The sequence below is a fragment of the Humibacter ginsengiterrae genome, assembly GCF_054780115.1.
Map to the genome: position 1 here is coordinate 288156 of NZ_BAAGWY010000002.1, position 56822 is coordinate 344977.

The window sequence follows — 56822 nt, forward strand, 5'->3', positions numbered from 1 at the left end:
TGCAGGCATCCGTTCCCCGGTCCGCGCCGCTGTGGGGACTGCCGATCGGCGACAAGGATCTGTGGCAGCGCGCCGGCGTGCCGACGGGCTTCGGATCGAGGCTGCTCACCGGATACGTGCCCGAGGAATCCGACGAGATCGTGCAAGACCTGGATGCCGCGGGCGCCGTCAGCCTCGGCAAGACCGGTGCTCCGGAGTTCGGGCTTCCGTGCTATACCGAGACGCTGGTCGCGCCACCGGTCCGCACACCGTGGGATCTTGAGCGCGGCGCCGGCGGCTCCAGCGGCGGAGCGGCGGCCGCCGTGGCGAGCGGGATGCTTCCTTTCGCACCGGGGTCGGACGGTGGTGGGTCGATTCGCATCCCCGCTGCGGCGTGCGGGCTGGTCGGGCTGAAGCCGTCGCGCGGAAGGGTGCCCTCCGGCAGCGGTCTCGAATCGCTCGGCGGGCTCGTCGTCGACGGCCCGATCGCGCGCACGGTCGAGGACGCGGCTCTGCTGCTCGACGGCATGATCGCGCGCCAGAACGGGCGGGTCGACCACCGGTTCGCGGTGGCGGCGCCGGGCGACGACACAGCATTCCTCGGCGCCGCCGTGCGCGGCGAAGGTCGTTATCAGCTCGGCGTGATGACGACGAGCGCGTGGGACCTCGACTACGAGATCGAGCTCGAGCCGGATGCGCTCGCCGCACTCGATTGCGCCGCCGACGAGTTCGCGGCGCTCGGGCACGGCATCGAGCAGGCCGCCCTGACCCCCGACCCCACGTACGGGCCGGCGTTCATCACGCTGTGGAAGGCGGGCGCAGCACGCATCCCCGCGGACGGCGAGGCGATGGCACTGCTCGAGCCGCTCACCCGCTGGCTCGTCGAGCAGGGCAGGGCAGTGGGTGCGCGCGAACTGGGCGCAGCGCTCGCCGCGCTGACCGCGTACGAGCGCTCGCTCATTCGGCAGCTGTCCTCGTTCGACGCGGTGCTGACGCCCGCGCTGGCGATGACTCCGCGTCCGCTCGGTTGGTACGACGTGGAGGATGCCGAACGCAACTTCGCTCAGCAGGTGCAGTACACGCCGTTCACGTCGATGCTCAACGTGAGCGGACTGCCGGCCATAACGCTGCCGGTGTGGCAGACATCCGAGGGGCTTCCCATGGGTGTTCAGCTGATCGGCAGACCCGGGGGAGAGGCCGTGCTGCTTTCGCTCGGAGGGCAGCTGCAGCGGCGCATCCGCTGGCAGGACCGCCGGCCACCCGTGTGGGATGCGCCCTCAGCACACCTTAGGTAAGGCTCGCCTTATACTGGAACCACCATGTACCAGCCCGAACACTCCGCTCACACCGGTGCCACCGCGCACCGGGACGACCGCGTGCAGTTCCTCGTGACGGCGGATGAGACATCGCTCGCCGAACTGCAGAGCCAGCTCGCGCTGCTTCCGCTGTGCGCGAAGGGCCGGGTCTTCGTCGAGGTGGCGGAGCCGAAGGATGTCTTCCCGCTCCAGGTGCCGATGCGCATGACGGTGACGTGGCTGCCGCGGTCCGTTCGCGGCGGCCGACCGGGCACCGGGGAAGGCTGTGCACCCGGTCAGGCATTGCGGCGGGCCGTGCGCGCCTGGACGGCGGAGATGCTGTGCGACGGGCCGGGCGACACGCAGGCGATCCTCACCGGCGACTTCCGCGGCGTGAGCGAAGTGTATGAGGTGCTGGCCGGCGCGGTCGGCATGCCCGAGGATCACATCGCGGCTCCGGAGCGGTACGGACTGCGGCACGGCGCTGACCGACACTGAGCATCCCGCCGCGAGTAGCACACAGCAACGCAGGCACATCACGCGAAAACAGGTAAGATCTGCCTGCGTTCGCGTGGAAGGCGCTTTCCTGCCTGTTCTCCAGGGTGGCGGAACCTCTGGGATCCTGAGCTCTCGGCGCGAGGGGGGCGCTAGCGCTGAAGGCCGAGGATGCGCTCCGTCGCCGTCCAAAGGTCACGTGCGAGTTGCGGATTGCGGGCCTGCTTGTTCACGCGGCCGTTCGCGGTGAAGCGGTCGAAGTAGGTGCCGGTCGGTTCGCCCACCGTGCGGGCGCCGGCGAGTGCGACGAGCGGTCCAGCGCCGCTGTCGGCGGTGCGTCCGTATCGTCCGCCGGTCACGAGGTTGCCGAATCGGATGAGCGGCGACTGCCCGCCGAAGCGCGTCACGATGGTTCCCGGGTGGAACGAGTACGCGGTCACGCCGGTGCCGGTGAGGCGCTCGCCGAGCTCCCGTGCGAAGAGGATGTCCGCCAGCTTCGAGGTGCCGTACGCCTGCCATCCGCCACGCCAGGGACGCCTCTCCCAGTCGAGGTCGTCGAGGTCGAGCGATCCGAACGTGTTGGCCATGCTTGCCGTGCTGACGACGCGGACCGACGCATCCTTCGCGCTCTCCACCAGCCGATCGCGCAGCAGGTGCGTGAGGAGGAACGGGGCGAAGTGGTTGGTCTGGATCGTGCGCTCGTGCCCGTCCACGGTCATCGCGCGCTCGTGGTAGAGCCCTCCGGCGTTGTTGGCGAGCACGTCGATGCGTTCGAGACGGTCGAGCAGCTCGGATGCCAGCCGGCGTACGTCATCCAGCCGTTCGAAATCGGCGATGAAGGCATCCGCGCCGATCCTGTCGGCCACCGCCCGAGTGCGTTCCGCATTGCGGCCGACGACGGCCACGTGCGCGCCCTGCTGCGCCAGCGTTGCCGCGGCGCTCTCGCCGATGCCCGAACTGGCACCGGAGATCACGATCGTGCGCGCTCGCCCTTCCGCCGGCTCGTGGTCGCTCACCGGTATCCGCCCTTCTCGAGGCCCGCCTCGATCTCGAATCGGTTGTGCTGCGGGTCGCGTCCCGCAAGCCCGTACAGCACCGGGAACAGCATGCCGTATCGCTGCCACTGTCGTTTGTGCACGGCTTCGTGCTCGAGCACGTCGTCAGTGACGTTGTGGTCGGTGAAGTAGCAGCCGCCGACGCAGGAGCCTCCTCTACCGAAGGTGCGACGCGGCATCTCACGAAAAACCCACAGTCCCTCGCGTCGCTCGACGCGGCCCACACTCCAGAGGAAGCCCCAGACGAAACCGACGGCGGTGGCATAGCGGTAACCGAGGTCGGACAGCGCTGAGTCGACCAGCAACAGTCTCGGCAGGCGCCGGTACTCGCTGAGCGCCGCGCGTAGCGACCGCGCGAGACGGCGCGCATGCGATGGCGCGGTGCTCATGCCGGCGGGATCATTCGGTGGGGCGGCCGTACGACTCGAGCAGCCGCAGCCACACCTCGCTGAGGGTCGGATACGACGGCACCGCGTGCCACAGCCGGTCGATCGTGACCTCGCCCACGATCGCGACCGTGGCCGAGTGCAGCAGCTCGCCCACCTCGAGCCCCACGAACGTGGCGCCGACCAGAACCTTGCGATCCTCGTCGACCACGATGCGCGCCTTGCCGACGTACCTGTCGCTCGCGATCGTCGCCCCGGCCACCTGCGAGATGTCGTAGTCGACGACTCTGGTGCGGATGCCCGCCTTCTCCGCCTCCGCGGCGCTCAGCCCCACGGATGCCACCTCGGGATCGGTGAACGTCACCTGCGGAACTGCTGCATGGTCGGCGGTTGCGGCGTAGGTGGACCACGGCGTCAGCGACAGCGTCCTGCCCGCGGCGCGGGCCGCGATCGCGTCCCCGGCGATGCGGGCGTCGTACTTGCCCTGGTGGGTGAGGAGTGCGCGGTGCGTGACGTCGCCGACGGCGTACAGCCAGGCATCCTCGCCCGCACCGTCGAGCACATCCCCGTCGGCATCGAGTACCCGCATCGAGTCGTCGACCTTCAGCCAGTCGCCAGAGGTCAGACCGACGTTCTCGAGCCCGAGGTCTTGGGTTTGCGGAACGCGGCCGGTGGCAACCAGCACCTCCTCGGCCGCGACCCGGCCGCCGTCGTCCAGTTCGATGGTGACGGCATCCGTCTCATCCCTCGTGACCCGCACGGGAGAGACGCCGATGAGAACCTTCGCTCCGAGTTCCTCGAGGGACTGCTGCACGAGCTCGCCCGCGAACGGCTCGTTCTTGCCCAGCAGCCCGCTGCGCGCGATCACCGTCACGTCCACGCCGAATCCGGCGTACGCGGTGGCCATCTCGGCGGCGACGACACCTCCGCCGACGATCGCCAGCGACGACGGGATCTCCTGGGCGCTCGTCGCGTCGCGACTGGTCCACGGATCGGCGTCGATCAGGCCGGGGACATCGGGGAGCATCGACGCGGATCCGGTGCACACCGCCACCGCGCGCTTGGCGACGAGCGTGGTGATCCCGCCGTCTGCGCCGGTCACCTCGACGCGCTTCGGCGCTGCCAGGCGGGCGTGGCCCCGTACGAGATCGATGTGCGCGCCGTTCAGCCACTCGACCTGGCCGTCGTCTTTCCAGTGGCTGGTCACCTTGTCCCGTCGACGCAGCACGGCCGCCACATCGAGGTCGCCTGCGACGGCTTGCTTCGCGCCGTCCACGTTCCGCGTCGTGCGCAACAGCGCTCCGCTGCGCAGCAGAGCCTTCGAAGGCATGCACGCCCAGTACGAGCACTCGCCCCCGACCAGTTCGGACTCCACCAGCACGGTGCGCATCCCGCCCTGCACGGCGCGGTCCGCGACGTTCTCACCGATCGCACCGCCGCCGATGACGACGACGTCGTATTCGATCTCGCTCATTTGGGCAGACTATCGGCGCGCTCCCGAGCATGTACCGCCGAAGAGTGACGCCCTACGGATTCTGTTTGGTGAGCGCGCCGAGAATGCGCAGGATCACTGGCAGGTCGTCCGAGGCGGCATCCGGGCTCCGCGGCGCGAACTCCATGATGCCGGCCCCGGCCAATTCGAAACGGCCGCGTAGGGCGAGGATCGCCGCCACGAGTTCGTCGGGCGTGAGCCCGAACGGCTCCGGGAACTGCACGCCCGAGACAGAACCAGGGTCCAGCACGTCCAGATCGATGTGCACATACACCGCGGTGGCGCCGGTCGCCTCCACGGCGGACACCAGCGAGTCGGTGGTGTGCAGGCGGTCCGGCGACAGCATCCGGATGCCTGCCTCATCCACGTACGTCGCCTCGCCGTCGTCGAGTTCCCGCGTTCCGGCCAGCACGACGGTCTCCGGCGACAGCTTCGCGGATCCTGTCGCAGCCAACGGCTCAGGCGCTTCGCCGAGCAGGGCGCGCAGCACCATGCCGTGGAACGCGCCGGAGGGCGAGGTCTCGGGCGTGTTCAGGTCGGCGTGCGCATCCAGCCACACGAGCGCGACGCTGCCCTGCTCGCGGGATGCCACGGCGTGCTCCACGCTCGCCAGTTCCGCCCCGCAGTCGCCGCCGATCGTCACGATCGTGCCGTCGCCGATCGCGGACAGCTCGGTGAGCGCCGCGAGCGCGCGATCCCGGATCGCGGCGATCGACGACATTCGGTGCACGCCCGTGCCGAGCGACTCGCCGGCCTCCATCGGCACGTCGACGGTCGTGGTGGCGGATGCCGGCAGGTCGCCGGCGATGGCCGTCGCGCCGTCCAGCAACTGCATCGCCCGCGACGAACTGGACCCCTGCCACTGAGGGACGATCAGAAAGCGAGTCGGCACGGGGTTCAGATTAGCCCCGCTTCTGCTCGAGACCGGCGCGTCACTTCGTCGCCGCGGCGAGGGCTGCGCGCAGCTCGTCCGCGGTCATCCGCGGTCCGTATCCGGGGGTGTCGCGCTGGATGCGCCAGCTCTCGTCGAGAGATCCGCCGTCGACCACGTCGAATCCGATCGTGTCGATGAACTCGGAGACGGTGCGCTTGGCCGCTGCGTCGTCGCCGAAGATCGCGAGCGCGCGTCGGTCCGCAGTGCCGGCATCCTGGGCTTCCTCGGTGATCGCGGAGGCGAAGATGTGGTTGAACGCCTTCACCACGTGTGCTCCCGCCAGGTGGCGCTGCAGCTGACCGGAGCTCGTCTCGCTGAAGTCGTCGAGCTCTGGCCGGTGCCCGTCGCGCTCCCAGTAGTAGTTGTTCGTGTCGATGACCGGCTTGCCGGCGAGCGGTTCGGCCGGCACCTTCTCGATCGCGTTGAACGGTATGGTGACCACCGCGATGTCCGCGGCCTGTGCCGCTTCGGCCGCTGTCGCTGCCCGCGCGTGCTCACCGAGTTCGGCCACGAGGTCCGCGAGTGTCTCGGGCGAGCGGGAGTTGCTCACCACCACGTCATACCCGTGCGCGACCGCCTGGCGGGCGATCTGTGATCCGATGTGTCCTGCTCCGATGAGTCCGATGGTCGTCATGGCAGCGGCAACCGGATGCGCACGAGCTTCATTCCCGCTCCGCCATGTTCATAACTCCTGCAACTCGGTGGTGCCGCTTGATCCATCGATCCGCCTGCGCCCGCTATCGGGATCGCCGAGGGCGGTCACCGAGGGAATTGCAGGAGTTATGAACGGCAGGAACTCGTCAGGCGGAGGGGATCGTCACGAGCATCCGTTCGAACGAGGCGTCCAGGTCGGGGTCGAAGTGCTGCCGGTCCGGGTGCGCGTCGTACCACTCGACGATCTCCGCCGCACCCCGATCGAACGTGACGGTCGTGGCGAACTCGGGCACGAGCGACTTCACCTTGCTGTTGTCGAACACCATCGAGTTCGCCTTATCGCCGATGAGCCCGGGACCGAGGTCGGGCTCGAGGCGCGCGATCGTGTCGGATGCCACGTGCGCGAGTACCGGCTGCACCCCGGCTGCCTCGCCGAGCCAGGTGTAGATCTGGTTCCAGGTCGGTGCGTGATCGCCGGTGATGTGGAACGTATCGCCCACCGCGAGCGGGTTGCCCAGCAGCCCGTGGAACGCGACCGCGAAGTCGGTGTTGTGGGTGATAGTCCACAGGCTCGTGCCGTCGCCGTGCACGACGACCGGCTTGCCCGCGCGCATGCGGGCGATGTCGGTCCAGTGGCCCATGGTCGGGATGGAGGTGCGGTCATACGTGTGCGAGGGCCGAACGATCGTGGCCGGAAACCCGTTCTCGCGGTACTCGCGCACAAGCAGGTCCTCGCACGCGATCTTGTTCTGCGAATACGTCCAGAACGGGTTCCGCAGCGGAGTCGACTCCGTGACCGGCAGCCGCTCCGGCGGCGTCTGATAGGCGCTGGCTGAGCTGATGAACACGTACTGGCCCGTGCGCCCCGCGAACCGTGCGATGTCGGCGGCAACGTGCTCTGGCGTGAACGCGAGGAACTCCGCGACGACATCGAACTCGCGTGAGCCGAGCACGGCATCCACGGAGGCGGCGTCGCGGATGTCTGCACGCAGCTCCTCCACACCGTCCGGCAGCGGGCGCAGGTGGGACTCGCCCCGGTTCAGCACCGTCACGGATGCCCCATGTGCGACGGCACGCGCCACGCACGCCGAACTGATGGTGCCGGTGCCGCCGATGAAAAGTATCGTCTTCGAAGCCATGCATCGATCCTGGCAGGGATGCCTCGGCACGTCTCGCTCCAGACCTGGCCGGCACCTCGTACCGTGTACCGGTGACCTTCGACGACCCATATGGATCCGACGTGCTCTCCGGCAACTGGCGTGCCAGGGGCATCCAGCAGCCGAAGACCGTGGCGGCCGAGAACGACCTCGTCGTCGAGCTGGCCGACACCGGATTCACCGGCGCGATCGTCGGAATCGAGAACCGGCTCGTGCAGCTGGAGGACCGCTTCGGCAAGGTGCGCGCTTTCCCGCTCGGCAGCGGCTACCTCATCGACGGAAAACCCGTCGTGCTCGTGGCACCGCAGGCGGCCAAGCCGAAGGGGCCGGTGCGCACCGCTTCCGGTTCGCTGGCGGTGAAGGATGTGCCGGCGCGCGTCGCCCGCGCCAGCCGCATCTTCGTCGAGGGCAGGCACGACGCCGAGCTGGTCGAGAAGGTGTGGGGCGACGACCTGCGGGTCGAGGGTGTGGTCGTCGAGTACCTGGGCGGCGTCGACGACCTGGCAGGCATCCTCGACGAGACCCGGCCGGGGCCCGGCAAGCGCATTGGTGTGCTCGTCGACCACCTCGTGACAGGCTCCAAGGAGAGCAGGATCGCGGATGCCGTCGCCCGCGGGCCGCACGGCGCGCACGTGAAGATCGTCGGGCATCCGTACATCGATGTCTGGCAGGCGGTGAAGCCGGAAAGACTGGGCATGAAGGCGTGGCCGCAGATCCCGAGGAACATCGAGTGGAAGAAGGGAATCTGCGCGTCTCTTGGCTGGCCGCATCGCGACCAAGCGGACATCGCCAGGGCGTGGAAGCGCATCCTCTCCACCGTGTCGACCTACCGTGATCTCGAGCCTGCGTTCCTCGGGCGTGTTGAGGAGCTCATCGACTTCGTCAGCGAGTGAGCAGAGGATCGATGCCGGCTTCCTGCCATAGTCCGCTCGCCGCCAGCCGTTGGATTTCGTCGGCGACGTCGGCCGGAGCGACCCGGAAATCTGTCGACACCCACCAGATGAGCACACCGATGACGGCGCTGAGGTAGAACTCGCGTGCGATCGCGGTCTCGTCACTTTTGCCTGCAGAGGGCAGGAAGCGGTCGAGAACGGGGAGCAGGATGCGGCGAAGGTGGCGCTGGACGATACCGCTCGCCGAACTCGCGCAGATTGCCCGGTAGACGCGTTGATGGTCCCAGGCGTGATCCAGGAGCACGCGCGGCGGAGTGGACGCTGCTGCCGGTGCTGAGGTTCCGGAGGGCGTGCTCGCCAATGCCGCCTCGACCTCGCCGAAGCAGGAGAGCAGCACCGACTCCTTGTCACGGAAGTGCGCGTAGAACGTCGAGCGGCCGATGTCGGCGCGGTCGATGATGTCCTGAACGGTCACCTGCCCGTAGTCCTTCTCGAGCACGAGCTCCGTGAACGCATGGCTGATCAGGGTCTTCGACCGCCGCACTCTGCGGTCTTCCACGACGATCGGCATGCCTTCTCCTTCGTCCCGACCGCTCGCGGTTTCCGGACGGATTCGCTGGTGCGTTCGGAAAGCGACGACACAGTCCGATTGACTCTGTCGGGCTGGGATCATATCGAGCATAGTCGAACATCATGTTCGGTATGAAACATCACGTCCAGGTGAGGGTTTGCTCATGACATCGCTGCCCGGATTCTTCTTCGTCCTGGTCGCAGTGCCGGTGCTCGGCATCCCCGCGGCCGCACTCGTGGTCGGGTACAGCGGCGCACGCGCGAATGGCACGAGCCTGGGCACCGCCACAGCCACGGTGACCGCCTCGGCCCTCGTCGCAGTGGGCTGGATGATCGCGCTCGGCTGGGGAGCGGCTGCCGGCGTGTTCTCACGGATGACCGTTGCAATGCCGATCGCAGCGGCGCTGTGGCTCGCCATCGTGCTCGCCTGGTCGCGAGTACCTGTTGTCGCGCGCGCTCTCAGGGGGTCAGGTGCGGCATCCGGTCTGATTGCTCCGCAGGCGCTGCGTGTTGCGGGCGTGATCTTCTTATTGGCGATGCTGTTCGGGGGTCTTCCATGGCTGTTCGCCCTGCCCGCGGGCCTCGGCGACATCGCGATCGGCCTCACCGCGCCGTTCGTCATGCGTCGCGTTGCGAGAGGCTCTTACCGCGGCGCCGTCTGGTTCAACATCTACGGCTTGCTCGATCTCACCGTCGCACTGGTCCTGGGCGCATTGACCGGGCTCAGTGCAACAGCGCAGCTGATCAATGTCTCGCCCACGAGCGCGGAACTGACGGTGTTGCCGCTGGTGCTCATCCCCGCCACTGCAGTGCCGTTGTCTATCGCGCTGCACATCTTCGATCTCGTCGCATTGCGACGCCTCAGCACGACGGGGCCGGGCTTACCGAGCCCGGCCTCGCAGGTCGAGTACACGTAGGGTTTCGGGCTGTGTAGTGACGAACTGAAGTTGGCATTCGGACATGCTCGTGGCGACCTCACGAACGATGAGATGGATGGTCGCGTGCTACCGTTTTGGCCATGGTTACGCGTGTTTCCGTGTATCTCCCGGCTCTGGTCAGAGCCGGAGCCGCATAACGCGCGTTCGAATCTGGTCAGAGCCCAAGGCAAGGACGATCGTCCTTGCCTTTCGTGTATCCGCGGGAGGCTCTGGGCCGTCTATCCCTCTCGCTTGATGGAGAGGAAAAGCGAATGTCGCGCGCGGATGACGTTCTCGGTCCGATGTGGCGAACGATCGACTCGATCGTTGATGAAGCGGCGCTCAGGCGCGGATTGGAAAGCGGCAAGCAGCTGAGGATCAAATACGGCGTCGATCTGACTGCGCCCGACTTGCATCTCGGTCACGCTGTGAACCTTTGGCTCATGCGGCATCTGCAGGAGCGAGGTCATAAGGTCGTCTTTCTGCTCGGCGACCTGACGACGCAGGTGGGCGACCCGACCGGCAAGAGCGAGACTCGCCCCGTGCTTGCCCGCGAGGCGATCGAGGAGAATGCACAGGCGTTCCTTGAGCAGGTCTCGATCGTGCTTGACACCGATCCTGGGGTCTTCGAGGTGCGACGCAACTCTGAGTGGTTCGGGTCAATGCCGATCACACAGCTCCTCGGCCTGTTCAGCATGACCACCCAGGCGCAGCTCATGGCGCGCGACATGTTTCGCGAGCGCATCCGACAGGGGCGCGAGATTGCTCTGCATGAGCTGACCTACCCGGTGCTTCAGGGGTACGACAGCTTCGCCATGAACAGCGACCTGACCATCGTCGGTTCCGACCAGCTGTTCAACGAGATGATGGGGCGCCAATACCAACAGCGCCTTGGAGCACAGCCCCAGGCAATCATCACCACCGTCATCACTCCTGGGCTCGACGGCGGCCCCAAACAGTCGAAGTCGCTAGGCAACTACGTCGCGCTCACCGATACCCCGGTCGACAAGTTCGGCAAGATGATGAGTCTCTCGGACGACCTGGTTAGCGCTTGGGCGCAGGCATACACGACCCTCGGTGACGAGCACCTTGAGCAACTGGAAGCCGCGGTGAGAGAAGGTGGGCGGGCTGCCCGAGATGCGAAGCTGACTGTGGCAGCCGCGGTCGTCGAGCGCTACCACGGGATCGCAGCGGCCCAGAGGGAGCGCGAAGCGTTCCTGAGCGTCTTCTCCGGTGGCGCTGTACCCGGCGACATTCGCGACATTGTCGTCCCGACGGACACGATCGCAGTGCTCGACTTGCTCAATCTCGTCCGGCCCGAGCTTAGCCAGTCGGCTCGGCGGCGCCTGCTGGCCCAGGAGGCGGTTCGCGTCGACGGATGCCTCGTCGTCAACCCCGAAGAACAGCTCACGATCAGTGACGGAAGCCTTGTTCGCACTGGAAAACGGGACTGGGCGCGAACTCGTCTGCGCGACAGCGCGCGCGTGCAGCGCGAGGGCTTGCTGTGGCTCGACGGAGATGCCCCGGAGATGACAGCGGATGATATTCGGAAGCTGCGCCAAGCCGATCAGCGCTGAGTCGCTGCCCGGCACCAGCTCACGCTCGCAGACGTTCGGGCGCGGCGGTCACGCGCTCGGATCGTGGATCGCGCCGCAACGCCAGCATGGGGTGGCCGTGCTTCCCTCGACGAGAGCGCCGCACTCCGTACACACGTGACTGAGCCAGCAGGCAGCGTCGCCGCCCTCGTCCGCGACCGGCTGGATGAGCGATCTGTCGCGTTCTTCCGCTGAATCCTGCACGATGCGCCCTCCCACTCCATTGTGCGTGTGAGAGCCGCAGGGTGTGCCCCCAGAAGGATTCGAACCTTCGGCCTTCTGCTCCGGAGGCAGACGCTCTATCCCCTGAGCTATGGGGGCTCAGTGCCCGTCAAGGCTAGCATCCGATCGCGGGCCCGATTCAACCGGGCGGGCCTCAACCAGGCAGGTTGCCCAGCACGTCGGCCATCACGGGAGCTGCGGCGCCCGGCTCGATGAAGTCCTTCGAGCTGACTGTCACCCAATAGCCTCCGGTGAAGGCCTGCGCGACACCGACCGACGCATCCACGGTGAAGTAGCCCATCACCTTCGGCGGAACGCCGTAGGTCGGCACCACATGGCTGCTCGTGATCGCCTTGTTGTTCAGTTCGGTGAGATCTGCTTGCGCCGGACGTGCGATCGCGACCGCGACCGTGTTACCCGTCGACGCGTTCCCGTAACCGCAGGCGACGCCGGCGTACGAGACGGCTTTGGCGGCATCCGTTCCTTTGTCGGGCTTGAATCCCGACACGGGGGAGAGCGGCGGAACCAGTGCGGAGAGCTGGGCGGAAGTGAGCACCTGATCGCACGTCAGAGTGACCGGAGTGGGCTTGGGCTTCGGCGTCGAGGATGCCTTCGGCGTCGATGCGGGCGCGTGGGATGCCGACGCCCGGGCCGACCCGGTCGCCGTGGCGCTCGGTGACGGTGAGCCCTGACATCCGGCAAGCAGCAGAGCGGATGCCGCGAGCACGGTTGCAGCGGCAACCCGCACCGAACCTTGCCGAGCAAGGCGCGCAAGAGGAGACACTGATCGACTGCAGGGACGAGCTGAAGGCATAAAGGATGCTTCCGACGGCGGTGGGGGACGCGTGCCGACGAGACTAGCAAGTGCGAGTCTGGGTCTGCGCTCAGGTTCTCGGCAACGAAGCCGTTGTGCTCGACGGAGATCCGTGCCGTTAGAAGGGTGGTGGGTCGCTGTCGTATCCGGTGGGGGTGCGGACGCGGATGCCGCCGTCGGGTTTCGGGTCCAACCGGATCCTCGTGACGGTTTTCAGCCGGTGGAGCCGGGGTTTCAGCGGTGCCAGGTTGGTCACGTTGGTGGGTCCGCCGTGTTGTCGTTCGATCACGTGGTCGATCTCGGCACCGGTGGTGACGCCGACCGGGAGGTAGGGGGCGGCGTCCTCATCCAGCCCGTACTTCAACGTCAGCCAGGTCCGCTGATCCGGGGTGGGACGGTACCGTTTCGTGTCGAGATTCAACTGTGCCGGCCGGATCGGGTCGGCGAGCACTTTCCGGAATGAGGGCGCGTCCCGTAACGCTTTCCCGGCGACACTGGGCGGGATCGGACCGTAGCCCAGGAGCTCGGCGAACCGGCCGTCCGCGTCGATCAGCACGAACGGTTGGACACCGGTCTTCACCGGTGCGACACCCGTTGCGTCGCCGTCGCCGTGGCTGGTGGTGGTGCCGTCGCGGGTGGTGCCGCCGGTGGTGAGGAGTTGCAGGGTCAGGTCGGCACGCAGCTGGTCCAGGGTGCGGTTCTCACCGGGCAGGGCACGCAGCCGGCGTGCCTCGGCGGTGAGTCGGGCTTCGGCTTGCGCGAGCTGAAGCACCGGCCCGTACACGGACAACCACCCCATGGCATCCTCGGCCGGTTCCACACACACCCGGCGACGCTTCCTGGCCTCCTCATGCCGCTGCTCCAGGGTGTCCGCACACAGGCGCTCCCGCAACAGGCGGGCCCGGCGACCCAACACGCCCGGGGTCACCCGTTCGGCGATCCCGGCCAGGCGTTCGTCGTAGGTCGCGAACACGGCAGCATCCGACAGCCCGGACGAGGCATCCACGGCGGCGCGGACATGCTGCACACTGATCCGGCCACTGACGAACAGTTCTTTCAACCGCGGCAACGACGTCGTGAGGACCTCTGCTTCCCACGCCATGCTCCGCACCGTGTTCTCACTGACATGCAACCGCTGCGCGAGATCGAACGCGACCGACCGGAGAGCGAAATCCACCTCATCCGCTTTCGGGTCACGCTCCGTGATCCCCACCGGGACGTAGATCCGCGGATTCTCACCCGCCAACTGGAACGCTTCCCGGATCGCGAACATCTGCCGAGCCGCTTCGATGTTCACCATCGTCTGCGAGCCGACCGCATCATCCAGAGCGAACCGGATCGCCTCCTCACCCGACACCGTGATCGCCGAGGACACGAACTGTTCCGCAGGCGAGGAAGCGCCGGACGCGTTACGGAACGAAGACCGGTCGGAGTCGTCGACGAGCGAGGACTCGTCGATGGCATCCACCCACCACAGCTGGGCCTCCAGCCCAGCATCCGGCAGTCCTTCATCGTTCATGTCTTCGACGCTAAACCCGACCACCGACATTCCGAACCGTCCTGCGACCTGGCCTTTTGCCTGTGGATAACCACCCAACCCGAACCCTGTGGACGGAAAGACGGCAAGGCGTCACGCGCGGATCGACAATGAACCTGACTCATGTCTGTGAGTGCCTCATGGGCATGCGATGCACGTCGATTCTCGCTGCACCGGCTGCCCAGACCTCGGCCGATAGACTTGGCCGTCGTGAATCCCGATCAGCTCGCCGACCAGTTGTACGCCATCGTCACGCGCGTGGTGGACCGTCGACGCGGCGAGCGGGGGGCGACCGAAACCGAGCCGATTCTGGTGCGCGCGGACATCCGCTTGGAGCGACCCAAGAACCGCGAGCACGGCGACTGGGCCTCGAACGCGGCCATGCGACTGGCGAAGCCGCTCGGGGCGAATCCCCGTGAGCTCGCGGAGGAGATCGCGCACGAGGCCGAGAGGCTCGACGGCGTCGCCTCGGCACAGGTGGCCGGTCCAGGCTTCATCAACTTCCGGTTGGATGCCGCCGCTGCCGGCGCGCTCGCCAAGACCATCGTGGACGCGGGCGACGAGTACGGCCACGGCGACCTGTACCGCGGCGTGAACGTGAACCTCGAGTTCGTCTCGGCGAACCCGACAGGTCCCATCCACATGGGCGGCGTCCGATGGGCCGCGGTCGGCGACAGCCTCGCCCGCATTCTGCAGGCCGAGGCCGCGAACGTGACGCGTGAGTACTACTTCAACGACCACGGATCGCAGATCGATCGCTTCGCCCGCAGCCTCCTCGCCAGCTACCTCGGAGAACCGACGCCGGAGGACGGCTACGGCGGGGCATACATCGGCGACATCGCGGCGAAGGTGGTGGCCGCATACGACGGCGACCTGGCATCCCTCGACCGTGCCGCCCAGCAGGAGGTGTTCCGCGACCTCGGCACGAACTTCATGTTCGACGAGATCAAGCAGAAGCTGCACGGCTTCGGCGTCGACTTCGACGTGTACTTCCACGAGAACGACCTGCACGAATCCGGAGCCGTCGACCATGCTGTGCAGCGCCTTCGCGAGCTGGGGCATGTCTATGAGAAGGACGGCGCCATCTGGCTGGGCACGACGGAGTTCGGCGACGACAAAGACCGTGTCATCATCCGCAGCACGGGTGAACCCGCCTACATGTCGGGAGACCTCGGCTACTACCTGAACAAGCGCGAGCGCGGGTTCGATCAGAACATCATCATGCTCGGCGCCGATCACCACGGCTACGTCGGTCGCATGATGGCGATGGCCGCTGCATTCGGCGACACACCGGGCGTCAACCTGCAACTGCTCATCGGCCAGATGGTGAACCTGCTCAAAGACGGTGAGCCGGTGCGCATGAGCAAGCGGGCAGGAACGATCGTCACGCTCGACGATCTCGTCGACGCCGTCGGCGTGGATGCCGGCCGTTACGCCCTGGTGCGCTCCTCGAGCGACTCACCGCTCGACATCGACCTCGACCTGCTCGCCAAGCACAGCAACGACAATCCCGTGTACTACGTGCAGTACGCACACGCCCGCACACGCTCGGTCGCTCGCAACGCGGAGGCGGCTGGAGTGACGCGCAGCGCGTTCGCCCCCGAGCTGCTCACGCACGAGACGGAGTCGGCGCTGCTGGGTGCGCTGCAGGAGTTCCCGCGCATCGTCGCGATGGCGGCCGAGCTGCGCGAGCCGCACCGCGTCGCCCGCTACGTCGAGGAGGCCGCCGGGCTCTACCACAAGTGGTACGACAACTGCCGGGTGATCCCGCTCGGCGACGAGCCGGTGACCGACCTGCACCGCACCCGCCTGTGGCTGAACGACGCCACCGGGCAGGTGATTCGCAACGGACTGGGCCTGCTGGGAGTGTCGGCTCCCGAGCGCATGTGAGGCGATCCGGCGTGAGCACGGAACGTCCCGAAGCTCCGCCCCGAATGGATGACTCCACGGGCCGGAGCGGGCTGAACCGCGCCCAGCTCGCGGTGGTGTGGATCGTCGGCGGCCTTCTCGTGCTGATCGGGCTGTACTTCGTCACGGATGCCGTGCTGCGGCAAGTGGCTCAGAACGTGGTGCGCGAGCAGATTGAGAAGGAGCTGCCGCCCGATGTGACGGCCAAGGACCTGTCGGTCAAGATCGACGGCTTCTCGGTGATCGCGCAACTCGTCGCCGGGGAGTTCGAGAAGGTCGAGCTGACCTCGCACGACGTGCAGCTGCAGGGGAACCAGCTCAGTGCTTCGGTGATCGCACACGGAGTGCCCATCGACATGTCGAAGCCGGTGCAGCACGCAGAGGGCACCATGGTGATCGGGCAGGATGCCGTCAACAACCTCGTCGAGCTGCCGAACGACACGACGGTGACGCTGAACACCGACGAGGTGGGTCTGAAGGGCACCGGGAAGATCCTCGGCATCGACGTGGGCTACACGGCATCCGTCGCCCCGACCCTGCAGAACGGCGACACCATCGTGCTGACCCCGATCAGCGTGAGCGTCACCGCGGGAGGCGGAGCATTCGACGTGACCCGGTTCGCGAAAGACCTGGTGCCCTCGAACATCCCGATCTGCATCGCGCAATTCCTGCCGAAGGGCGTGGATGCGACGGGGCTCGCCATCGAGAAGCGCTCGGCTGCCGTCACAGTGTCGGCGGATGACCTCGTGCTCGGTGGCGACGCCCTGCAGAAGCGCGGCTCTTGCGGGTAACCCGTAATGTGACGCCGCCGTTTTCGCGGTCGGTATACCGCCCCCGGTAGACTCCTTATCCCGCGCGATCGCGCGGAATCCTCTTCGGCTTCAGGGGCCAATCCGGGTCCGCTCGCCAGCACGCCGACCAGTTCGAGGTGACTCCACCGTGCCCGACAACCCGCTGGCCCCCGCCTGGCTGCAGCTCCCCGGCGACGCGAACGCGTTCGCGACTGAGGTGTGGCCGGCGAGTCTGAACAGAGACACCGACGGGGTCGCCGTCATCGGCGGCGTTCGCGTCGACGAGCTGGCGGCGGATTACGGCACTCCGCTGTATGTGCTCGACGAGGAATATGTGCGTTCCCGTGCCGAGCGAGTGCGGCGCGCGTTCACTGACGCCTTCGAGTGGGTCGGCACGGCTGCCGAGGTGTACTACGCGGGGAAGGCCTTCCTCAGCACCGACATCGCCCGCTGGATGACGGAGGCCGGCCTGCGCATCGACGTCGCCAGCGGCGGCGAGCTCGCGGTGGCGCTGGCCGCCGGGGTGGATGCCTCCAGGCTCGGCTTCCACGGCAACAATAAGTCCGACGAGGAACTCGATCGGGCGGTCGGCGCCGGAGTGGGCACCATCGTGATCGACTCGGAGCAGGAGATCCCGCGGGTCGCGGCCGCGGCATCGGCGCGAGGCCGCTCGCAGCGGGTGCGGCTGCGCGTGCGCACCGGCGTGCACGCGCACACGCACGACTTTCTCGCCACAGCCCATGAAGACCAGAAGTTCGGGGTGGCGCTGGAGGATGCCGAGCGGCTCGTGGCAGACATCCGCTCGCATCCCAGCCTCGAGTTCGTCGGGCTGCATTGCCACATCGGGTCGCAGATCTTCGGCGCCGACGGCTTCGCGGAGTCGGCCGCGCGCCTCATCGCCGTGCACGCTCGGCTGCTCGCAGGCGGCCAGGTGCCCGAGCTCAACCTCGGTGGCGGATTCGGCATCGCCTACAACGCCGCCGATGACCCCGATCGCATCGAGGATCTCGCCCAGCGCGTCGCCAGCGTGCTGGCCGCGGAGTGCGAGGCGGCGCAGATCCCGCTGCCGACCGTCGCGTTCGAACCCGGCAGATACATCGTGGGGCCTGCCGGCATCACGCTCTACACGGTGGGCACGACAAAGCCCGTCGCACTCGAAGCCGATGGCACACCGGCCGGGCGGCTCTACGTCAGCGTGGACGGCGGCATGAGCGACAACGCCCGCACGGCGCTCTACGGTGCCGACTACTCGACGCGCATCTTGGGGCGGGCGTCTTCCGCGGATCCGGTGCTCGTGCGGGTCGCGGGCAAGCATTGCGAGTCCGGAGACATCGTCGTGAACGACGACTACCTGCCGGGAGATGTCGCTCCGGGCGACCTCATCGGCGTCGCGGCGACCGGCGCGTACTGCTGGTCGCTGTCGAGCAATTACAACTACCTTCCGCGGCCGGCGGTCGTCGCGGTGCGTGACGGCGCATCACGCATGCTCGTTCGCGGCGAGACCGTCGACGACCTCCTGGCTCGCGACCTGGGCGCACGCCACTCGGCTGTGCTGCCCGGAACCCACGTCGACGGCACGGATGCGCCGGGCCCGCTTGGGCGCGCTCGCGCACTGCAGCTGGGAGCCGAGGCCGTTTCGGGCCTCGGCCGCGACGCCAGCGCCGGCGGTCGTCTCGACCGCCAGGAGCGTGGACACGCTGAGGAGAACGCAGAGTGATCGAGTACCGCACCCTCAAGGTGGCGCTGCTCGGCGCCGGGTCCGTGGGCTCCCAGGTCGCCAAGCTGCTGCTGGATCACGGCGACGAGCTCGCCGCGCGCGTCGGCGCCGGACTCGAACTCGTCGGCATCGCTGTTCGTGAAGTGGATGCCCCGCGACGCGCCGACCTGCCGCGCGAGCTCTACACGACTGACGCGCGCTCGCTCATCCTGAGCGCCGACATCGTGGTGGAGCTGATGGGCGGCATCGACCCGGCGCGGGAGTACGTGCTGCTCGCGCTCACCTCGGGAGCGGATGTCGTCACCGGCAACAAGGCGCTGCTGGCCGAGCACGGCGCCGAGCTCTTCGCGGCGGCAGAGCAGGTCGGTGCGCAGCTCTACTACGAGGCCGCGGTGGGCGGAGCGATCCCGATCATCCGGCCGCTGCGCGACAGTCTCGCGGGCGACAGGGTGGAGCGCATCCTGGGCATCGTGAACGGCACGACCAACTTCATCCTCGACCGCATGGACACCGCCGGCGACACTCTGGAATCCGCGCTCGAGACGGCAACGGAACTCGGGTATGCCGAGCGCAGCGATCCCTCCGCCGACGTGGAGGGCTACGACGCTGCGGCGAAAGCGGCCATCCTGGCCGGGCTGGCATTCCACACCACCGTGCCGTTGGCATCCGTGCACCGTGAGGGCATCGCCGGCATCACCAAGCAGCAGGTTGATGCTGCTCGCGCCGGCGGGTACGTGATCAAGCTGCTGGCCATTTGCGAGCGGGTCACCGGCGACGACGGCCGCGAGGGCGTCTCTGCGCGGGTATATCCCGCGTTGGTGCCCAGGGAGCATCCGCTGGCCGCGGTGCGCGGCGTGCACAACGCGGTGTTCGTGCAGGCGGCAGCCGCAGGTGACCTCATGTTCTACGGGGCGGGCGCTGGCGGCTTGCAGACCGCATCCGCCGTGCTCGGCGATGTCGTCTCGGCCGCACGACGACACGTGGTGGGAGGTCCAGGAGTGGCGGAGTCGACGCACGCCGATCTGCCCGTGCTCGATGTCGGCGCGGTGCGCACGCGGTACCAGATCACGCTGCTCGTGACGGATGCTCCCGGCGTGCTCTCCCGCATCGCCGCCGTATTCGCCACGCACGACGTCTCGGTCGAGACCGTGACCCAGACCGTGGCCTCTGCGCCCGCCGCGGCGGCTGCTTCCGCCGCTGCTTCGGCGCCGGCCACCGGGCAGGATGCCCCACCCGGCACGGCTACGCTGGTGATCGGAACGCATGTCGCGTTCGAATCCGCCCTCGCGGCGACCGTCGCCACCCTCCGCGACAGCGATGAGGTCGTGGCCGTGACCTCTGTTCTACGAGTTGAAGGAGCCTGACGTGGCGCACCAATGGCAGGGCGTTCTGCGCGAATACGCCGACCGTCTCGACGTGACGGAGGCGACGCCGATCGTCACGCTCGGTGAGGGCGGCACCCCGCTCATCCCGGCGCCCGCGCTCTCGGCTCGCACCGGGGCCGACGTGCACGTCAAGTTCGAGGGCATGAACCCGACAGGGTCCTTCAAAGACCGCGGCATGACGATGGCCGTCTCGAAGGCCGTCGAGCAGGGCGCGAAGGCCGTGATCTGCGCATCGACGGGGAACACGTCGGCGTCGGCGGCCGCCTACGCGACCCATGCGGGCATCCAGTCCGTCGTGCTCGTGCCCGAGGGTAAGATCGCGATGGGCAAACTGAGCCAGGCGATCGCGCATAACGCTCGGCTGCTGCAGGTGCAAGGCACATTCGACGACTGCCTCGACATCGCCCGCGACCTCGCCGCGAACTACCCGGTGCACCTCGTGAACTCGGTGAACAACGACCGCATCGAGGGTCAGAAGACCGCGGCGTTCGAGGTGGTCGAGGTGCTCGAGGATGCTCCCGACTTCCACTTCATCCCGGTCGGCAATGCCGGCAACTACACGGCCTACACGCGCGGATACACCGAGGAGGTCGAGCGAGGCGTTTCCACGAAGCTGCCGCGCATGTTCGGGTTCCAGGCCGCGGGGAGCGCCCCGATCGTGCTCGGGCACCCGGTGAAGGAACCGGAGACCATCGCCAGCGCCATCCGCATCGGCAACCCGGCGTCGTGGGAGCTGGCGCTCAAGGCGCGCGACACCACGAACGGCTACTTCGGTTCGATCGAGGACGAGCAGATCCTCGCGGCCCATCGCATCCTCTCCGCCGAGGTGGGGATCTTCGTCGAGCCTGCGAGCGCGATCGGCGTCGCCGGGCTTCTGGAGCGCTCCGAGGCGGGCGCGATCCCGGCTGGCGCCCGCGTCGTGATCACCGTCACAGGCCATGGGCTCAAGGACCCGCAGTGGGCGCTGCGCACCGCAGGTGGCGGCGAGGTGCAGCCGACGGTCGTGCCCGTGGACACCGCGCAGATCGCCGACGTGCTCGGGCTGAGCCCGTCGGGCGACGCGTGAGCGGGGCATCTGTGCCTGCAGAATCCGAGTCGCCGGAATCGGGCGTGACGGATGCCCGCACCTCTCCGGTCCCGATCGGCCGCAGCGTGCGCGTGAAGGTTCCGGCCACGTCGGCCAACCTGGGCCCCGGTTTCGACACGCTCGGTCTGGCGCTCGCGCTCTACGACGAGCTCACGGTGACGGCGCGGGCGGAGCCGGGAGCGCACGTGACAGTGCACGGCGTGGGCGAGAGCGACGTTCCGACAGACGAGTCGAACCTCGTCGTGCGCTCGATCGCGCACGCGTTCGCAGCTGCAGGCATCCCGATGCCCGGGCTCGAGCTCGTCGCTCACAACGCGATTCCGCATGGCCGCGGTCTCGGTTCGTCTGGCGCTGCGATCGTGGCGGGCATCGTCGCGGCTAAGGGCCTTCTCGAGGGGATCGCCGAGCTCGGTCCCGACCGGCTGCTCGCGCTCGCGACCGACCTGGAGGGCCATCCCGACAACGTGGCGCCTGCGCTCTTCGGCGGGCTGACGATCGCTTGGATGTCTCAGGGCGGCCCCTCGCACAAGAAGCTGATCGTGCATCGCGGCGTCTCGCCGCTGGTTTTCGTGCCCGAGCATGTGATGTCGACGGCGCTCGCCCGCAGCCTGCAGCCGGAGTCGGTGCCGCACGAGGACGCCGTGTTCAACGTGTCGCGCTCGGCGCTGCTCGTCGCCGCGCTCGTGCAGAGTCCGGAGCTGCTGCTGGCGGCCACTGAAGACAAGCTGCATCAGAACTACCGGGCGACGGCGATGCCGGAGACGAATCGCCTCATTGCCGAGCTCCGGGCCGCGGGCTTCCCCGCCGTGGTGTCGGGGGCCGGTCCTTCCATCTTGGTGCTGTGCAGCGATCCTGCCCAGCGCCTGGCTGCCGCGCAGCTCGTCGCCGACCGCGCAGAGACCCGGTGGCAGCCGCTCATGCTCGCCGTCGACTTCCTCGGTGCGACGGTGCACCGGGCGGAGGCGACACTCTGAGCGGTTACCCGATCGGGTGTCGCCGTGCCGGGGGTGGATGGCCGAGAGGGCATGCCGGTGATGGTAGACTGGGCCCACCAGCCAGACGGCGCGAGATCAAGCGAATCTGGTTCATCGGGTGAAATTCTTGTAACTCATTGCTGTCGTTGCCTGCCCGAAACCGCGTGGCGATCCCCGACGCACGCGATCGAAACACGTTTCGTAACGGCCATCACACGACACGCACCCCGGGCGAGGCGTATCTATGCCCGCCGGAGGAAAGGAATCCTCTTCAGTGACTGATGTCAATCTCCACGCCGATGGCGTGGACTCCACCACGGACCTGTCTGCCCTGCGCGTTCCGCAGCTGCAGACGCTGGCCACGAGCCTCGGTATCGCCGGCGCGGCCAAGCTGCGCAAGGGCGAGCTCGTCGCCGCGATCGAGGCTGCACGCTCGGCCGGCGGAGCGGACGAGTCCGCCCCGACGCTCGACGTCGTCGTAGAGCCGGAGCGGCAGGCGGCGAGTCCTGAGCCTCAGGCGACGAGCCCTGAGTCTCAGGCGGTGAGCGGAGACGCAGACGTCTCCGTCGAGCCGCAGAGCGAGCTCAGCGCAGCCGAGGCCGAGGCGGCGCTGCAGGCGGCGCTCGACCTTCAGACCCCTCCCACGCGCACCCGCCGCGGTTCGCGCCGGGTGACGAGCGTTGACGGCGGTCGCACCATGTCCGCAGCCGCGCACGTGAACGCGGGCGAAGCGGGCGTGCCGGGCTTCGGCGCCGAGGCTGGTTCGCAGCAGGCGGAAGCCGAGCGATTCGAGACTCAGGCGAACGACCGGCCGCAGGACGCCCCGCAGCGCGACGAGCGTGAGGCGACCTCCGCTGCAGGCGGCGCATCCGAGCAGGCCCAGCAGCCGAACGAAGGCGCTGACTCCGGCAAGGATGAGCAGGGCGCAGGCGAAGGTCAGGCATCCGACGACGGTCAGCGTGAGCAGACGCGTCAGGGCCGGCGCAACCGCGGCCGCAACAAGAACCGGCGTGGCGATGGCGACCAGAACGGCCAGCGCGAGCAGCAGAACAACCAGGGCGGCCAGCAGAACGACGGCGAGCAGGGTCAGAACCAGAACCAGCCGAAGCAGCAGAAGCAGGGCGGCCAGCAGAACCAGCAGAAGCAGGGCGGCCAGGCGCAGGACGACGAGCGCGGCGGACGCAGCCGGTACCGCGACCGCAAGCGCCGCGGCGGGGCATCCGATGACGTCGAGCCCGAGATCCTCGAAGACGACGTGCTCATTCCCGTCGCGGGAATCCTGGACGTGCTCGACAACTACGCGTTCGTGCGGACCAGCGGCTACCTGCCGGGCCCGAGCGACGTTTATGTCTCGCTCGGCCAGGTGAAGAAGTACAACCTGCGCAAGGGCGACGCGGTGGTGGGAGCCATCCGTCAGCCGCGTGAGGGCGAGAACACCGGACGCCAGAAGTACAACGCGCTGGTGAAGGTGGACTCCGTCAACGGGCAGACGGCCGAGGAGACGGCCGCCCGTGTCGAGTTCAACAAGCTCACTCCGCTGTACCCGCAGGAGCGGCTGCGGCTCGAGACCGAGCCTGCCAAGCTCACCCAGCGCATCATCGACCTCGTCGCCCCGATCGGAAAGGGCCAGCGCGGGCTGATCGTGGCGCCGCCGAAGGCCGGCAAGACGATCGTGATGCAGCAGATCGCCAACGCGATCACCACGAACAACCCCGAGGTGCACCTCATGGTCGTGCTCGTGGACGAGCGGCCAGAAGAGGTCACCGACATGCAGCGCACGGTCAAGGGCGAGGTCATCGCGTCCACGTTCGACCGTCCAGCGGAAGACCACACCACCGTCGCGGAGCTGGCCATCGAGCGTGCGAAGCGCCTTGTCGAGCTTGGTCACGACGTGGTCGTGCTGCTCGACTCGATCACGCGTCTGAGCCGCGCCTACAACCTGGCGGCGCCGGCATCCGGTCGCATCCTCTCCGGCGGAGTGGATGCCTCGGCCCTGTACCCGCCGAAGCGCTTCTTCGGAGCCGCGCGCAACATCGAGCACGGCGGATCGCTGACCATACTGGCCACGGCGCTGATCGAGACCGGATCGAAGATGGACGAGGTGATCTTCGAGGAGTTCAAGGGAACCGGCAACTCCGAGCTGCGTCTGTCGCGCCAGCTGGCGGACAAGCGCATCTTCCCGGCCGTCGACGTGAACGCATCCGGCACCCGCCGCGAAGAGATGCTGATGAGCTCCGACGAGGTGAAGATCACCTGGAAGCTGCGTCGTGCGCTCGCCGGTCTCGACCCGCAGCAGGCGCTCGAGGTGGTGCTCGGCAAGCTCAAGGAGACCAGCTCCAACGTGGAGTTCCTCGTGCAGATGCAGAAGTCGATCCCGGCGCCCACCGGTGGCCACGCGGTCGCTCACTCGCACGCGCACGAGAACGACCACCGCTGACACCGGTGTTCGATTCGATCCAGTCCCTGCTTGACGAGCACGAGGCCCTGCAGGAGCAGCTCGCCGACCCTGCCGTGCACGCGGATGCCGCGCGCGCCAAGAAGCTGAACCGCCGGTATGCGGAGCTCAGCCAGATCAAGGCGGCGCACGAGCACTGGAAGCGACTGGGCGATGATCTGGATGCCGCGCGCGAGCTGGCCAAGGAAGATGCGGCGTTCGCCGAGGAGGTGCCGGCGCTTGAGGAGTCGCTGAACGCTGCTCAGGAGAAGCTGCGCCGGCTGCTGATCCCGCGTGACCCCGACGACGGCCGCGACGTGATCATGGAGATCAAGGCCGGAGCCGGGGGAGCGGAGTCCGCTCTGTTCGCCGCCGACCTGCTGCGCATGTACCTGCACTACGCGGAGTCGAAGGGCTTCAAGACCGAGATCCTGGAGCACGACGACACCGATCTCGGCGGCTACACGAACGTGCAGGTGGCGATCAAGGGCGGCTCTTCCGACCCGGCACAGGGGCCGTGGGCTCACCTGAAGTACGAGGGGGGCGTTCACCGCGTGCAGCGCGTGCCGGTGACCGAGTCGCAGGGGCGCATCCAGACATCCACCGCAGGCGTGCTCGTGTTCCCCGAGGTCGATGAGCCGGAAGAGATCGAGATCAACCCGAACGATCTCCGCATCGACGTGTTCCGCTCCTCCGGGCCGGGCGGCCAGTCCGTGAACACGACGGACTCCGCGGTGCGCATCACGCACCTCCCGACCGGCATCGTGGTGTCGATGCAGAACGAGAAGTCGCAGATCCAGAACCGCGAGGCCGGCATGCGCGTGCTTCGAGCTCGGCTGCTCGCCAAGCAGCAGGAGGAACTGGAGGCGGCCGCATCGGATGCCCGCAGGTCGCAGATCCGCGGCATGGACCGCTCCGAGCGCATCCGCACCTACAACTTCCCGGAGAACCGCATCGCCGACCACCGCACCGGGTACAAGGCATACAACCTCGACCAGGTGATGAACGGTGCGCTCGACCCTGTCATCGAGTCGGCCGTCCAGGCCGACGAGGAAGCACAGCTGGCGGCGCTCGGCGAGGAGTGAGCGGCTGTCGCTCTATTCGGGGACGATCACTTCGCGCCAGCGCTTCCCTGCGCTGGCGAGCTTGAGATCCACAGTGACGAGTGGCGCTCCAAGCGCTTCGGCGAGGGCGACAGGGTTCACGGAATGAGCACGATCTTTCCGTGAGGCGCGCGCGAGAGGCTGAGCTCGACAGCCGAGCGCCAGTCGTCGAGCGGGAACACGTGTCCGATGGGCAGACGGAACTCGCCCTTGGCTGCCTTCGCCGCGTACTCGGCAGTCGGGTCGTATGACGGCCAGCCATTGGCGCGCAGCATGTCCAGGTTCACTCGCGCACCGAGCCGCCTCGCGTCATCGTGGTTGCTGACCGTCACGACGTCGCCGGGGTCGCGCACGGTTTCGATCAGAGTCGGGATGATGCCGGCTACCGGCGGAGCTGCATCCAGCACCAGGTCCACAGGGCCGGCCGCCAGCTCATGCACCCGCTCGACCATTCCCTCGCCGTACCTCGTGACGTGTGCGCCGAAACCGGTGAGGTCGGACTCGAAGGTGGACCCTGCGGCCGCGATCACGTTCGCGCCGCGACCGCGGGCGACCTGCACCGACGCATAGCCGACCATCGAGCCGGCGCCGTGGACGAGCAGAGTGGTGTCGGAGTCGACGCCCATCGCATCGATGGTCCAAACGGCGGTCTGGACGACCATGGGCAGCGTTGCCGCGTGAATGGGGTCGAGGCCGTCGGGAATCGGCGTCCAGGAGCGCAGGATCGCCACGTCGGCGGCTCCGGCGCTCGGCTGGGTGGCGAAATCCGCAGACCCGACTACCAGGTCGCCTATCGCGACATCCGTCACGTTCTCACCGACGGCATCCACGCGACCTGCGACGTCGCAGCCGACGCCGCGCGGCAGCGAGTCGGCCATGAACCCTCGGCAGATCTGCCAATCAGCCGGATTGAGTCCCGTCGCCGCGACCTGCACCCGAATCCGGTCGGCAGGCGGATCCGCAACTTCGGCGACTTCTTGACGGAGCACATCCAACGGCTCGCCGTACTCATGGAAGCGGAGAACGCGGGAAGTGATAGCGGGCATGGCTGAATCCTGACTCGAAGGGGTACGTCACGAGCTGTAGTGACAGTCACTGACACTATCACGTTCCGACAGTGACTGACATATCGGCGCTATGATCGACCCATGCCTCGAAGTGGCGCCGACGCGCGCAGACGATTGCGCGAGGCCGCGCTCGAGCTCTACCGGGAACACGGCTTCGATTCGACGACCACGGCAGAGATCGCGGCTCGTGCGGGAGTCACGGAGCGCACGTACTTCCGCCATTTCGCCGACAAGCGCGAGGTGCTCTTCGACGGTGAAGACGAACTGCGCGGCACCCTTGTCAGTGCTATCGAGGCTGCGCCGCCGGGTGACTCTCCACTGAATGTACTGACTCGTGCGTTCACGGCAAGCGTGCCGCTCTTCGTGGCAGGCAGATGCGTCGCGGTTTCACGTCAGGCGATCATCGAGGTCACGCCTGCGTTGCAAGAGCGTGCACACGCGAAGACGGCCGTGCTCATCGAATCGATCGCGGCGGCTCTGACGGTGCGCGGCTTCGCGGCGCGGTCCGCGGCCCTGGCGGCCCGGGTCGGGATGGTCGCCTTCCGACACGCGCTCGCTGACTGGGACGGAACGTCCGCCGCCGAACTCGAACAACTCATACGGGTCGCCGTCGACGAGGTGCGAGCGCTGGACTGAACGCGCGACCGCTTCGATACGGTTGAGTTATGGCTCCGGCCCGGTGAAGCGAGCGGGACAGGTCCAATCGCCATTGCGCCGGAGCCCGGCCCGTTGCCGATTGCTCGTGGGGGAGGTGCCACGATGGCCGAGGATCCGAGGATTGCCGCAGCCCGGTACGAATACCGGCGCCGCCTCGCTGCCAGCGAGTCCGATCCCTCCGGAAGCATCGACTCTGACGGGAATGGTCAGCCGAGCGAGGGCGTCGGCAGATATTCGGATCTGCAGACCGCCATCGTCGAGACGGAGCTGCAGCAGGCCATCCGCCGTGGCGACTTCGACAACCTGCCGGGATTCGGCAAGCCGCTGCCCGGTCTGGGCGGCACCCACGATGAAAACTGGTGGATCCGCCGCAAGATCGAGACCGAGAAGCTGCATGGGCTCGGTCCGGCGGCGCTGACGCTGCGCGTCGAGAACACCGAGCTCGAAGGCCGCCTCGACAGGCTCAGCCGTGAAGCCGACGTGCGCGAGGCTCTGGAGGACTTCAACCGACGTGTGATCGAGGCTCGCAGGCAACTCCTGGGTGGGCCTCCGGTCGTCACGCCCACTCGGGATGTCGAACGGGAACTGGCAGCCTGGCGAGAACGCCGTGCGAGCAGGCGAGCCGTCGAGACCGCGGCGCAGGACGTGCCCCAGACGACGGATCGAGTGCGCCGATGGCGCCTGTGGCGACGGGCGTGATCGCCCGTGAGGCAACAGAAAGTGTGACCCGAACGGCAGAGACGCGGCCGAATCAGATGTAGATGCCCGGATCGAGCCAGGCCTCATCGGAGTGGGTCTGCGAGAGGTGATGCGGAGCATCCTGCGGTCTCGCACGCGCCGGGATGCCCACCAGCACCGAGTCCGGCGGGGCCGTCTTCACGACGACAGCGTTCGCCCCCACCACCGATCGTGCACCGATGACGATGTCTCCGAGCACCTGCGCGCCCGCCCCGACCACCACGCCGTCGTGCAGGGTGGGATGCCGCTTGCCGCGTCCCCGCGACTTCCCGCCCAGCGTCACGCCGTGATACAGCATCACATCGTCACCGACGATCGCGGTCTCGCCGATCACCACACCCATCCCATGATCGATGAAGAACCGGCGCCCGATACGAGCTCCCGGATGGATCTCGATCCCGGTCAGGAACCGCGCGAACTGCGACAGCAGGCGCGCAGGCAGCTTCAGACCGGGGGAGCGCCACCAGCGGTGAGCGACGCGGTGCAGCCAGATCGCGTGCAGACCGGAGTACGACAGCACGATCTCGGCAGCGCTTCGCGCCGCCGGATCGTGTCGCCTCGCGGCCGCGACGTCTTCGCGCATCCGCGACAGCACGCTCATCGAGACGAACTCAGTCCTGCAGGTCCTGGTAGAGCACGGTCGACACGTAGCGCTCACCGAAGTCCGGCACCACGACCACGATCGTCTTGCCCGAATTCTCCTCGCGCTTCGCCACCTGCACGGCCGCGTGCACCGCGGCTCCCGAGGAGATGCCCCCAAGGAGCCCCTCTTCGGCGGCGAGTCGCCGCGCCATCGCGATCGCGGCATCGGCGTTCACGTCGACCACCTCGTCGTAGATCGACGTGTCGAGCACCTCGGGCACGAAGTTCGCACCGAGCCCCTGGATCTTGTGCGGCCCGGGCGCACCGCCGTTCAGGATCGGCGACTCCTCGGGCTCGACCGCGACGATGCGGATGTCCGGCTTCTGGTCGCGCAGGTACCTCCCTGCTCCGGTGATGGTGCCGCCCGTTCCGATGCCGGCCACCAGCACGTCGACGGCGCCGTCGGTGTCCGCCCAGATCTCCGGCCCCGTGGTCGCGCGGTGGATCTCGGGATTCGCCTCGTTCGCGAACTGCCGCGCCCAGATGGCGTTGTCGGTGTTCGCGACGATCTCCTGCGCCTTCTCCACGGCGCCGCGCATCCCCTCGGCGCCGGGAGTGAGCAGTACCTCTGCACCGAACGCGCGCAGCAGCACGCGGCGCTCCTTGCTGGCGGTCTCCGGCATCGTGATGATCAGCTTGTAGCCTCTGGCCGCTGCGGCGAAGGCGAGTGCGATGCCGGTGTTCCCGCTCGTGCCCTCCACGATCGTGCCGCCGGGCTTCAGCACTCCCGCCTGTTCGGCGGCGTCGATGATGGCCACGCCGATGCGGTCCTTCACGCTCGCCGCCGGGTTGTAGAACTCGAGCTTCGCGAGCACCGTGGCATCCGCGCCGTCCGTGACGCGGTTCAGCCGCACGAGCGGTGTGCCGCCGACCACCTGGGTGATGTCGGTGTAGATCTTGCCGGTCATGGATCACGCCTTTCGGGGTTCGTTCGGAAGCCTCGCGACGATGACCCAAGCGGCATCGCGCGCACCTCGTCGCAGCCTATTCTTGACGTCTGCGCCGCGTCGTGTGTGTTACGTCCGCGGAACCGACAGTGGAAGGACTCGACATGCTGCCAGACCCGACGCAGGGCGATGGCGAAGCCGCGTCACTGCGTGCGCTGCTGAACGAGGCGGCGGAGGCGCTCGCCGCTGCAGGCATCCAGGACCCGACCGTCGACGCCGAGCTGCTTGCCGGGCACGTGCTGGGCGTGAGCAGGGGCTCCGTGCAGGCGAAGGCGGTGATGGATGTCCGCGTGCCGATATCCGAAGCGGCGCGCCTTCGCGAGGCGGTACGGCGCCGCGCCTCCCGCGAGCCGCTCCAGCACATCACGGGCCGTGCACCGTTCCGTTCGCTCGAGTTGCTGGTGGGTCCTGGCGTCTTCGTGCCGCGGCCGGAGACCGAGTTGCTGGCGCAGCTGGCGGTCGACGCGCTGCGATCCTCCGCCGAGCCGGAGCCCATCGGCATCGACCTCGGAACGGGAAGCGGTGCGGTCGCGCTCGCCATGGCGACCGAGGTTCCGCACGCCCGCATCTTCGCCGTCGAGCGCTCGCCCGAGGCGTACGAATGGGCGCGCCGCAACGTGGACGAGAGCGGTGCCGCGAACCTCGAGTTGATGCAGGGCGATCTGGCGGATGCCTTCCCAGAGCTCGAAGGCCGCGTCGCGGTTGTCGCGTCGAACCCGCCGTACGTGCCCGACGACGCGATCCCTCGCGACCCTGAGGTGCGGCTCTTCGACCCGCCCGCCGCGCTCTACGGCGGGGAAGACGGGCTCGATGTGGTGCGAGTGATCTCCCGACGCGCGCTCACGTTGCTACGGCCCGGTGGGCTCGTCGCGATCGAGCACGGCGAGTTCCAGGGGGAGGAGGTGCGGAGCATCCTGGATGCCGACGGCTGGCACGCCTCCGCGACGCACGTCGACCTGACCCTGCGCGACCGCGTGACCACGGCCCTTCGCTGAGCTCGGAAGGGGCACGACAGCAGGAAAAACACCCGCACGGTGAGGGGCGGGATGCTATCGCGAGGGTCGTTCCTTCCGGGCACGCTCACGGGCGGACTTCAGCGCGTCACGCTCGCGCTTCCGCGCATCGCGAAGCGCCTTCTCCGCCTCCCGGCGTGCCTTCGCGGCCTCCTTGACCCGCTTGTCCGAGCCGTAGAGGGCGGCATCCTGCCCGTCATCCGGCGACGCAGCCGCGGTTTCAGCGGAACCACCTTGTTCGATGTAATGCTGGATGCCGTCGAGCATCCGCTCGATCCCGAAGGCGAAATCGTCGAACTCGGTGTTCGTGTACGCGCCGCCGGCGATGAGGGGTGCCAGGTCGGGGAAGCGGTCCGGGGTGACGAGTTGTGCCAGTGCTGCGGCGAACGGCGCACCGCTGACCTCCTCAGGAGTTGCGCCCGAGGTGGCGATGTCGGACTGCACGTCGCCCACACCGCGCACGTACGACGCCAGGAGCAGCACGCACGCCATCTTCTCCTCGTCCCCCAGGGGGGCCGAGCGGAGAGCCCGGAGCGCGGTGTCGATGAGGCGCATCACGTTGGGCGTCATCGGCGTGCCGCTCACCGGAATGCGGCTGTACCACGGGTGCCGCGTGAACGCTTCGAGGTTCGCGTATGTCCATTGCCGCAGGCCTGCGCGCCAGTCGTCCTCGGGAGGCTCGGGCAGCTCGATGTCCGCGACCGCGTCCTGCATCAGGAGGAGGAGGTCGTCCTTGCTCGTCACGTACCGGTAGAGCGACATGGTCGTGAAACCCAGCGCCGATGCGACGCGCGCCATCGAGACCGCGCCAAGGCCCTCGGCATCCGCGATCTCGATGGCGGCGTCCACGATGCGCTCGATGCTGAGCTCCCGCTTCGGTCCGCGCTGGGGTCGCTCAGCAACTCCCCACGACAGAGCCACCGCGTGCGGCAGGGCCAGATCGGTGCTGACGTGCTCGTCGGACATGGTGCTTCACGCTACTCCTTCACACGGCGTCCGAAGGCGAGGGCCGAGCCTGCGACACCGACCACGAGGATGGCGGTCAGCCACGCCAGAGCCAGCCACAGCGTGCTCCCCGGCGCTCTGCCCGACAGCAGGTCCCGCAGCGTCTCGATGATCGGCGTGTACGGCTGGTGATCCGCGAAACCGCGCAGCCATGCCGGCATCGTGTCCACCGGCACGAAGCCGCTGGAGACGTAGGGAAGGAAGAGGAAAACGAAGTTGATGGATGACGCAGCATCGACGCTGAGGAACAGCCCGGCTAGCGTGCTCAGCCAGGTGAACGCGAGGATCATCAGCACGACGAACAGCAGCGCCGCCAGCCACCCGCCGAACTCCGCCTCGGGGCGGTAGCCGAGCAGGAGCGCGACACCGATCACGGGCACGCAGGCCGCGAGGTTGCGCAGAACGCTGGCCACCACGTGCCCGTGCAGCACGGCGGAGCCGAGCACCGGAAGGGTCTTGAACCGGTCGACGGTGCCGCTGCTGACATCCTGGGCGACGCCGACAGCGGTCGCTGCCGAGCCGAACCCGAGGCAGAGCACGAGAGTCCCCGGCACGACGTAGTTCACATAGTCGCCGTCGGACTCGATGGCACCGCCGAAGATCACGACGAACACGAGCATGATGCTCACCGGAATGGCGAACGCGGTGACGAGCGAGTCCACGCTTCGCACGCTGCGCCGCAGCTCGCGGCCAGACATCGTGACGATGTCGGCCAGCGACGTGCCGAGTCCCGTCTTCTTCGTCCGGGCGATCCCCGGAGCCCAGTCGAGCGTGGTCATGCCGCCTTCTCCTTCGTGTCGGTTGTGGTTACGGTCGAGCTGTCGCGCTGCGCCGGGCTCGTGCCCGTCAGGGTGAGGAACACGTCATCGAGCGTCGGCCCGACGATGGCGATATCGGTCACCTGGATGTCGTGCGCCGCCGTCTCGGCGAGGAACGAGCGGATGTCCGCGACAGCGTCGACCGACGGCATCCGCACCGTCAGTGCGTCCTCGTCCACCTCGAGGTCGTTCCGCTCGCGACCCAGGTCGGCCGCGCGGTTGACATCGCCCGGCGTACCGAACGAGAACACGATGTGGTCGCCGCTCACCTCGGACTTGAGCTGGTCCGGCGTGCCGGTGGCCACGATGCGTCCGTCGTCGATCACTCCGACACGGTCTGCAAGCCGCTCCGCTTCTTCCAGGTACTGCGTAGTGAGCAGGATGGTCGTGCCGTTCGCGGCGAGGCCTGCGACGAGCGACCAGAGCTGCGACCTGCTGCGTGGATCGAGGCCGGTCGTCGGCTCGTCGAGGAACAGCACCTCGGGCGCGGCCACCAGGCTGATCGCAAGGTCGAGGCGTCGTCGCATCCCACCGGAGTATCCGCCGACCTTGCGATTCGCCGCCTCGCCGAGGTCGAACGCGTCGAGGAGTTCCTCGACCCTGCGACGCCCGGCCGCGCCCTCCAGATGGTTCAGCGACGCCATCATCTTCAGGTTCTCCCTGCCGGTCTGAAACGCGTCGACCGACGCGTACTGCCCGGTCAGCGCGAACCTGCTGCGTGCCGCGGCGGGACGGCGGAGCACGTCGACGCCGGCGACGCGCACGGTGCCCGCATCCGGCTTGATGAGCGTGGAGAGGATGTTCACCGCGGTCGTCTTGCCCGCCCCGTTCGGACCGAGCAGCGAGTAGATCTCGCCGCGCGCGACGTGGAAGTCCACGCCGTCGAGCACGGTGTGCTTTCCGTAGGCCTTGCGCAGGCCGGCCACCTCGATGGCCGGCCGCCCAAACGTTTTCGTCGTCATATCACTGTCCCTTCTTCGCCACGCTTCTGTGTACCGCGTACTCAAAGTGTAGAGCATAAACAGTATGCAACGTAAGCAGAAGCGTGGCAAGGTCGTGGATGCCAGCGCCGGCGCAGCCGCCGTGGAGAGGCGCACCCTAGAATCATTCGGTCATGACCACCTTCTTCGACTGCTCCGACGACACCGGTCTCGCCGAGGGCACCAGCCAAGCGCGCATTGCCGTCGAGAACGGCGACCTCATCGTCCTTCCCACCGACACCGTCTACGGCATCGGTGCGGATGCCTTCAGTGCCGCCGCCGTGGCGAGCCTGCTGGCCGCCAAGGGCCGAGGCCGCCAGTCGCCGCCGCCCGTGCTCATCCCGGCGCTCGCCACGCTCGACGCGCTGGCCGAGACCGTTCCGCAGGAGGCCCGCGACCTGGCCGGGGCGTTCTGGCCGGGCGGGCTCACTATCGTGCTTCCGTCGCAGCCATCGCTCTCCTGGGATCTCGGCGAAACCAAGGGCACCGTCGCGCTGCGCATGCCGAACAACCCGGTTGCGCTCGCACTCCTGCGCTCCACCGGACCGCTCGCCGTCTCCTCCGCCAACAAGACAGGTATGCCCGCCGCCACCACGGCGCAGGAGGCAGAGGAGATGCTCGGCGACAGCGTGCAGGTCTATCTCGACGGTGGGCAGGTGGGCGGCGACTACGCCGAGACCGGGGTCACCGAGACGTCGTCGACCATCGTGGATGCCACGGCCCTGGCATCCGGCAGCGGAAAGATCCGCATCCTGCGTCACGGCGTGATCTCCGACGAGCAGATCCGCGAGGTCGTCGGCGACGCGCTGGAGACCGACGAGACCGGAGATCAGCAGCCCACATGACCCTTCTCGTCGTCATCGGGCTGATCACCGCGGTCGTCACTTTCGTGCTGTCGATCGTGGTGTGGCGCGTGGCGCTGAGATTCAAGCTGTACCCGCGCATCCGCGACCGCGATGTGCACACGCGGCCCACCCCGCGTCTCGGCGGCGTCGCGATGTTCCTCGGCATCGTCATCGCCTTCGGGGTCGCCTACCTCTTCTCCCTGACGTTCCCGGGCTTCGGCGGACCGTTGCTCGGCGTCGTCTTCTCCGACCCGACCCCGGTGTTCGCCATCCTCGGCGCCGCGCTGCTGATCGTCGTGATCGGCGTGGCGGACGATCTCTGGGACCTCGACTGGATGACCAAGCTCGCCGGGCAGTTCGTGGCAGCCGGTCTCGTGGCGTGGCTCGGCGTGCAGATCTATTCCCTCCCGCTGGGCGGGGGAGTGACCGTCGGATCGCCGTGGATGAGCGTTGCCATGACGGTCATCGCCATCGTGCTGGTGATGAATGCGATCAACTTCATCGACGGTCTCGACGGCCTCGTCGCCGGCGTCGCCCTCATCGCCAACGGCGCGTTCTTCCTGTACAGCTACCTGATCACCGTGAAGACCAGCCCGTCCAACTACTTCAGCCTGGCCTCGGTGATCGCGATCATCCTGGTCGGGGCGTGTGCCGGGTTCCTCCCGCTGAACTGGCATCCGGCCCGCATGTTCATGGGCGACACCGGGGCGCTGCTCGTCGGCCTGCTGATGGCGTCCTCCGCCATCGCGGTCACGGGGCAGCTCGACCCGGCATCCATCCAGCAGGGCGGACCGCGGGCGCTTTTCCCCGCCTTCATCCCGATCATCCTGCCGTTCGCAGTGCTGGTGGTGCCGTTGCTGGACTTCGGTCTCGCGGTGTTCCGCCGCGTGCGAGCCGGCAAGTCGCCGTTCAGCGCTGACCGCAAGCATCTGCACCATCGCCTGCTCGACATGGGACACACTCACCTGCACGCTGTGCTGATCTTCTACGCTTGGACGGCTGTGGTCTCGATAGGCTGCCTGCTGTTCTACTTCCAGCCGCTGTGGCCGGCCATCGTGTTCCTCTGCGTCGGACTCGTGGTCTGCACGGCTCTCACGCTCGCCCCGCTCAGCCGGCGCAAGATCTCGGAGGTCGCCGCGGAGCTGACCCCGCCGGATGCCAGGGGAGCGGATGCCGCGGCCCGTCTCGATCCGCTGGACGCAGCGTCCGAGACATCCCGGCACAAGTCGTCGCACGACCTGCAACATGAACCGTCTGAGCACGAACCACGGAAGGAATCCGCATCATGACCGAACCGCACCGACCTGCGGGCACTGCACGGCAGAGCCCGCGGCCGATGGGAGCCCGGCCGATGCTGATGCTCGCGCTGAAGTACGGCGCGATCTTCGCGCTCGCAGTCGCCGTCGTCGCCGGCCTGATCGGCCTTGCCGTCTCGGGTGTCCCCGGTCTGCTCGGCGGTCTGCTCGGCGCCGTCGTCGCGGCCGTGTATCTGGGACTGACCGCCGTCACGATGCTCGTCGCCTACCGGCTCGCGGGTGGCGACCTGACGTCGCCCGTCTACTTCGGCACCGTGATGGGCGCGTGGCTGCTCAAGGTCATCGTGTTCGTCATCGTCGTGCTGCTCGTCGGCTCGCAGAAGTGGGTCGACGGACGTGTGATGTTCTTCACGATCATCGTCGCCGTTCTCGGTTCGTTGATCCTGGACTGCATCGCCTACATGCGTGCGAGGGTGCCGTACGTCGACGTCGAGCTGCCCTCGACGGATGCCCCGGGCGAGTCGGCCACGACCGTCGAGGACGATCCCGGTGCTCGTCCTTAGCCAGTCACCGACTGGTCGCAGAAGGTCGGACGCGACCCGAGACGAGCGTGCAGAAACGCCTTCTACGTTTGGTAGAGTGATTCAGACCCCGACCCCGTTCCTCGTTGAACACCGATGCCGGAGAATGCCCTGATAACGCCCATGCTTCTTTCCACAGTGCTGTCTGTCAAAGGCGATAACTCCGGCGGGTTCGAGGGTCCCTCGATCAACGACTTCTTCCCGCCGGACGTGCTGTTCGCAGGAACGCCGTTCGCCCTGAACCGGGTGATGCTGATCCGCATCCTCGTGTGCCTTCTCGTGCTGCTGGTCTTCTGGCTCGGCACGCGGAACATGAAACTTCGTCCGTCGCGCACGCAGGTCGCGTTCGAGTACATGGTCGGCTTCGTGCGCAACGGCGTCATCTACCAGAACCTGGGCGAGCGCGTCGGCAAGCGTTACGAGCCGCTCCTGATGACGTTCTTCTTCCTGATCCTCGGGATGAACCTGATGGGGTCGGTACCGGGGTTCCAGGTCGCGCCGACGTCGATCATCGGGCTTCCGCTGGTGATGGCCATCATCGCGTGGTTCATGTTCGTCATTGCCGGCATGCAGGAGAAGGGGTGGCGCTTCTGGAAGGACTCGCTCTTCCTGCCCGGTGTGCCGTGGCCGCTCTACTTCCTGCTCACACCGCTGGAGTTCCTGTCCACGTTCATCGTGCGGCCGGTCACGCTGACACTGCGACTCACCATGAACATGATGGCCGGGCACATGCTTGTCGTGCTGTGTTTCGCGGCCACGCAGTTCTTCTTCTTCACCGTGCTCACCGACGGCAACCTGCTCGGTCTGCTGGGCGTTGGGTCGTTCGCCTTCGGCATCGCGTTCACGCTGCTCGACCTGTTCGTCGCGATCCTGCAGGCGTACGTCTTCACGATCCTGTCCGCCATCTACATCCAGCTCGCGGTGGCCGAAGAGCACTGATCCGCTCGCAGCGCCGCATCATCCACCCCTCGAAAGGAACAATCACGTGAACATCGTCGGACAACTCGCTCCGCTCGCCTTCGGTCTGGCCGTCATCGGCTCCGGTATCGGCGTGGGCTACGTCATCGGCAAGACCATCGAGTCGGTCGCCCGTCAGCCCGAACTGCAGGGCCGCCTGCAGGCCCTCATGTTCCTCGGCGTCGCGCTGACGGAGGCCCTCTGCTTCATCGCGATCGCGGTCGCATTCATTCCGTTCCCGAAGCCGTAACGCTCAGCCGGCCAGAAAGCAACTTTCGAAGGAGTCCTAATGCTCTCCACAGCCGTCGTCGCCGAGGGAAACCTCCTCATCCCGACGATCCCTGACCTTCTGTGGGGCACGATCGTCTTCGTCATCATCCTGGTCTTCTTCATCGTGAAGGGCCTTCCGGCGATCAACAAGCTGCTCGACGAGCGACGTGACGCGATCGACGGCGGCATCCAGCGTGCCGAGAAGATGCAGGCCGACGCCAACGCCGTGCTCGAGCGCTACACCGCTCAGCTCGCCGAGGCCCGAGCCGAGGCCGGCCGCATCCGCGAGCAGGCCCGCGTCGAGGGGGCGGCGATCCTGGCGGAGCTCAAGGAGAACGCGTCGGCCGAGGCCGCGCGCATCACCGCGAATGCTCAGGCGCAGATCGAATCGGAGCGGGCCGGCGCGCTGGCCTCGCTACGCGCCGAGGTCGGAACGCTCGCCGTCGACCTCGCCTCCCGCATCGTCGGAGAGGTGCTCTCCGACGACAAGCGGTCCGAGGCGCTCGTCGACCGGTTCCTCGCCGACCTCGAGCAGGATCAGCTGTCGAAGGCGGGCGAGTAAGTGGGATCCGCGACCCGCGAAGCACTCGATCGTGCCAAGGCCGAACTGGCCGACGCATCCGAGGTGACGCTGCGCACCGGTGAGCAGTTGCTCGCCGCCGCGCGCACGATCTTCGGCACGCCGCAGCTGAAGGCGCTGCTCGCGGACCCCTCCGTGGAGCCCGCTGACAAGGGTGTGCTCGTCACCCGCATCTTCGGGTCCTATGACGCGACTGCCTTGCGCATCTTGAGCGGAATGGCGCAGTCGCGCTGGTCCAGCCCGGTGCAGCTGATCGACGGGGTCGAGGAGGTCGGCATTCGCGCGGTCGCGCGTGCGTCCGGTGACGACGGCACGATCGAGTCCGAGCTCTTCGCTTTTGCGAGGGCCGTCGACAGCGATGACGAGCTGGAGCTCGCGCTCGGAAGCAAGCTCGGCGATCCGGCACGAAGGGTCGAGATCGTCGAACGGCTCCTGAAGGGCAAGGCGAGCGACGCCACCATTGTGCTCGTGAGCTACGCCGTTCAGACCCAGCGCGGGCGGCGCATCGTCGAGGTCATCGCGCACATCGCGGAGATCGTCGCACAGGATGCCGGTGCCATGGTCGTCTCCATCACCGCCGCTGCTCCGCCCACCGCTGGCCAGCTCGACCGGCTGCGGTCCTCGCTCACAGAACGGTACGGACGCACACCGCGTTTCGCGATCACGATCGACCCCCGGCTCATCGGCGGCCTCCGGGTGCAGATCGGCGACGACGTCATCGACGGCAGCGTAGCGAACCGTCTCGCCGATCTGCGACTGAAACTGGCCGGCTGACCCGGCACGACGCACACATCAAGGAATACGAAATGGCAGACATCAGCATCAGCCCGGACGAGATCCGCGCCGCTCTCAAAGACTTCGTGTCGGGGTACCAGCCCGACACCACAGCCATCACCGAGGTCGGCGTCGTGGTCGACGCTGCAGACGGCATCGCGCACGTCGAAGGACTCCCGGGCGCCATGGCCAACGAGCTCCTCCGCTTCGGGGACGGCACGCTGGGTCTCGCGCTCAACCTCGACGAGAACGAGATCGGCGTCGTCGTGCTCGGCGAGTTCGCCGGCATCGAGGAGGGCCAGGAAGTCACACGCACCGGAGAGGTTCTCTCCGTCGCGGTCGGCGACGGATACCTCGGTCGCGTCGTCGACCCGCTGGGCAACCCGATCGACGGACTCGGCGCCGTGCAGACCGAGGGTCGTCGCGCACTCGAACTGCAGGCCCCCGGCGTCATGCAGCGCAAGAGCGTGCACGAACCGCTGCAGACCGGAATCAAGGCCATCGACGCCATGATCCCGATCGGTCGCGGACAGCGCCAGCTCATCATCGGCGACCGCCAGACCGGCAAGACCGCGATCGCGATCGACACGATCATCAATCAGAAGGCCAACTGGGAATCGGGCGACCCGGAGAAGCAGGTGCGCTGCATCTATGTCGCCATCGGGCAGAAGGGCTCGACGATCGCGGGCGTGAAGGGCGCGCTCGAGGATGCCGGTGCCATGGAGTACACGACCATCGTCGCGGCCCCCGCGTCCGACCCTGCCGGCTTCAAGTACCTCGCCCCGTACACCGGTTCGGCCATCGGCCAGCACTGGATGTATGCAGGCAAGCACGTGCTGATCATCTTCGACGACCTGTCGAAGCAGGCCGAGGCCTACCGCGCCGTGTCGCTGCTGCTGCGTCGCCCGCCGGGGCGCGAGGCGTACCCGGGAGACGTCTTCTACCTGCACTCGCGTCTGCTGGAGCGTTGCGCGAAGCTCTCTGACGAACTCGGGGCAGGCTCGATGACCGGGCTGCCGATCATCGAGACGAAGGCGAACGACGTCTCCGCCTACATTCCGACCAACGTGATCTCCATCACCGACGGCCAGATCTTCCTGCAGTCCGACCTCTTCAACGCCAACCAGCGTCCCGCGGTCGACGTCGGCATCTCGGTGTCCCGCGTCGGTGGTGACGCCCAGGTGAAGTCGATCAAGAAGGTCTCCGGAACGCTGAAGCTCGAGCTCGCGCAGTACCGCGCACTCGAGGCGTTCTCGATGTTCGCCTCCGACCTCGACGCGGCATCCCGCCGCCAGCTCGATCGCGGTGCGCGCCTGACCGAGCTGCTCAAGCAGCCGCAGTACTCGCCGTTCCCGGTCGAGGAGCAGGTGGTCTCCATCTGGGCGGGCACCAACGGCAAGCTCGACGAGGTGCCGGTGGAAGACATCCTTCGCTTCGAGTCCGAGTTCCTCGACTTCCTGCGTCGCACGACGACCGTTCTCGACACGCTCCGTGACACGAACGTGCTCGACGACGACACCGTCGCCACGCTCGAGCGTGAGATCGACATCTTCAAGCTCGAGTTCCAGACGAGCGCCGGCCACTCGCTGATCGAACCGGGCAGCGAGCGCTACGAGGCGATCGAAGAAGAGGAAATCGACCAGGAGAAGATCGTCACCGGTCGTCGCTGAGCGACGCATCCGACGAGCTGACACCCAGACAGGAGTCCCATGGCAGCGCAACTTCGGGTCTACCGGCAGCGCATCCGCTCTGCCCAGACGACGAAGAAGATCACCCGCGCGATGGAGCTGATCTCGGCGAGCCGCATCTACAAGGCGCAGGCTCGCGTGCAGGAGTCGGCCCCGTACACGCGGGCGGTCACCCGCGCCGTTGCGGCCGTCGCCGCTCACTCCAACGTGAAGCACCTGCTCACGACCGAGGCGGAGAACGTGCGCCGCGCGGCGATCGTGATCTTCTCCTCCGACCGCGGCCTCGCCGGTGCGTTCAACTCGCAGGTTATCCGTGAGGCGCTCGAGCTCGAGTCCCTGCTCACCGAGCAGGGCAAGGAGGTCGTGTTCTACCTGGTCGGGCGCAAGGCGGTCGGGTTCTTCGCGTTCCGAAAGCGGGAGAGCGTGCGCGACTGGGTCGGGATCACCGACGCACCGACCTTCGACAACGCACTGGAGATCGGCAGCGAGCTGGTCGAGGCGTTCACGAAAGACACCGACGACGGCGGCGTCGACGAGATCCACATCGTCTACAACCGGTTCGTGAGCATGCTGGTGCAGACGCCCCGCGTCGTACGCCTGCTACCGCTCGAACTCGTTGAGGGCATCGAAGAGGTCGAAGACAAGTCGATGCTCCCGCTCTACGAATTCGAACCGGATGCCGACACCGTGCTCGACGCGCTGCTTCCCGCTTACATCCACAGCCGCCTGTACAACGCGCTGCTGGAGTCGGCGGCGGCGAAGCACGCGGCCACCCAGAAGGCCATGAAGGCCGCGAGCGACAATGCCGACAAGCTCATCACCAACTACACACGCCTGGCGAACAACGCACGACAGTCGGAGATCACGCAGCAGATCTCCGAGATCGTCGGTGGCGCCGACGCACTGGCTTCCCAGTAGCACTGGCCTCCCAGTAGACGTCTGACGACGAAACAGAGAGAGAAAGAAATGACACCGACAGCCATCGCCGAGAACGAGGCCGCGGTAGCGGAGACGACGCCGGGCGTCGGCCGCATCGCGCGCGTCACGGGTCCCGTCGTCGACATCGAGTTCCCGCACGATTCGATTCCCGAGATTTACAACGCGCTCAAGACGACGATCAACTTCACCGGCGACGAGGAGGAGGCGCACGAGATCACGCTCGAGGTCGCCCAGCACCTCGGCGACGACCTCATCCGCGCCATCGCGCTGAAGCCCACCGACGGTCTCGTGCGCGGCCAGGAGGTGCGCGACACGGGTGCCGCCATCTCGGTCCCCGTGGGAGACGTCACACTCGGTCACGTCTTCAACGTGACCGGAGAAGTGCTCGACCTCGAGCCCGGCGAGAAGATCGAGATCACCGAGCGCTGGCCCATCCACCGCAAGTCCCCTGCCTTCGACCAGCTCGAGTCGAAGACCACGATGTTCGAGACCGGCATCAAGGTCATCGACCTCCTCACGCCGTACGTACAGGGTGGAAAGATCGGCCTGTTCGGCGGTGCCGGCGTCGGCAAGACCGTGCTCATCCAGGAGATGATCCAGCGCGTCGCCCAGGATCACGGCGGTGTCTCCGTCTTCGCCGGCGTCGGTGAGCGCACCCGTGAGGGCAACGACCTCATCCACGAGATGGAGGAGGCCGGCGTCTTCGACAAGACCGCGCTGGTCTTCGGCCAGATGGACGAGCCGCCGGGGACGCGTCTTCGTGTCGCGCTCTCCGCTCTGACCATGGCGGAGTACTTCCGCGATGTGCAGAGGCAGGACGTGCTGCTGTTCATCGACAACATCTTCCGCTTCACGCAGGCGGGGTCCGAGGTGTCGACGCTGCTCGGCCGCATGCCGTCCGCCGTGGGTTACCAGCCGAACCTCGCCGACGAGATGGGTGTGCTGCAGGAGCGAATCACCTCCACGCGTGGCCACTCCATCACCTCGCTGCAGGCGATCTACGTGCCCGCCGACGACTACACCGACCCGGCGCCGGCGACGACCTTCGCGCACCTGGACGCCACCACGGAGCTCTCCCGCGAGATCGCGTCGCAGGGTCTGTACCCGGCGGTCGACCCGCTGGCCTCCACCAGCCGCATCCTCGACCCGCGCTACCTGGGTGAGGACCACTACCGCGTCGCCACGACGGTGAAGCAGATCCTGCAGAAGAACAAGGAGCTGCAGGAGATCATCGCCATCCTCGGTGTCGATGAGCTCAGCGAGGAAGACAAGGTCACCGTCTCCCGCGCACGTCGCATCCAGCAGTTCCTGTCGCAGAACACCTACATGGCGAAGAAGTTCACCGGCGTCGAGGGTTCCACGGTGCCGCTGAAGGAAACCATCGAGTCGTTCGACGCGATCTGCCGCGGTGACTTCGATCACGTCGCCGAGCAGGCGTTCTTCAACGTCGGCCCGATCTCCGACGTCGAGGAGAAGTGGGCGAAGATCCAGAAGGAGAACGGCTGACCATGGCGACCATCAAGGTCAGCGTCGTCTCGGCCGATCGGGAGATCTGGTCGGGCGATGCGTCGATGGTCGTGGCGCGAACCACGGTCGGGGAGGTGGGAATCCTCCCCGGCCACACGCCGCTGCTCGGAACGCTCGCCGAGGGCGAGGTACGCATCACACTTCCCGGCGGGGAGCGGCTCGTCGCCAGTGCCGCGGACGGCTTCGTGTCGTTCGAGAACAACGAGCTGACCGTGCTCGCGGGCAAGGCCGAGCTGGTCTGACGAGCGATTCGCACCAGCGCGTTCCACGCAAGGCAGGGAGGGGGCCGAAGTGGCATCGGCGACGGTTGAACGGCAGTTCGGAGAAATCCGGGTACCGGCACTGGTGGTGATGGCAGGCCTGCCCGGCGCAGGCAAGTCGACGATCGCCGAAGTGGTGAGCGCGCGGCTGAGTGCGACCATCGTGTCCGTAGACCCGATCGAGTCCGCCATCCTGCACGCCGGCATCGACGCCGACCAGCCGACTGGGCTCGCCGCCTACCTCGTGGCGGAGACCCTCGCAGAGCAGGTGCTGATGTCGGGACACAGCGTCATCGTGGATGCCGTGAACGCCGTCGAGCCCGCACGCCTGCAGTGGCGCGACCTCGGGCTGCGCGCCAATGTGCCGCTGCGAGTGATCGAGGTGGAGTGCTCCGATCCCGAACTGCACCGCACGAGGCTGGAGAAGCGGGTGCGCAACCTGCCGCACTTCGAGGAACCGTCGTGGCGCGCCGTCGAACAGAGCCTGGAGGACTACCAGCCGTGGAAGGGGGAGAGCGCGGAGTTGCCGCGCATCACGCTGGATACCGCGAACCCCCTCGGACAGAACGTCGAGGCCGCCATCCGGTTCCTCGCGCCGTGAGCGAGAGACCCGGCCCCGTCGCGAACCACCGTGACCTTGGCACGTTGCGCGCACGCGCTACGACAGCGGCGTCCGGCGCTCCGTGCTGATTCTGCTGCCGCCGTCCGAGTCCAAGCGCGCCGGCGGCCGAGGACGCGCGCAGCTCGAGCTGGCGAAACTGCGGTTCCCCGAGCTGCTTGCCGAGCGCGATCAGACTGCTCGAGCGCTCGTGCGCGTTGCAACCAGTGGCGATCGGGAAGAGGCGGCGAAGGCGCTCGGCATTCCGCGAACGCTGGTCGACGAGCTCGACACGAACGCCGTCCTTTTCGACGCGCCCGTGATGCCGGCGATCGACCGCTACACGGGGGTGCTCTACGACGCACTGGATGCCGCAAGCCTGCCGCAGGAGGCGCGCCGCCACCTCGGCCGCACCACGGCTATCCACTCGGCCGTGTTCGGCCCGGTCGGAGCGCTCGACCGTATTCCGGACTACCGGATGTCGGGTACGTCGCGGCTGCCGGGCATCCGTCTTCGCTCGCTGTGGGCATCCGCCGTCACCGCGGCGCTGGCACAGGTCGCGGGCCCGATCATCGACCTGCGCTCGGAGGGATATGTGGCGCTCGGGCCGGTGGATGATCGCGACGATGCGGCCTTCGTGCGGGTCGTCACCGAAGGACCGGACGGCACGCGTCGTGCGTTGAACCACTTCAACAAGCACGCGAAGGGCACCTTGGTGCGTGCCTTCGCGCTGGAGCGGCCGCGCGTTCGCTCCGTGCACGGGTTCATGGAGTGGGCTCGTTCGTCCGGGTTCCGGATGGAATCCGCAGCCAATCGTGAGGTCCTGCTGGTGGCCGACTGAGTTAGGATCGACTATGTGCCAGCGGGGGTCGGCACGTTCACACGCGGCGACGCCCATTGGGACGACAGGGTGACAATCAGGGCGCTCGCAGCGGCCTCGGAAGCCTCTTCAAAACGCGGGCGAACGCAATACCGTCGGGTCGGCGAATGAGGTCGGCGCGCGTCCCCTCCGTGCGCCAGAGTGGTCGTTCACGGTGCGATGATCGGGTTTCTGATCGCCTGCGGTCGGGCAAGTGCGATACCGGTCACCACGAGGCACACCGTAAGGACCACCGGATCTCCGCCGGCCCGGCCTACGCAGGTGCCGGGCATCACCTGCCGCGCACCACCGTCCGGCACTCGAACCGCTTGCCGCAGCGCGCGCCCACTACTTCCCTGAGCCCTCGGCGACGGCGGCGCGCCAGCATCCCCTCAGATGGTCGTCCACGAGACCAGCCGACTGCATGAACGCGTACATCGTGGTCGGGCCGACGAACCGGAACCCGAGTGCGCGCAATCGACGACTCAGGGCTGTCGACTCCGGTGTGACCGCGGGCACGTCGCTCATCGACTCGGGCACATCGGCTCGGGAATCGTTGGGTGCGAACGACCAGATGAGGTCGCTCAGCGGCTGCTCCAGAGCGGCGGTTGCGCGGGCGTTGGCGATGGTCGCCTCGATCTTGCCGCGATGACGGATGATCGCAGCGTTCTGCAGCAGTCGTTCGACGTCGTCTCCCGTCATCGCGGCGACCTGCTGTACGTCGAATCCGTGGAACGCCTCCCGGAACGCCGGCCGGCGCAGCAGGATGGTGCGCCAGGAGAGCCCGGCCTGAAATCCCTCCAGGCAGATCTTCTCGAAAAGGGCGCGGTCGTCGCGCAGCGGAGTGCCCCACTCCTCGTCGTGGTAGCGCTGATATTCGAGATCGGCGCCCACCCACGCGCATCGTGCTATGCCGTCGTCGCCGATGAGCACGTCGCCTCGCCTCTTGGGTGCTGGGGCATCCGTCATACCAGCAAGCCTCGGCGGCGCGCTGCCCTTCACGGCTTCTTCGGTGTCGCTCATGCGGCGAGGGTTATCCCTTCGTGCTCGAGGAGCCAGAGCTTCGTCGGAATGCCTTGACCGCCGCTGTAGCCCGTGACGCGGCCGTCCGCGCCCAGTACGCGATGGCATCCGATGAAGAGAGGTATGGGGTTCGAGCCTATTGCCCCGCCGACGGCCCGGCCGGCCGTGGCCTTGCCCACCGCCATGCCGAGCTCGCCGTAGGTGATGTGCTCGCCCCATCCGACGTCGCGCAGCCGGTCCCACACGGCTCGCCGGAACGGCGTGCCGTCCGGCGCAAGCGGAACGTCGAACGTGCGGCGCTTCCCGGCGAAGTATTCGTCGAGTTGGTCGCGTGCCGCCTGGAGCACGTCGTCGGAGTGCTCGGGAATGTGGTCGCGGGGAAGAGCGCCGTCGCGCTCGATGGTCAGCGAGGTGACGGCGGATCCATCGGAGAGGAGCTCGAGCCTGCCGATCGGGCTCGGCATGCGAAGAAGGTATGCGTCCATGACTCGACGGTACGCACGGCATCCGACACACGCGGTGCCGGGAGGGGCTGCGGTGGATGCATCCTCGATTCGGGTACGTGGGGAGGGAGAGACCTAGAATTCCCCCGTGGTACTCCTGGATGTCATCTCTCTCGTCGTCGCGCTCGTGGCGATCGCGTTCGCGGTGGTCGCCCTTGTGCGGGCACGAACGGCGGAGGAACGTGCGGCGGCCGCGGCATCCGGTGTCGCTCGCGCCGAGACCAATGCGCAAGCCGCAGCGGCCGGACTCGAGCAGCTCGAGACGAGGGTGGTCCAGGGCAGGCAGGATGCGGCGAACGCCGCGCAGCAAGCGGCCCGCGCCGCGCAGGCGGCGGCGGCGGCCCAGGCTGCTGCCGCCGCAAGCCGTCGTGAGGCCGAAGCGGCATCCGACAAGGCGGAACACGCCGAGGCCGAGGCGGCCCGCATCCAGGCGAGCGCTCTGACCGGCGGCGTGCCGGCGGCAGCAGCGTCGTCGCGCGAGCAGGCACCCGGTCGCGCGACCGTGCAGCGTGCGGAGGACCACGACGTCGCAGGAGGCGGGGATCCACCGAGCGGGTCGTGCAGGTGTCATGGCAACTCGAGCGCGTACGCAATTCGACCTGGGCCCTGCGGAACACGGGCCTCGCGAAGGCGCGCGATGCCCTGTTGTCCGACGTCACCGTCCCGCCGAAGTATGTGCGACCCGACGAGGTGATCCCGCGTGACGTCGACCGCGACGACGTGCTGCAGTTCCGCGTCATGGCGGGCCGGGGAGCCCCGCCGCCACGCATCCGCGTCACCTGGCGGGAGGGCGCCGGATCGCCCGCGTACTCCCGCGAGTTCACCGTGCTGACGGCATCCTGAATCGTCGTCGCGTTGCGGAGTGAGCGCACACTCAGTTAGCATCTCCGCGTGCCGAAGATACCGAATCGCGCCAGCCCGCTGCCCCCAGAGGAACGCAAAGCGTCGATCATCGACGCCGTGATCCCCGCCATGATCGAGCACGGCGCGGCGCTGACCTCGCGTCAGATCGCTGAGGCCGCCGGCGTCGCCGAGGGGACCATCTTCCGGGTGTTCGGCGACAAGGAGACGCTTCTGCGGGAAGCGGCCGACGTCTACCTCGACTCTGCGCCGGTACGGGCGAGCATCGCCGAGATCGACCCCGGCCTGCCGCTGGAGGCGAAGGTCGGTCGCATCCTGCACGTGTTGCGGCGACGATTCCACGGCGTGATCAGCATCATGTCGGCGATCGGGTACACCGGATCAGAGCCGCCGCACCTGCGGAACCGCAAGCCCGAGCAGAAGTGGGAGTACGCGTCCACCGTGGCGCGACTCATCGAGCCCGAGCTCGACCGGCTGAACGTGCCGGCTGAGCACGTCGCACCGTTCATCCGCATCGTCGCGTTCGCGATGTCCGTTCCCGAGTTCACGGTGGAGCCCTCGTTCGACGACGACACGCTGACCCGCCTCATCGTCTACGGCATCGCAGGCGGCACGACGGCCGGCGACGAGGATGCCGTGCGCGAGCGGGCGGCGCACGCCCTCGTCGCAGACAGCGCCGGGACTGCACAGACCTAACGAAAGGGCCCTTCATGTTGATGCGATTGCTCGTGCGGTACCTGCGCCCGCACTGGCCGCTGCTGGCCGCCGTAGTGGTGTTCCAGCTGCTGCAGTCGTTCGCCTCGCTGTACCTGCCCACCCTGAACGCCGACCTCATCGACAAGGGCGTCATCAAGGGCGACACCGGCTACATCCTGGCCAACGGAGCGTTCATGCTTGTCGTCACGCTGGGGCAGGTGATCTGTAACATCGTGGCCGTGTACTTCGGCGCGAAGGCGTCGATGCGACTCGGCCGCGACCTGCGCGGCGCGCTCTTCTCCCACGTCGGCGAGTTCTCCGAGCGCGAGGTCACGAAGTTCGGCGCGCCGTCGCTGATCACCCGCAACACGAACGACGTGCAGCAGGTGCAGATGCTGGTGCTCATGACGTGCACCCTGCTCGTGTCGGCGCCCATTCTCTGCATCGGAGGCATCGTGCTCGCGATCCAGCAGGACTTCGGGATGTCCTGGCTCATCGCGGTCAGCGTGCCCATCCTGCTGATCTGCGTCGTGCTGATCATCTCGCGCATGGTGCCGCAGTTCCGCAAGATGCAGAAGCGCATCGACCAGGTGAACCGGGTGCTGCGCGAACAGCTGTCAGGCATCCGTGTCGTGCGCGCATTCGTTCGCGAGAACATCGAGCGCGACCGGTTCAAGTCGGCGAACGACGAGGTCACCGAGACGGCGCTGAGGGCCGGCCGCCTGATGGCGCTGATGTTCCCGACCGTGATGCTCGTGCTGAACCTCTCCAGCGTGGCAGTGATCTGGTTCGGCGCGTTCCGCATCGACGACGGGTCGCTCCAGGTGGGCACGCTGACCGCGTTCCTCAGCTACCTCATGCAGATCCTGATGGGCGTCATGATGGCGACGTTCATGTTCGTGATGGTTCCGCGCGCCGCCGTGTGCGCCGAGCGCATCGGCGAGGTGCTGAACACGGAGTCGACGGTGAAGGCATCCGAGAATCCGATCACCGAGCTGCGGGAGCAGGGCACGGTGGAATTGTTCGAGGTGGGCTTCGCCTACCCGGGTGCCGAGGATCCGGTGCTCAGCGACCTCAACGTGCGCATCGAGCGGGGGCAGACAGTCGCGATCATCGGCTCTACGGGCTCCGGCAAGACGACGCTGATCAACCTGCTGCCGCGGCTCTTCGACGCCACGAGCGGCTCGGTCCTGATCGACGGGGTCGACGTCGCCGAGCTCGACCCTGACGTGCTGTGGGCCCGCATCGGGCTGGTGCCGCAGAAGCCGTACCTGTTCTCCGGCACCGTGGCATCCAACCTTCGGTATGGAAAGCCGGACGCCACCGACGACGAGCTCTGGCGCGCGCTCGAGATCGCGCAGGCGAAGGACTTCGTGCAGGCGATGGACGGCGGACTCCAGGCCGAGATCGCTCAGGGCGGCACGAACGTCTCCGGCGGGCAGCGGCAGCGACTCGCCATCGCCAGGGCGCTCGTCAAACGTGCGGAGATCTACGTGTTCGACGACTCGTTCTCGGCGCTCGACCTGGCAACGGATGCCCGTCTGCGGCGAGCGCTGCGCGACAAGGAGAGAGGTGCCACGTTCGTGATCGTGGCGCAGCGTGTCTCGACGATCACCGACGCCGACCAGATCCTGGTGCTGGAGAACGGACGGATAGTCGGAGCCGGCACGCACGATGAGCTGTTGCAGACATCCGAGACGTACGCGGAGATCGTGTCGTCGCAGTTGACGGCGGAGGAAGCGGCATGAGTGAGACGAAGACCACGCAGCGCGTTCCGATGCCCAGGCGCGGCCCGGGCGGCGGTGGTCCGTTCGGCGGCGCGGGGATGCCCGCGCAGAAGGCGATGAACTTCGGGCCGAGCGCCAAGCGGCTGCTGCGCAGGCTCCGACCCGAAGCCGCGTGGCTCGTCGTTGTGATCCTGCTCACCGTGGTGAGCGTGACGTTCAGCGTGCTCGGACCCAAGCTGCTCGGCGAGGGCACCAACATCATCGTCGCCGGGTTCATCTCCAAGAGCCTGCCGGCGGGCGTCAGCCAGGCGCAGGTGCTGGAGGGCATGCGCAGGAACGGGCAGGGGCAGCTGGCGGACATGCTCAGCGGCATGCACCTGACCCCTGGGCACGGGATCGACTTCACCGCGCTGTCGCACGTGCTGATGATCGTGCTGGCGCTCTACGTGTTCGCGTCGGTGTTCAGCTGGCTGCAGGCGTACATCCTGAACGGTGTCACGATGCGCACGGTGTACCGGCTGCGCAGGGACGTGGAGGAGAAGATCCACCGGCTGCCGCTGAAGTACTTCGACTCGATGCCGCGAGGTGAGCTGCTCAGCCGCGTCACCAACGACATCGACAACGTGCAACAGAGTTTGCAGCAGACGATGAGCCAGCTGGTCACCTCGGTGCTCACGGTCGTCGGCGTGCTGGTGATCATGTTCGTGATCTCGCCGTTGCTGGCCGCCATCGCGCTGGTCTCGATCCCGCTCACACTGCTCGTCACGATGGTGATCGCCAAGCGGTCGCAGAAGATGTTCGTCGCGCAGTGGCGCGAGACCGGCGCGTTGAACGCGCAGATAGAGGAGACGTACACCGGTCACGCCATCGTGAAGGTGTTCGGTCGTCAGCGCGAGGTGAACAAGCGGTTCGACGAGAAGAACGATGAGCTCTACCGGGCGAGCTTCGGCGCTCAGTTCGTGTCGGGCATCATCATGCCGTCGATGCAATTCGTCGGGAACCTCGTGTATGTCGGAATCGCCGTGGTCGGCGGCTTGCAGGTGGCGGCAGGCGTCATCCAGATCGGCGATGTGCAGGCGTTCATCCAGTACTCGCGCCAGTTCACGCAGCCGCTGGCCCAGCTGGGGTCGATGGCCAACCTGCTGCAGTCCGGCGTGGCCTCCGCCGAGCGTGTCTTCGAGTTGCTGGATGCCGACGAGCAGTCACCGGATGCGAGTGCGCCCGCGGCGGTGGCCGAGACGAAGGGGCGCCTCGAATTCGAGGACGTGTCGTTCCGGTACCTCGAGGACAAGCCGCTCATCGACGACCTGTCGCTGGTCGCGGAGCCGGGACAGACCGTGGCGATCGTGGGACCGACCGGAGCGGGCAAGACCACTCTCGTGAACCTCATCATGCGGTTCTACGAGGTGGACTCCGGCCGCATCACGCTGGACGGCACGAACATCACCTCGCTCACCCGGCGGGAGCTGCGCAGCCGCATCGGCATGGTCTTGCAGGACACCTGGCTGTTCGCCGGCACCATCCGCGACAACATCGCGTACGGTCGCCCGGATGCGACGGAGGACGAGATCGTCGAGGCGGCCCAGGCCAGCTACGTCGACCGGTTCGTGCGCTCGCTGCCTGACGGCTACGACACGGTGCTCGACGACGATGCCAGCAACATTTCAGCGGGCGAGAAGCAGCTGCTGACCATCGCGCGGGCGTTCCTCGCCCGGCCGAGCGTGCTCATCCTCGACGAGGCGACGAGCTCGGTCGACACGCGCACCGAGCTTCTCGTGCAGAAGGCGATGAGCGCGCTGCGGCAGGGGCGCACGAGCTTCGTCATCGCGCACAGGCTCTCCACGATCCGCGATGCCGACCTCATTCTGGTGATGGAGGCCGGCCGGATCGTCGAGCAGGGTACGCACGCTGGGCTGCTCGCCGCCGGCGGCGCCTACTACTCCCTGTACAACGCGCAGTTCGCCGGGGCCGTCACCGACGAGGCCTAGCAACCGAGTACCACCGGCTCCCGTCCTCCACAGGCGGCAGCAGATCGCCGCAGTGCACGGATGCCCGTGGTCGTCCGCCGCGCGCATGCGCCGCACGCGACGCTGGTCGCCATGCCCGAACGCATCGTCGCCATCGATTCTCTCGATCTTCTGTCCCATGTTCCGGAGCTCATCGGATTCGCGCCCGAACGCAGCCTGGTGCTGATCACGATGCGCGGATCCACGACGAGCGGAACGCTGCGGGTGGATCTGCCAGGTGGATCAGCACGTGCCGGGCATCCGCCGAGGCAGAGGGAGCTGGCCGAGTATGCGACCACTGTCGTCGGAATGGCGTGTCGCGTGCGCGGCGCGGACGCCGTGCTGCCGATCGTCTTCACCGACGACTCGTGCTCCGCGGGAACGCCGCACCCGGAGCTGTTCGCGCAGCTGCGCTCGGCCGCTGCCGTCGCAGGACTCACCGTGCGGGACGCGCTGTTCGTGGCAGCGGACGGCTGGGGCCACGAGAGCGGCGGGCCCCCGCGCCCCAGAGAGGAACTGGACGTCGCGTGGCGGCTGCGGCGACTCGACCCGGACTGCCTGCCGGTGCACGAACACCCCGAACGAGAGGCGGTGCTGCCGGGGGTCGATCCCCGGCAGCTGGAGCGCACCGAAATCGCTCTCGATGCCCTCCGGGGCGAGAAACGGATGCCCGACCCGATCTGGTTCGCCGAGTTCAGCGCCCGCTGGATGCCGACCGCGATCGGCCCGGCCTCGGCCGCGCTCACTGCCCACGTGCTCGGCGATGCCCGATGCAGGGATACCGTGCTCTTCACGTGGATGTGGGGGAGCGCGACAGGGCGACGCGCGTTGCGTTTCCAGGAGGACTGCGGTCGCGGCGCACCCGCTGTGGATGAGGAGATCGCCTTGGCGCTCGTCGGCCTCGGCAGCATGCCGAGGCCGAGTGCGCAGGGAGCGCGGCGCGGTATCGAGCTCCTCCGTCAGGTCGCGGCCCGGTTGCCGGTGCCAGAGCGCGGTGCGTGCCTGGCATCGCTTGCCTGGCTGAACTGGGCGCTCGGTCGCGGATCCGTCGCCGGCGAGTACGTGCGTAGCGCCTGCCGGGCGGATCCCGGGTACCCGTTCGCACGTCTCGTGGAGACGATGCTCGAAGCCGGCGCGCTGCCCGAGTGGGCGTTCACCGACCGGGAGACGCCAGAATGAGACGAAGCAGCGTACGGGGCAGGGGAGGGACACGTGGCGCAGGGGCAGCCGTTCGGACGTCATCGGGGGTTCGTGCACGCGACGGCCCCTCGTCGCCCTGAGGACGACTGGGTAGTGGTCGTCGGCGAGTCGTTCGTGGCCCTCATCGAGGCGGCACCGGGCGAACGCGGCATCGAATCGCTCACTGCACTAACAGGAGCTGCCGAGACGGAGCTGGAACGGGTGGTGTCGGCCATCCCGGTGGGCGAGAACGGCGTCGACTCCTTCGCCGTCGTGCATTTCGACGCCGATGGCGTCGACGGCTGGCAGATCACCGCCGTCGCCCGGGGCCGTGCAGTGATCGATGTCTATTCCGTCGGCGGCGCGCGCCGGTTCTCGTCGTCGGGGATGCAGCCGTGGCTCATCGCGACGTTCCGCGACGTCGTCGCCGTGGAGCTCGGCGGTCCGGCCCGGCGGTTCGACAGCGTCGTGCGAGTGACGCCGGGAGCGTTGCCCATCGGTATCGGAACGGCGAACGTGGGATCCGTGCTGTGGTCTCTCGCTGCACCGGAGCGGACGGTCGTCGCCGAGCCGGAGCAAGGCGGCGATGCCGGTGCTCGGTATGCGAGGCCTCCTGCTGCGCTCGATGAGGACACAGTACGTCGACCGCCGGTCTCTGCGCCTCCGGGGGTCGACGAGGAGACCGTGCAACGCAACAGCGGGCTTCATCGTGCCGCACCTCAGGGCGAGCGAGGGGGCGATGCGAGGGCGCTGCGGGAATCGCAGAGGGCTCCCGGAATCCGAAACGAACCGGACGAGCGCACCATCGAACGGGCATCCCTCTTCCGGCCCCCGCCGGCGCCACTTGCGCCGGCGGATCCGCAGCCGACGCCTATGGCCGGAGCCGAGCATCCGCAGGCACTGCTGACCGGCGTAGCGCCAGCGCTGCTGCAGGAGACTCCGTTCGCCGTCGGCGTGGCATCGGCAGAGGGGAGCGACGAGAGCGGTCGAGTGCTGGTGGGCATCCGAGGGCTCGAGCAGATGCCGCTCGATCGCCCCATCGTGTTCGGCCGGCGGCCGGTTTCGACCCGGCGTTCGGGTGCCGACTCCGTGCTGGTGGCCGTGTCGTCACCTGGTCAGGAGATCTCGGCGTCGCACGTGCGAATCGAACGAGCCGGGCGCGTCGTGGTGGTCACCGACTTGAGGTCCAGGAACGGCACTCGCGTGAGCATCGACGGCCGGCGAGCCCGAAAGCTGCGCCCAGGAGAATCGTTCGCGGTGCCCGGCCACGCCGCAGTCGAGATCGGCGACGGGACTATCATCGACATCACCCCCGTAGGCTTGATCCCGTGATTCGTCGATGTGCGAACCCGCCCGATGCGTCAGTAACGGAGCACGGCCTCAGAAGGCGACCAGGACCCGATCGCCATGCAGACACACCCGAGAGGATGCTCGCGTGACACAGATCGGGCGCAGCAGCAAGCGGCATCACATCGCCGTGCCCGGCAAGGACGCCCGGATCACCCTCACCTGGGCCGCCCTGACAGACAAGGGTTACCGGCGAGCAGTGAACGAGGACAGCCTCATCGCCAAGTCGCCCATCTTCGCCGTAGCCGACGGGATGGGCGGGCACAGCGCGGGCGATGTCGCCAGTGCAGCCGTCGTGAACAGGCTGTCGGAGCGAGTCTCCGCGCAGTTCGTCGACGAGCGCGCCATCGACTCCTCGCTTCGAGCAGCGGTCGCGGACATGGACAAAGGTGCAGGGAAGACCGAGCTCGGCACGGGAACGACGGTCACGGGTTTCGCGCTCACCCTGGCCGAGGGCGAGCCCAGCTGGCTCGTCTTCAACATCGGCGACTCCCGGGTGTACGAGCTGGAAGACGGTGAGCTCCGGCAGCTCACGGTCGACCACTCGATCGTGCAGGAACTGCTCGACGCGGGAGCGATCACGCCCTCGGAAGCGGAGGTGCACCCGCACTCGAACGTGATCACCCGGGCAGTCGGGTTCAACGAGGACCCGGTTCCCGACTTCAGCCTTGTTCCGGTGGTGGCGGGAACGAGGCTGCTCGCCTGCTCCGACGGCCTCACCAAGGAACTGACCGAGCACGGCATCCGTCACTTCCTCACGGTCGGCACCAGTCCGCTCGATGCGGCTGGACAACTGATGGATGCCGCCCTCGGCAACGGCGGCCGGGACAACGTCACCGTCGTCGTCGTCGACGTGCTCGGCACCCCCGATGCGCCGGTGAACTCCCCGAGGCGAAGCGCAAGACGCCGCTGAGCGGGCGGCACAGCGAAAGGACGAGACGTTCGCCGAGTCCTCGGCGGTGGCCCTCGTGGGCCGCCGACAATCCCTCGTGGGCCGCCTACAATGGTGCACGTTTCCCCGGCCGGGGACGATGACGACCGACGAGACGGGAGGCGCGCATGGCCACAAGGCTGCCCTCCGCCCCGCCCAACCTGCCGGGGTTCTCGTACGTTCGCGCGCTTGGCTCCGGCGGCTTCGCCGACGTCTTCCTCTACGAGCAGAACATGCCCCGCAGGCAAGTCGCCGTGAAGGTGCTGCTGGCCGAAGTGGTCACGCCCAGCGTGCGTGCCATGTTCCAGGCCGAGGCCAACCTCATGGCCCAGCTGAGCGCGCACCCGGCCGTGCTGACCGTGTATCAGGCGAGCGTGGCATCCGACGGTCGCCCCTATCTTGTGATGGAGCTGTGCTCTCCGGTGCTCAACCGGCGCTATCGCGCCGACCCGCTGAGCGTGCCTGAGGCGCTCGCCATCGGCATCAAGATCGCCGGCGCGGTCGAGACGGCGCACCGCGCCGGAGTGCTGCACCGTGATGTGAAGCCGTCGAACATCCTCACCACGGCATACGGGCATCCGGTGCTCTCCGACTTCGGCATCGCGGCGACCATAGGCGACGCCGAGCTGGCGGATGCCGTCGGGCTCTCCGTGCCCTGGTCCGCTCCCGAGGTGCTCACCGACGAGACGACGGGCACCGTGGCCAGTGAGGTGTGGGCGCTCGGCGCCACCGTGTACTCGCTCATCGCCGGACGGTCGCCGTTCGAGGTGCCGGGGACGGATAACTCCTCGGCTCAGCTGATCTCGCGCATCCAGCGCGCCAAACCGGAGCCGATCGGGCGTGAGGATGTTCCCGAACGGCTTGATGCGGTGCTGCGCCGTTCGATGTCGAAACGACCGGAGACACGACAGCACAGCGTTCTCGAGTTCATCCGCGACCTGCAATCCGTCGAGGCGGAGCTCGGATTCTCGCCGACGCCTGCCGACGTCGCCGCCGACGAATGGGTCGCGGCCGCTGTCGTGGACGACGAGGACCGAACGCGGATGAAAGGCGTGGCATCCGTGTCGCCGGAGCAACGTCGCAGGCGACGTCGCGAGGGCGATTCGCACACGGGCGAGCGCAGCGGGGCACGTCAGACCGGCACATCGACCAGTCGCCCGGCGCGCATGGGGGTGGGAGCGAGATGGCTGATCGTCGCGTGCGTCGTGCTCGGCGCGGCCTTCGTCGGCACGCTCTCATTCGTGCTCGTGCGGGCCGCGGCGCCCAGCGACATCCCCGTCGTACGCAACATCGAGGGCCACGTGGCGGGCGGGTCGGTCGAGTTCAGCTGGCAGGATCCTGGTCTCGCGTCGGGTGACGAATACCAGGTGAGCGTCGATGGAGCGTCGCCGAGCCTGCAGCGCAGCACAACCTTCACGGTCGACTCCGCCGATCGGCGGGTGTGCCTCACCGTGACCGTGAACCGTTCGGGCCGCACGGGCGAGACGAGTGCTGCCAAGTGCGTCGACCCGGTGGGGCCCTCGTGAGCGCCAAGCTCATCGGTCTTGACCGCACCGCCGCCTTCCTGCGCCACCGGTTCCGTGCCCTGAGCGGGCGTCGCCGCACCACAGCGCTGACCGTAGTGGTCGGCGTCGTCGTCATCGCCCTCGTCGCCACCATCGCCGTCGTCTCCGGCGGGTTCGTGCAGCAGCGCATGGTGCTCGGCGACGCAGCGGTGTGGGTGACGAACTCCTCCAAGCAGCTTCTCGGACGCGCGAACACGCAGGTGAACGCGTTGAACTCGGCCGTGACGGCCGGTGACGAGTCGGTCGACGTGGCGCAACATGGCAAAGCCGTGCTGCTCGTCGACCGCAGCACCAACACCGTCTCCTCGGTCGACCCCGCGACGGTCACGGCAGGAAAGGCCGTCGCCCTTCCGCCGAAGGATGCCCAGGTCGGCATCGCGGGCTCGCGTGCCGTCATCCAGTCGCTGGCGACGGGACGCATCTGGCTGGTGCCTCTGACCGACCTGCAGTCATACACATCGGCATCCACCCCGACCATCGACCTCGGAAGCCGGGTCATCACCTCGCTCACACCCGACGGCACGCTGTTCGCGTACTCGCAGCAGGCCGGGACCGTGTACCGGATCGACGCTGCCACCGGTGACAGCGT

Annotated in this window: 55 protein-coding genes, 1 tRNA gene and 1 pseudogene (2 of these 57 cut by a window edge); 39 read left to right on the forward strand and 18 right to left on the reverse strand. The window is 67.7% G+C overall.

Translation table 11 applies throughout. The features are described 5' to 3' along the window. Positions 1–1274 carry the 3' portion of an amidase gene (locus ACYVII_RS03840; RefSeq protein ID WP_460531253.1) on the forward strand. It extends 175 nt beyond the left edge of the window, so only the last 1274 of its 1449 coding nucleotides appear in the window; its start codon lies off the left edge, out of view; the stop codon is at positions 1272–1274. Positions 1275–1298: 24 nt separating this feature from the next. Next, complete coding sequence (locus ACYVII_RS03845; protein WP_460531256.1) at positions 1299–1772, forward strand: SIP domain-containing protein; 474 nt, start codon at positions 1299–1301, stop codon at positions 1770–1772. Between the two features lie 149 nt (positions 1773–1921). Here the strand turns inward: ACYVII_RS03845 and ACYVII_RS03850 are convergent, their stop codons facing one another. The 6 genes and pseudogenes from ACYVII_RS03850 to ACYVII_RS03875 form a co-directional block, all read right to left on the reverse strand. Next, positions 1922–2785, reverse strand: coding sequence for a Rossmann-fold NAD(P)-binding domain-containing protein (locus ACYVII_RS03850; protein ID WP_460531258.1), 864 nt, complete (start codon positions 2783–2785; stop codon positions 1922–1924). After that, positions 2782–3213 (reverse strand): Fe-S oxidoreductase, encoded by a 432-nt coding sequence (locus tag ACYVII_RS03855; protein ID WP_460531261.1) that lies wholly within the window; start codon positions 3211–3213, stop codon positions 2782–2784. Before ACYVII_RS03855 ends, ACYVII_RS03850 begins: the two co-directional genes overlap by 4 nt. Before the next feature lie 10 nt (positions 3214–3223). Next, positions 3224–4684 carry a dihydrolipoyl dehydrogenase family protein gene (locus ACYVII_RS03860; protein WP_460531264.1) on the reverse strand — a complete coding sequence of 487 codons (1461 nt, stop codon included), beginning with the start codon at positions 4682–4684 and terminating at the stop codon, positions 3224–3226. Positions 4685–4736: 52 nt separating this feature from the next. Next, positions 4737–5594, reverse strand: coding sequence for an arginase family protein (locus ACYVII_RS03865; protein ID WP_460531267.1), 858 nt, complete (start codon positions 5592–5594; stop codon positions 4737–4739). Between the two features lie 40 nt (positions 5595–5634). Beyond that, positions 5635–6279 (reverse strand): annotated as a pseudogene (locus tag ACYVII_RS03870) (NADPH-dependent F420 reductase); the annotation flags it as partial. Positions 6280–6436: 157 nt separating this feature from the next. Continuing rightward, the gene (locus ACYVII_RS03875) at positions 6437–7429 is read right to left on the reverse strand and encodes an SDR family oxidoreductase (protein ID WP_460531270.1); all 993 of its coding nucleotides are present in this window, start codon (positions 7427–7429) and stop codon (positions 6437–6439) included. 71 nt (positions 7430–7500) lie between these two features. Between ACYVII_RS03875 and ACYVII_RS03880 the strand changes: the two genes are divergently transcribed. Then, positions 7501–8340, forward strand: a complete 840-nt coding sequence (locus ACYVII_RS03880) for a DUF3097 domain-containing protein (RefSeq protein WP_460531273.1) — start codon at positions 7501–7503, stop codon at positions 8338–8340. Here ACYVII_RS03880 and ACYVII_RS03885 read toward each other — a convergent pair. Further along, positions 8330–8911 (reverse strand): TetR/AcrR family transcriptional regulator, encoded by a 582-nt coding sequence (locus ACYVII_RS03885; RefSeq protein ID WP_460531276.1) that lies wholly within the window; start codon positions 8909–8911, stop codon positions 8330–8332. The two genes, ACYVII_RS03880 and ACYVII_RS03885, sit on opposite strands and share 11 nt — an antisense overlap. Before the next feature lie 163 nt (positions 8912–9074). Here ACYVII_RS03885 and ACYVII_RS03890 point away from each other — a divergent pair, with 163 nt between their 5' ends. Continuing rightward, positions 9075–9827, forward strand: a complete 753-nt coding sequence (locus ACYVII_RS03890; protein ID WP_460531278.1) for a hypothetical protein — start codon at positions 9075–9077, stop codon at positions 9825–9827. Positions 9828–10099: 272 nt separating this feature from the next. Continuing rightward, positions 10100–11404, forward strand: coding sequence for a tyrosine--tRNA ligase (tyrS, locus tag ACYVII_RS03895; protein ID WP_460531281.1), 1305 nt, complete (start codon positions 10100–10102; stop codon positions 11402–11404). A 266-nt stretch (positions 11405–11670) separates the two neighbouring features. Here the strand turns inward: tyrS and ACYVII_RS03900 are convergent. The 3 genes from ACYVII_RS03900 to ACYVII_RS03910 all read right to left on the reverse strand — a co-directional run bounded on the left by ACYVII_RS03900 (position 11671) and on the right by ACYVII_RS03910 (position 13977). After that, positions 11671–11743 (reverse strand) — tRNA-Arg (locus tag ACYVII_RS03900). 55 nt (positions 11744–11798) lie between these two features. Further along, entirely contained in the window at positions 11799–12392 is a 594-nt protein-coding gene (locus ACYVII_RS03905; RefSeq protein WP_460531284.1) for an RAD23 family protein, read from the reverse strand. A gap of 184 nt (positions 12393–12576) precedes the next feature. Beyond that, a complete protein-coding gene (locus tag ACYVII_RS03910) occupies positions 12577–13977 on the reverse strand; it encodes an HNH endonuclease signature motif containing protein (RefSeq protein WP_460531287.1) in 1401 nt (466 codons plus the stop codon). Between the two features lie 228 nt (positions 13978–14205). Here ACYVII_RS03910 and argS point away from each other — a divergent pair, with 228 nt between their 5' ends. From argS to prfA, 8 genes are all read left to right on the forward strand, one after another. Then, positions 14206–15885, forward strand: a complete 1680-nt coding sequence (gene argS / locus ACYVII_RS03915; protein ID WP_460531290.1) for an arginine--tRNA ligase — start codon at positions 14206–14208, stop codon at positions 15883–15885. Positions 15886–15929: 44 nt separating this feature from the next. Beyond that, positions 15930–16694 carry an LmeA family phospholipid-binding protein gene (locus ACYVII_RS03920; RefSeq protein ID WP_460531293.1) on the forward strand — a complete coding sequence of 255 codons (765 nt, stop codon included), beginning with the start codon at positions 15930–15932 and terminating at the stop codon, positions 16692–16694. A gap of 148 nt (positions 16695–16842) precedes the next feature. Further along, on the forward strand, positions 16843–18411 hold the full coding sequence (gene lysA, locus ACYVII_RS03925; protein ID WP_460531296.1) for a diaminopimelate decarboxylase family protein: 1569 nt from the start codon (positions 16843–16845) through the stop codon (positions 18409–18411). Continuing rightward, positions 18408–19775 carry a homoserine dehydrogenase gene (locus tag ACYVII_RS03930; protein WP_460531299.1) on the forward strand — a complete coding sequence of 456 codons (1368 nt, stop codon included), beginning with the start codon at positions 18408–18410 and terminating at the stop codon, positions 19773–19775. The genes lysA and ACYVII_RS03930 overlap by 4 nt, the downstream gene beginning before the upstream one ends. A 1-nt stretch (position 19776) precedes the next feature. Beyond that, positions 19777–20862 carry a threonine synthase gene (gene thrC / locus ACYVII_RS03935; protein WP_460531303.1) on the forward strand — a complete coding sequence of 362 codons (1086 nt, stop codon included), beginning with the start codon at positions 19777–19779 and terminating at the stop codon, positions 20860–20862. A gap of 44 nt (positions 20863–20906) precedes the next feature. Then, on the forward strand, positions 20907–21857 hold the full coding sequence (thrB, locus tag ACYVII_RS03940) for a homoserine kinase (protein ID WP_460531856.1): 951 nt from the start codon (positions 20907–20909) through the stop codon (positions 21855–21857). A gap of 274 nt (positions 21858–22131) precedes the next feature. Continuing rightward, positions 22132–24294, forward strand: coding sequence for a transcription termination factor Rho (gene rho / locus ACYVII_RS03945; RefSeq protein ID WP_460531306.1), 2163 nt, complete (start codon positions 22132–22134; stop codon positions 24292–24294). Between the two features lie 5 nt (positions 24295–24299). Continuing rightward, complete coding sequence (gene prfA, locus ACYVII_RS03950; RefSeq protein ID WP_460531309.1) at positions 24300–25376, forward strand: peptide chain release factor 1; 1077 nt, start codon at positions 24300–24302, stop codon at positions 25374–25376. Positions 25377–25492: 116 nt separating this feature from the next. Here prfA and ACYVII_RS03955 read toward each other — a convergent pair whose 3' ends face one another. Then, the gene (locus ACYVII_RS03955) at positions 25493–26440 is read right to left on the reverse strand and encodes an NADP-dependent oxidoreductase (RefSeq protein WP_460531312.1); all 948 of its coding nucleotides are present in this window, start codon (positions 26438–26440) and stop codon (positions 25493–25495) included. 102 nt (positions 26441–26542) lie between these two features. On the opposite strand from ACYVII_RS03955, the gene ACYVII_RS03960 reads away from it, so the two are divergent. Both ACYVII_RS03960 and ACYVII_RS03965 read left to right on the forward strand, forming a co-directional pair. Beyond that, positions 26543–27097, forward strand: a complete 555-nt coding sequence (locus ACYVII_RS03960; RefSeq protein ID WP_460531315.1) for a TetR/AcrR family transcriptional regulator — start codon at positions 26543–26545, stop codon at positions 27095–27097. 123 nt (positions 27098–27220) lie between these two features. Continuing rightward, complete coding sequence (locus ACYVII_RS03965; RefSeq protein WP_460531318.1) at positions 27221–27817, forward strand: DnaJ family domain-containing protein; 597 nt, start codon at positions 27221–27223, stop codon at positions 27815–27817. Positions 27818–27869: 52 nt separating this feature from the next. On the opposite strand, the gene epsC is transcribed toward ACYVII_RS03965, so the two are convergent. Continuing rightward, complete coding sequence (gene epsC / locus ACYVII_RS03970; RefSeq protein WP_460531321.1) at positions 27870–28457, reverse strand: serine O-acetyltransferase; 588 nt, start codon at positions 28455–28457, stop codon at positions 27870–27872. A 10-nt stretch (positions 28458–28467) separates the two neighbouring features. Beyond that, complete coding sequence (gene cysK / locus ACYVII_RS03975) at positions 28468–29406, reverse strand: PLP-dependent cysteine synthase family protein (protein WP_460531324.1); 939 nt, start codon at positions 29404–29406, stop codon at positions 28468–28470. 143 nt (positions 29407–29549) lie between these two features. On the opposite strand from cysK, the gene prmC reads away from it, so the two are divergent. Beyond that, positions 29550–30440: a N5-glutamine methyltransferase family protein gene (gene prmC, locus ACYVII_RS03980; protein ID WP_460531327.1), complete on the forward strand. Its 891-nt coding sequence runs from the start codon at positions 29550–29552 to the stop codon at positions 30438–30440. A gap of 54 nt (positions 30441–30494) precedes the next feature. Here prmC and ACYVII_RS03985 read toward each other — a convergent pair whose 3' ends face one another. From ACYVII_RS03985 to ACYVII_RS03995, 3 genes are read right to left on the reverse strand one after another with little or no spacing between them, the layout of a single operon-like run. Beyond that, positions 30495–31424 carry a TetR/AcrR family transcriptional regulator C-terminal domain-containing protein gene (locus ACYVII_RS03985; RefSeq protein ID WP_460531330.1) on the reverse strand — a complete coding sequence of 310 codons (930 nt, stop codon included), beginning with the start codon at positions 31422–31424 and terminating at the stop codon, positions 30495–30497. Positions 31425–31435: 11 nt separating this feature from the next. Next, positions 31436–32242: an ABC transporter permease gene (locus tag ACYVII_RS03990; protein WP_460531333.1), complete on the reverse strand. Its 807-nt coding sequence runs from the start codon at positions 32240–32242 to the stop codon at positions 31436–31438. Further along, entirely contained in the window at positions 32239–33243 is a 1005-nt protein-coding gene (locus ACYVII_RS03995) for a DrrA family ABC transporter ATP-binding protein (RefSeq protein WP_460531336.1), read from the reverse strand. Before ACYVII_RS03995 ends, ACYVII_RS03990 begins: the two co-directional genes overlap by 4 nt. 152 nt (positions 33244–33395) lie before the next feature. On the opposite strand from ACYVII_RS03995, the gene ACYVII_RS04000 reads away from it, so the two are divergent. From ACYVII_RS04000 to ACYVII_RS04060, 13 genes are all read left to right on the forward strand, one after another. Next, a complete protein-coding gene (locus tag ACYVII_RS04000; RefSeq protein WP_460531339.1) occupies positions 33396–34106 on the forward strand; it encodes an L-threonylcarbamoyladenylate synthase in 711 nt (236 codons plus the stop codon). Then, a complete protein-coding gene (locus tag ACYVII_RS04005) occupies positions 34103–35395 on the forward strand; it encodes an MraY family glycosyltransferase (RefSeq protein WP_460531342.1) in 1293 nt (430 codons plus the stop codon). Before ACYVII_RS04000 ends, ACYVII_RS04005 begins: the two co-directional genes overlap by 4 nt. Beyond that, entirely contained in the window at positions 35392–35925 is a 534-nt protein-coding gene (locus ACYVII_RS04010) for a hypothetical protein (RefSeq protein ID WP_460531345.1), read from the forward strand. The genes ACYVII_RS04005 and ACYVII_RS04010 overlap by 4 nt, the downstream gene beginning before the upstream one ends. 141 nt (positions 35926–36066) lie before the next feature. After that, complete coding sequence (gene atpB / locus ACYVII_RS04015) at positions 36067–36882, forward strand: F0F1 ATP synthase subunit A (protein WP_460531348.1); 816 nt, start codon at positions 36067–36069, stop codon at positions 36880–36882. A gap of 46 nt (positions 36883–36928) precedes the next feature. Beyond that, on the forward strand, positions 36929–37150 hold the full coding sequence (gene atpE / locus ACYVII_RS04020) for a F0F1 ATP synthase subunit C (protein ID WP_460531351.1): 222 nt from the start codon (positions 36929–36931) through the stop codon (positions 37148–37150). Between the two features lie 39 nt (positions 37151–37189). Then, positions 37190–37732 (forward strand): F0F1 ATP synthase subunit B, encoded by a 543-nt coding sequence (locus ACYVII_RS04025; protein ID WP_460531353.1) that lies wholly within the window; start codon positions 37190–37192, stop codon positions 37730–37732. Beyond that, a complete protein-coding gene (locus ACYVII_RS04030; RefSeq protein ID WP_460531355.1) occupies positions 37733–38524 on the forward strand; it encodes a F0F1 ATP synthase subunit delta in 792 nt (263 codons plus the stop codon). It abuts the gene before it with no gap. Positions 38525–38556: 32 nt separating this feature from the next. Further along, positions 38557–40194: a F0F1 ATP synthase subunit alpha gene (gene atpA / locus ACYVII_RS04035; protein ID WP_460531358.1), complete on the forward strand. Its 1638-nt coding sequence runs from the start codon at positions 38557–38559 to the stop codon at positions 40192–40194. A 39-nt stretch (positions 40195–40233) separates the two neighbouring features. Further along, entirely contained in the window at positions 40234–41130 is an 897-nt protein-coding gene (locus ACYVII_RS04040) for a F0F1 ATP synthase subunit gamma (protein WP_460531361.1), read from the forward strand. A 48-nt stretch (positions 41131–41178) separates the two neighbouring features. Next, positions 41179–42657: a F0F1 ATP synthase subunit beta gene (gene atpD, locus ACYVII_RS04045; protein WP_460531363.1), complete on the forward strand. Its 1479-nt coding sequence runs from the start codon at positions 41179–41181 to the stop codon at positions 42655–42657. 2 nt (positions 42658–42659) lie between these two features. Next, a complete protein-coding gene (locus ACYVII_RS04050; RefSeq protein ID WP_460531366.1) occupies positions 42660–42920 on the forward strand; it encodes a F0F1 ATP synthase subunit epsilon in 261 nt (86 codons plus the stop codon). A 49-nt stretch (positions 42921–42969) separates the two neighbouring features. After that, positions 42970–43539 carry a P-loop nucleotide/nucleoside kinase family protein gene (locus tag ACYVII_RS04055; protein ID WP_460531369.1) on the forward strand — a complete coding sequence of 190 codons (570 nt, stop codon included), beginning with the start codon at positions 42970–42972 and terminating at the stop codon, positions 43537–43539. An 82-nt stretch (positions 43540–43621) separates the two neighbouring features. Beyond that, positions 43622–44377 carry a YaaA family protein gene (locus tag ACYVII_RS04060; protein ID WP_460531371.1) on the forward strand — a complete coding sequence of 252 codons (756 nt, stop codon included), beginning with the start codon at positions 43622–43624 and terminating at the stop codon, positions 44375–44377. 366 nt (positions 44378–44743) lie between these two features. Here ACYVII_RS04060 and ACYVII_RS04065 read toward each other — a convergent pair whose 3' ends face one another. Then, the gene (locus ACYVII_RS04065) at positions 44744–45364 is read right to left on the reverse strand and encodes a DNA-3-methyladenine glycosylase I (protein ID WP_460531859.1); all 621 of its coding nucleotides are present in this window, start codon (positions 45362–45364) and stop codon (positions 44744–44746) included. Between the two features lie 50 nt (positions 45365–45414). Beyond that, positions 45415–45903 (reverse strand): methylated-DNA--[protein]-cysteine S-methyltransferase, encoded by a 489-nt coding sequence (locus ACYVII_RS04070; RefSeq protein WP_460531374.1) that lies wholly within the window; start codon positions 45901–45903, stop codon positions 45415–45417. Positions 45904–46009: 106 nt separating this feature from the next. On the opposite strand from ACYVII_RS04070, the gene ACYVII_RS04075 reads away from it, so the two are divergent. The 10 genes from ACYVII_RS04075 to ACYVII_RS04120 form a co-directional block, all read left to right on the forward strand. After that, positions 46010–46615 carry a hypothetical protein gene (locus ACYVII_RS04075; protein WP_460531377.1) on the forward strand — a complete coding sequence of 202 codons (606 nt, stop codon included), beginning with the start codon at positions 46010–46012 and terminating at the stop codon, positions 46613–46615. Next, positions 46597–46764 (forward strand): hypothetical protein, encoded by a 168-nt coding sequence (locus ACYVII_RS04080; RefSeq protein WP_460531380.1) that lies wholly within the window; start codon positions 46597–46599, stop codon positions 46762–46764. Before ACYVII_RS04075 ends, ACYVII_RS04080 begins: the two co-directional genes overlap by 19 nt. A 48-nt stretch (positions 46765–46812) precedes the next feature. Beyond that, a complete protein-coding gene (locus ACYVII_RS04085; RefSeq protein WP_460531383.1) occupies positions 46813–47478 on the forward strand; it encodes a TetR/AcrR family transcriptional regulator in 666 nt (221 codons plus the stop codon). A gap of 14 nt (positions 47479–47492) precedes the next feature. Continuing rightward, positions 47493–49226 (forward strand): ABC transporter ATP-binding protein, encoded by a 1734-nt coding sequence (locus ACYVII_RS04090; protein ID WP_460531386.1) that lies wholly within the window; start codon positions 47493–47495, stop codon positions 49224–49226. Continuing rightward, the gene (locus ACYVII_RS04095; RefSeq protein WP_460531389.1) at positions 49223–51193 is read left to right on the forward strand and encodes an ABC transporter ATP-binding protein; all 1971 of its coding nucleotides are present in this window, start codon (positions 49223–49225) and stop codon (positions 51191–51193) included. The genes ACYVII_RS04090 and ACYVII_RS04095 overlap by 4 nt, the downstream gene beginning before the upstream one ends. Before the next feature lie 111 nt (positions 51194–51304). Further along, the gene (locus ACYVII_RS04100; RefSeq protein ID WP_460531392.1) at positions 51305–52390 is read left to right on the forward strand and encodes a DUF4192 domain-containing protein; all 1086 of its coding nucleotides are present in this window, start codon (positions 51305–51307) and stop codon (positions 52388–52390) included. 33 nt (positions 52391–52423) lie between these two features. Continuing rightward, entirely contained in the window at positions 52424–53722 is a 1299-nt protein-coding gene (locus tag ACYVII_RS04105) for an FHA domain-containing protein (RefSeq protein ID WP_460531395.1), read from the forward strand. A gap of 103 nt (positions 53723–53825) precedes the next feature. Then, positions 53826–54650: a PP2C family protein-serine/threonine phosphatase gene (locus ACYVII_RS04110; protein WP_460531398.1), complete on the forward strand. Its 825-nt coding sequence runs from the start codon at positions 53826–53828 to the stop codon at positions 54648–54650. A 146-nt stretch (positions 54651–54796) separates the two neighbouring features. Then, positions 54797–56194, forward strand: a complete 1398-nt coding sequence (locus ACYVII_RS04115; RefSeq protein ID WP_460531401.1) for a serine/threonine-protein kinase — start codon at positions 54797–54799, stop codon at positions 56192–56194. After that, positions 56191–56822 carry the 5' end (the start) of an Ig-like domain-containing protein gene (locus ACYVII_RS04120; protein WP_460531404.1) on the forward strand. The gene runs 5182 nt beyond the window's last position, so the window shows 632 of its 5814 coding nt (coding positions 1–632); the start codon lies at positions 56191–56193; its stop codon lies beyond the right edge, outside the window. The genes ACYVII_RS04115 and ACYVII_RS04120 overlap by 4 nt, the downstream gene beginning before the upstream one ends.

What these genes read in the sequence shown, in the direction of transcription:
- ACYVII_RS03845 (WP_460531256.1), top strand. Translation starts at nt 1,299, where the DNA reads ATGTACCAGCCCGAACACTCCGCTCACACCGGTGCCACCGCGCACCGG.
- ACYVII_RS03855 (WP_460531261.1), bottom strand. Translation starts at nt 3,213, where the DNA reads ATGAGCACCGCGCCATCGCATGCGCGCCGTCTCGCGCGGTCGCTACGC.
- ACYVII_RS03860 (WP_460531264.1), bottom strand. Translation starts at nt 4,684, where the DNA reads ATGAGCGAGATCGAATACGACGTCGTCGTCATCGGCGGCGGTGCGATC.
- ACYVII_RS03875 (WP_460531270.1), bottom strand. Translation starts at nt 7,429, where the DNA reads ATGGCTTCGAAGACGATACTTTTCATCGGCGGCACCGGCACCATCAGT.
- ACYVII_RS03885 (WP_460531276.1), bottom strand. Translation starts at nt 8,911, where the DNA reads ATGCCGATCGTCGTGGAAGACCGCAGAGTGCGGCGGTCGAAGACCCTG.
- ACYVII_RS03890 (WP_460531278.1), top strand. Translation starts at nt 9,075, where the DNA reads ATGACATCGCTGCCCGGATTCTTCTTCGTCCTGGTCGCAGTGCCGGTG.
- tyrS (WP_460531281.1), top strand. Translation starts at nt 10,100, where the DNA reads ATGTCGCGCGCGGATGACGTTCTCGGTCCGATGTGGCGAACGATCGAC.
- ACYVII_RS03910 (WP_460531287.1), bottom strand. Translation starts at nt 13,977, where the DNA reads ATGAACGATGAAGGACTGCCGGATGCTGGGCTGGAGGCCCAGCTGTGG.
- ACYVII_RS03920 (WP_460531293.1), top strand. Translation starts at nt 15,930, where the DNA reads ATGGATGACTCCACGGGCCGGAGCGGGCTGAACCGCGCCCAGCTCGCG.
- ACYVII_RS03955 (WP_460531312.1), bottom strand. Translation starts at nt 26,440, where the DNA reads ATGCCCGCTATCACTTCCCGCGTTCTCCGCTTCCATGAGTACGGCGAG.
- ACYVII_RS03960 (WP_460531315.1), top strand. Translation starts at nt 26,543, where the DNA reads ATGCCTCGAAGTGGCGCCGACGCGCGCAGACGATTGCGCGAGGCCGCG.
- ACYVII_RS03965 (WP_460531318.1), top strand. Translation starts at nt 27,221, where the DNA reads ATGGCCGAGGATCCGAGGATTGCCGCAGCCCGGTACGAATACCGGCGC.
- epsC (WP_460531321.1), bottom strand. Translation starts at nt 28,457, where the DNA reads ATGAGCGTGCTGTCGCGGATGCGCGAAGACGTCGCGGCCGCGAGGCGA.
- cysK (WP_460531324.1), bottom strand. Translation starts at nt 29,406, where the DNA reads ATGACCGGCAAGATCTACACCGACATCACCCAGGTGGTCGGCGGCACA.
- prmC (WP_460531327.1), top strand. Translation starts at nt 29,550, where the DNA reads ATGCTGCCAGACCCGACGCAGGGCGATGGCGAAGCCGCGTCACTGCGT.
- ACYVII_RS03985 (WP_460531330.1), bottom strand. Translation starts at nt 31,424, where the DNA reads ATGTCCGACGAGCACGTCAGCACCGATCTGGCCCTGCCGCACGCGGTG.
- ACYVII_RS03990 (WP_460531333.1), bottom strand. Translation starts at nt 32,242, where the DNA reads ATGACCACGCTCGACTGGGCTCCGGGGATCGCCCGGACGAAGAAGACG.
- ACYVII_RS03995 (WP_460531336.1), bottom strand. Translation starts at nt 33,243, where the DNA reads ATGACGACGAAAACGTTTGGGCGGCCGGCCATCGAGGTGGCCGGCCTG.
- ACYVII_RS04000 (WP_460531339.1), top strand. Translation starts at nt 33,396, where the DNA reads ATGACCACCTTCTTCGACTGCTCCGACGACACCGGTCTCGCCGAGGGC.
- ACYVII_RS04005 (WP_460531342.1), top strand. Translation starts at nt 34,103, where the DNA reads ATGACCCTTCTCGTCGTCATCGGGCTGATCACCGCGGTCGTCACTTTC.
- ACYVII_RS04010 (WP_460531345.1), top strand. Translation starts at nt 35,392, where the DNA reads ATGACCGAACCGCACCGACCTGCGGGCACTGCACGGCAGAGCCCGCGG.
- atpB (WP_460531348.1), top strand. Translation starts at nt 36,067, where the DNA reads ATGCTTCTTTCCACAGTGCTGTCTGTCAAAGGCGATAACTCCGGCGGG.
- ACYVII_RS04025 (WP_460531353.1), top strand. Translation starts at nt 37,190, where the DNA reads ATGCTCTCCACAGCCGTCGTCGCCGAGGGAAACCTCCTCATCCCGACG.
- atpA (WP_460531358.1), top strand. Translation starts at nt 38,557, where the DNA reads ATGGCAGACATCAGCATCAGCCCGGACGAGATCCGCGCCGCTCTCAAA.
- ACYVII_RS04040 (WP_460531361.1), top strand. Translation starts at nt 40,234, where the DNA reads ATGGCAGCGCAACTTCGGGTCTACCGGCAGCGCATCCGCTCTGCCCAG.
- atpD (WP_460531363.1), top strand. Translation starts at nt 41,179, where the DNA reads ATGACACCGACAGCCATCGCCGAGAACGAGGCCGCGGTAGCGGAGACG.
- ACYVII_RS04050 (WP_460531366.1), top strand. Translation starts at nt 42,660, where the DNA reads ATGGCGACCATCAAGGTCAGCGTCGTCTCGGCCGATCGGGAGATCTGG.
- ACYVII_RS04065 (WP_460531859.1), bottom strand. Translation starts at nt 45,364, where the DNA reads ATGACGGATGCCCCAGCACCCAAGAGGCGAGGCGACGTGCTCATCGGC.
- ACYVII_RS04070 (WP_460531374.1), bottom strand. Translation starts at nt 45,903, where the DNA reads ATGGACGCATACCTTCTTCGCATGCCGAGCCCGATCGGCAGGCTCGAG.
- ACYVII_RS04090 (WP_460531386.1), top strand. Translation starts at nt 47,493, where the DNA reads ATGTTGATGCGATTGCTCGTGCGGTACCTGCGCCCGCACTGGCCGCTG.
- ACYVII_RS04095 (WP_460531389.1), top strand. Translation starts at nt 49,223, where the DNA reads ATGAGTGAGACGAAGACCACGCAGCGCGTTCCGATGCCCAGGCGCGGC.
- ACYVII_RS04100 (WP_460531392.1), top strand. Translation starts at nt 51,305, where the DNA reads ATGCCCGAACGCATCGTCGCCATCGATTCTCTCGATCTTCTGTCCCAT.
- ACYVII_RS04115 (WP_460531401.1), top strand. Translation starts at nt 54,797, where the DNA reads ATGGCCACAAGGCTGCCCTCCGCCCCGCCCAACCTGCCGGGGTTCTCG.